Source organism: Bacteroides sp. B1-V-101 (genome assembly GCF_023656585.1).
Lineage (GTDB): Bacteria > Bacteroidota > Bacteroidia > Bacteroidales > Bacteroidaceae > Bacteroides > Bacteroides thetaiotaomicron.
On the sequence record NZ_JAMOKH010000005.1, the window covers coordinates 1 to 57671 of the forward strand.

Annotated in this window: 47 protein-coding genes and 2 rRNA genes (1 of these 49 running past the window's edge); 46 read left to right on the forward strand and 3 right to left on the reverse strand. The window is 40.4% G+C overall.

The window, feature by feature from the left end:
* The 16 genes from NBH01_RS05715 to NBH01_RS05785 form a co-directional block, all read left to right on the forward strand.
* Positions 1-92: ribosomal RNA gene (locus tag NBH01_RS05715) — 23S ribosomal RNA — on the forward strand; the annotation flags it as partial.
* 116 nt (positions 93-208) lie between these two features.
* Positions 209-319, forward strand: a 5S ribosomal RNA gene (gene rrf, locus NBH01_RS05720).
* A gap of 530 nt (positions 320-849) precedes the next feature.
* Positions 850-930 (forward strand): K(+)-transporting ATPase subunit F, encoded by an 81-nt coding sequence (gene kdpF, locus NBH01_RS26655; protein ID WP_062694355.1) that lies wholly within the window; start codon positions 850-852, stop codon positions 928-930.
* A gap of 24 nt (positions 931-954) precedes the next feature.
* Entirely contained in the window at positions 955-2661 is a 1707-nt protein-coding gene (gene kdpA, locus NBH01_RS05725; protein ID WP_008764088.1) for a potassium-transporting ATPase subunit KdpA, read from the forward strand.
* Between the two features lie 18 nt (positions 2662-2679).
* Positions 2680-4713: a potassium-transporting ATPase subunit KdpB gene (gene kdpB / locus NBH01_RS05730; RefSeq protein WP_008763738.1), complete on the forward strand. Its 2034-nt coding sequence runs from the start codon at positions 2680-2682 to the stop codon at positions 4711-4713.
* A 16-nt stretch (positions 4714-4729) separates the two neighbouring features.
* Positions 4730-5299, forward strand: a complete 570-nt coding sequence (locus NBH01_RS05735; protein ID WP_016268818.1) for a K(+)-transporting ATPase subunit C — start codon at positions 4730-4732, stop codon at positions 5297-5299.
* A gap of 115 nt (positions 5300-5414) precedes the next feature.
* Positions 5415-6161, forward strand: coding sequence for a hypothetical protein (locus NBH01_RS05740; protein WP_054960028.1), 747 nt, complete (start codon positions 5415-5417; stop codon positions 6159-6161).
* Between the two features lie 98 nt (positions 6162-6259).
* A complete protein-coding gene (locus tag NBH01_RS05745) occupies positions 6260-7387 on the forward strand; it encodes a sensor protein KdpD (RefSeq protein WP_048694100.1) in 1128 nt (375 codons plus the stop codon).
* Between the two features lie 19 nt (positions 7388-7406).
* Positions 7407-8846, forward strand: coding sequence for a HAMP domain-containing sensor histidine kinase (locus tag NBH01_RS05750; RefSeq protein ID WP_008764093.1), 1440 nt, complete (start codon positions 7407-7409; stop codon positions 8844-8846).
* A 185-nt stretch (positions 8847-9031) separates the two neighbouring features.
* Complete coding sequence (gene guaA, locus NBH01_RS05755; RefSeq protein WP_008764094.1) at positions 9032-10339, forward strand: glutamine-hydrolyzing GMP synthase; 1308 nt, start codon at positions 9032-9034, stop codon at positions 10337-10339.
* Positions 10340-10744: 405 nt separating this feature from the next.
* Complete coding sequence (locus NBH01_RS05760; RefSeq protein WP_055230330.1) at positions 10745-12175, forward strand: tyrosine-type recombinase/integrase; 1431 nt, start codon at positions 10745-10747, stop codon at positions 12173-12175.
* A 196-nt stretch (positions 12176-12371) separates the two neighbouring features.
* Positions 12372-13616 (forward strand): hypothetical protein, encoded by a 1245-nt coding sequence (locus NBH01_RS05765; protein WP_192921639.1) that lies wholly within the window; start codon positions 12372-12374, stop codon positions 13614-13616.
* Positions 13617-13813: 197 nt separating this feature from the next.
* Complete coding sequence (locus NBH01_RS05770) at positions 13814-14140, forward strand: DUF3853 family protein (protein ID WP_055230335.1); 327 nt, start codon at positions 13814-13816, stop codon at positions 14138-14140.
* 712 nt (positions 14141-14852) lie between these two features.
* Positions 14853-15149: a hypothetical protein gene (locus tag NBH01_RS05775; RefSeq protein WP_055230339.1), complete on the forward strand. Its 297-nt coding sequence runs from the start codon at positions 14853-14855 to the stop codon at positions 15147-15149.
* Positions 15150-15340: 191 nt separating this feature from the next.
* Positions 15341-15772, forward strand: coding sequence for a hypothetical protein (locus NBH01_RS05780; protein ID WP_055230340.1), 432 nt, complete (start codon positions 15341-15343; stop codon positions 15770-15772).
* On the forward strand, positions 15769-17460 hold the full coding sequence (locus tag NBH01_RS05785; protein WP_055230343.1) for a DUF3987 domain-containing protein: 1692 nt from the start codon (positions 15769-15771) through the stop codon (positions 17458-17460). Before NBH01_RS05780 ends, NBH01_RS05785 begins: the two co-directional genes overlap by 4 nt.
* A gap of 1200 nt (positions 17461-18660) precedes the next feature.
* Here NBH01_RS05785 and NBH01_RS05790 read toward each other — a convergent pair.
* The 3 genes from NBH01_RS05790 to NBH01_RS05800 form a co-directional block, all read right to left on the reverse strand.
* Positions 18661-20574: a DEAD/DEAH box helicase family protein gene (locus NBH01_RS05790; protein WP_117977925.1), complete on the reverse strand. Its 1914-nt coding sequence runs from the start codon at positions 20572-20574 to the stop codon at positions 18661-18663.
* Positions 20575-20871: 297 nt separating this feature from the next.
* Positions 20872-21771, reverse strand: a complete 900-nt coding sequence (locus tag NBH01_RS05795) for a BT4734/BF3469 family protein (protein WP_055229423.1) — start codon at positions 21769-21771, stop codon at positions 20872-20874.
* Positions 21772-21783: 12 nt separating this feature from the next.
* The gene (locus NBH01_RS05800) at positions 21784-22419 is read right to left on the reverse strand and encodes a tetratricopeptide repeat protein (protein WP_070102211.1); all 636 of its coding nucleotides are present in this window, start codon (positions 22417-22419) and stop codon (positions 21784-21786) included.
* 472 nt (positions 22420-22891) lie between these two features.
* Here NBH01_RS05800 and NBH01_RS05805 point away from each other — a divergent pair, with 472 nt between their 5' ends.
* The 30 genes from NBH01_RS05805 to NBH01_RS05950 form a co-directional block, all read left to right on the forward strand.
* Positions 22892-23278, forward strand: coding sequence for a hypothetical protein (locus tag NBH01_RS05805; RefSeq protein ID WP_151212542.1), 387 nt, complete (start codon positions 22892-22894; stop codon positions 23276-23278).
* Entirely contained in the window at positions 23268-24050 is a 783-nt protein-coding gene (locus NBH01_RS05810; protein ID WP_225680746.1) for a hypothetical protein, read from the forward strand. Before NBH01_RS05805 ends, NBH01_RS05810 begins: the two co-directional genes overlap by 11 nt.
* 856 nt (positions 24051-24906) lie before the next feature.
* The gene (cas9, locus tag NBH01_RS05815; RefSeq protein ID WP_055229419.1) at positions 24907-29202 is read left to right on the forward strand and encodes a type II CRISPR RNA-guided endonuclease Cas9; all 4296 of its coding nucleotides are present in this window, start codon (positions 24907-24909) and stop codon (positions 29200-29202) included.
* Between the two features lie 926 nt (positions 29203-30128).
* Entirely contained in the window at positions 30129-31061 is a 933-nt protein-coding gene (gene cas1 / locus NBH01_RS05820) for a type II CRISPR-associated endonuclease Cas1 (protein ID WP_055229418.1), read from the forward strand.
* Positions 31061-31393, forward strand: a complete 333-nt coding sequence (gene cas2 / locus NBH01_RS05825; RefSeq protein WP_055229417.1) for a CRISPR-associated endonuclease Cas2 — start codon at positions 31061-31063, stop codon at positions 31391-31393. Before cas1 ends, cas2 begins: the two co-directional genes overlap by 1 nt.
* Positions 31394-31953: 560 nt before the next feature.
* Positions 31954-32628 carry a radical SAM family protein gene (locus NBH01_RS05830; RefSeq protein ID WP_055229416.1) on the forward strand — a complete coding sequence of 225 codons (675 nt, stop codon included), beginning with the start codon at positions 31954-31956 and terminating at the stop codon, positions 32626-32628.
* 417 nt (positions 32629-33045) lie between these two features.
* Complete coding sequence (locus NBH01_RS05835; RefSeq protein WP_055229415.1) at positions 33046-34254, forward strand: tyrosine-type recombinase/integrase; 1209 nt, start codon at positions 33046-33048, stop codon at positions 34252-34254.
* Positions 34255-34895: 641 nt separating this feature from the next.
* Positions 34896-35444, forward strand: coding sequence for a UpxY family transcription antiterminator (locus NBH01_RS05840; protein ID WP_055229414.1), 549 nt, complete (start codon positions 34896-34898; stop codon positions 35442-35444).
* Between the two features lie 83 nt (positions 35445-35527).
* Positions 35528-37462 carry a polysaccharide biosynthesis protein gene (locus tag NBH01_RS05845; protein WP_055229413.1) on the forward strand — a complete coding sequence of 645 codons (1935 nt, stop codon included), beginning with the start codon at positions 35528-35530 and terminating at the stop codon, positions 37460-37462.
* A gap of 25 nt (positions 37463-37487) precedes the next feature.
* Positions 37488-38807 carry a nucleotide sugar dehydrogenase gene (locus NBH01_RS05850; protein ID WP_055229412.1) on the forward strand — a complete coding sequence of 440 codons (1320 nt, stop codon included), beginning with the start codon at positions 37488-37490 and terminating at the stop codon, positions 38805-38807.
* 40 nt (positions 38808-38847) lie between these two features.
* Positions 38848-40035 carry a non-hydrolyzing UDP-N-acetylglucosamine 2-epimerase gene (gene wecB, locus NBH01_RS05855; protein WP_250700031.1) on the forward strand — a complete coding sequence of 396 codons (1188 nt, stop codon included), beginning with the start codon at positions 38848-38850 and terminating at the stop codon, positions 40033-40035.
* Between the two features lie 5 nt (positions 40036-40040).
* Positions 40041-41255 (forward strand): polysaccharide biosynthesis C-terminal domain-containing protein, encoded by a 1215-nt coding sequence (locus NBH01_RS05860; RefSeq protein ID WP_055229410.1) that lies wholly within the window; start codon positions 40041-40043, stop codon positions 41253-41255.
* Positions 41256-41295: 40 nt separating this feature from the next.
* Complete coding sequence (locus tag NBH01_RS05865; protein WP_055229409.1) at positions 41296-42345, forward strand: polysaccharide biosynthesis protein; 1050 nt, start codon at positions 41296-41298, stop codon at positions 42343-42345.
* A gap of 250 nt (positions 42346-42595) precedes the next feature.
* A complete protein-coding gene (locus NBH01_RS05870; protein WP_055229407.1) occupies positions 42596-43180 on the forward strand; it encodes a hypothetical protein in 585 nt (194 codons plus the stop codon).
* A 53-nt stretch (positions 43181-43233) separates the two neighbouring features.
* Entirely contained in the window at positions 43234-44739 is a 1506-nt protein-coding gene (locus NBH01_RS05875; protein WP_055229406.1) for a lipopolysaccharide biosynthesis protein, read from the forward strand.
* Between the two features lie 2 nt (positions 44740-44741).
* The gene (locus tag NBH01_RS05880; protein ID WP_055229405.1) at positions 44742-45890 is read left to right on the forward strand and encodes a glycosyltransferase family protein; all 1149 of its coding nucleotides are present in this window, start codon (positions 44742-44744) and stop codon (positions 45888-45890) included.
* A 127-nt stretch (positions 45891-46017) separates the two neighbouring features.
* Complete coding sequence (locus NBH01_RS05885; protein ID WP_130042168.1) at positions 46018-47148, forward strand: hypothetical protein; 1131 nt, start codon at positions 46018-46020, stop codon at positions 47146-47148.
* 116 nt (positions 47149-47264) lie between these two features.
* Positions 47265-48095: a hypothetical protein gene (locus tag NBH01_RS05890; protein ID WP_130042169.1), complete on the forward strand. Its 831-nt coding sequence runs from the start codon at positions 47265-47267 to the stop codon at positions 48093-48095.
* A 5-nt stretch (positions 48096-48100) separates the two neighbouring features.
* Positions 48101-48958, forward strand: coding sequence for an ATP-grasp fold amidoligase family protein (locus NBH01_RS05895; protein ID WP_055229402.1), 858 nt, complete (start codon positions 48101-48103; stop codon positions 48956-48958).
* A gap of 567 nt (positions 48959-49525) precedes the next feature.
* Positions 49526-49879 (forward strand): sugar-transfer associated ATP-grasp domain-containing protein, encoded by a 354-nt coding sequence (locus NBH01_RS05900; protein ID WP_055229401.1) that lies wholly within the window; start codon positions 49526-49528, stop codon positions 49877-49879.
* A 125-nt stretch (positions 49880-50004) separates the two neighbouring features.
* Complete coding sequence (locus NBH01_RS05905; protein WP_055229400.1) at positions 50005-51114, forward strand: glycosyltransferase; 1110 nt, start codon at positions 50005-50007, stop codon at positions 51112-51114.
* Entirely contained in the window at positions 51114-51725 is a 612-nt protein-coding gene (locus tag NBH01_RS05910; RefSeq protein ID WP_055229399.1) for a CatB-related O-acetyltransferase, read from the forward strand. The genes NBH01_RS05905 and NBH01_RS05910 overlap by 1 nt, the downstream gene beginning before the upstream one ends.
* 91 nt (positions 51726-51816) lie before the next feature.
* Positions 51817-53100 carry a glycosyltransferase family 4 protein gene (locus tag NBH01_RS05915; protein ID WP_250700032.1) on the forward strand — a complete coding sequence of 428 codons (1284 nt, stop codon included), beginning with the start codon at positions 51817-51819 and terminating at the stop codon, positions 53098-53100.
* Positions 53101-53149: 49 nt separating this feature from the next.
* Positions 53150-54181 carry a WD40/YVTN/BNR-like repeat-containing protein gene (locus NBH01_RS05920; RefSeq protein ID WP_055229397.1) on the forward strand — a complete coding sequence of 344 codons (1032 nt, stop codon included), beginning with the start codon at positions 53150-53152 and terminating at the stop codon, positions 54179-54181.
* Positions 54181-55338 carry a carboxylate--amine ligase gene (locus NBH01_RS05925; RefSeq protein ID WP_055229396.1) on the forward strand — a complete coding sequence of 386 codons (1158 nt, stop codon included), beginning with the start codon at positions 54181-54183 and terminating at the stop codon, positions 55336-55338. Before NBH01_RS05920 ends, NBH01_RS05925 begins: the two co-directional genes overlap by 1 nt.
* A 241-nt stretch (positions 55339-55579) precedes the next feature.
* Positions 55580-55720 carry a hypothetical protein gene (locus NBH01_RS05930; protein WP_117977909.1) on the forward strand — a complete coding sequence of 47 codons (141 nt, stop codon included), beginning with the start codon at positions 55580-55582 and terminating at the stop codon, positions 55718-55720.
* 331 nt (positions 55721-56051) lie between these two features.
* Complete coding sequence (locus NBH01_RS05935; RefSeq protein ID WP_153882650.1) at positions 56052-56213, forward strand: hypothetical protein; 162 nt, start codon at positions 56052-56054, stop codon at positions 56211-56213.
* 92 nt (positions 56214-56305) lie between these two features.
* Positions 56306-56443: a hypothetical protein gene (locus NBH01_RS05940; protein ID WP_153882651.1), complete on the forward strand. Its 138-nt coding sequence runs from the start codon at positions 56306-56308 to the stop codon at positions 56441-56443.
* Positions 56444-56465: 22 nt separating this feature from the next.
* The gene (locus NBH01_RS05945; RefSeq protein WP_055229395.1) at positions 56466-57119 is read left to right on the forward strand and encodes a sugar transferase; all 654 of its coding nucleotides are present in this window, start codon (positions 56466-56468) and stop codon (positions 57117-57119) included.
* Positions 57120-57122: 3 nt separating this feature from the next.
* Positions 57123-57671 carry the 5' portion of a PIG-L deacetylase family protein gene (locus tag NBH01_RS05950; RefSeq protein WP_055229394.1) on the forward strand. It continues 129 nt past the right edge of the window, so 549 of the gene's 678 nt are visible here — the first part of the coding sequence; its start codon is at positions 57123-57125; the stop codon falls past the right edge of the window.

Genomic DNA, 57671 nt, shown 5'->3' on the forward strand with positions numbered 1-57671 from the left:
GGTCGTTAAAGACGATGACGTTGATAGGATGCAGGTGTAAAGGTGGTAACATCAAAGCCGAGCATTACTAATTGCCCGTTCACTTTCTTTCGGACGGTGCGGATCGCGATATATACGTTTAGCGAGCGTATCAGTAAGTTCATTCATTTGACTCTGATATCTTACTTAAGTTTTACTTTTCATCATGTCATAACCTTATTGAATTTATTCAGGTGGTTATAGCACGAGGGTTCCACCTCTTCCCATTCCGAACAGAGAAGTTAAGCCTCGTCACGCCGATGGTACTGCGTAACAGTGGGAGAGTAGGTAGCCGCCGTTTTTAGAGAAGCCCTTCAGGTAGAAATACCAGAAGGGCTTTATTGTGTTTGATACTTTCGGAATTTAAGTACACATCATCCACATACTTCAAATCTCCTGTTCTGCTAAAAAATAAACGACCGGACAATCTTTTATAATACTATTTTTCAGTATCCTTTTCAGCCTCTTTTTCCTTCAATTTCATTCTTTTTCCTTCTGTTTTATTTAAAATCCCATATTCTGCCAAGACTAAATACCCTTTCAAAATTGAACTACTTTTTCAAAATGGAAAGGTCGACTCTGTTATTATATATTTCCTTCTTCTTTATATATGTTTGATAATCAATTTATTGCCATTTCTTTTAGAGTTTTGGCACGCATTTGGCATAATACATTGCAAGTATTATAATAATAAATATTTAAAAGATTAAAGACATGGAGATAACACTATCATTTGTTTTTTGCCTCTTGAGCGGCTTTGCCTGCTTCTGGCTATTTTGGAAATGCGTAGACTGGTTTGAAAAGATCTAGAAGAGGAAAGGAGAATTAATTATGTACACAACACTATTTGTATTAGGTATTGCAATCTTCGGTTATTTGATGTATGTACTCATCAGACCCGAAAAGTTTTAAAGTTATACAGTTTAAGGTAAAAGTATGAATACAGAAATTTTAGGTGTGGTCGCACAAGTTGCCTTGATGGTGATTTTGGCTTATCCACTAGGAAGATACATTGCCAAGGTTTATAAAGGAGAGAAAACCTGGTCGGATTTCATGGCTCCTATTGAAAGAGTCATTTATAAAGTATGCGGAATTGACCCTAAAGAAGAAATGAACTGGAAACAGTTTCTGAAAGCATTATTGATATTGAATGCTTTTTGGTTCGTATGGGGAATGGTATTGCTGGTTTCGCAAGGATGGTTACCTTTAAATCCGGATGGCAACGGACCCCAAACGCCGGATCAGGCTTTTAATACCTGTATCAGTTTTATGGTCAACTGTAACTTGCAGCACTATAGTGGCGAAAGCGGATTGACTTACTTCACACAGCTGTTTGTCATTATGCTCTTCCAGTTTATTACCGCTGCAACCGGTATGGCTGCTATGGCTGGTATTATGAAGAGTATGGCTGCCAAGACAACAAAAACAATCGGTAACTTCTGGCATTTTTTGGTAGTGAGCTGTACACGTATCCTGTTACCGCTTTCTTTGATTGTAGGTTTCATCCTGATTCTTCAGGGAACCCCGATGGGATTCGACGGAAAAATGAAGGTAACTACCCTCGAAGGACAGGAACAGATGGTTTCGCAAGGACCTGCGGCTGCCATTGTGCCCATTAAACAATTAGGAACGAATGGAGGCGGTTACTTTGGTGTGAACTCTTCTCATCCGTTGGAAAATCCGACTTATCTTACCAATATGGTGGAGTGCTGGTCTATCTTGATTATTCCGATGGCAATGGTACTTGCATTAGGGTTTTATACTCGTAGAAAGAAACTGGCTTATAGTATTTTCGGAGTGATGCTCTTTGCTTTCCTGGTAGGCGTCTGTATCAATGTCAGTCAGGAAATGGGTGGAAATCCCCGTATCGATGAACTGGGAATTGCGCAGGATAACGGTGCGATGGAAGGTAAGGAAGTTCGTTTGGGTGCCGGAGCTACAGCACTTTGGAGTATTGTGACTACTGTTACTTCCAATGGTTCGGTGAATGGTATGCATGATTCTACTATGCCGTTGTCAGGTATGATGGAGATGCTGAATATGCAGATTAATACTTGGTTCGGCGGTGTAGGCGTAGGTTGGATGAATTATTATACGTTCATTATTATCGCGGTATTTATCAGCGGTTTGATGGTAGGTCGTACCCCGGAATTTCTCGGAAAGAAAGTAGAAGCCCGTGAAATGAAAATAGCTACGATAGTAGCACTGCTTCATCCATTTGTCATATTAGTGTTCACAGCAATCTCAAGTTATATATATGTACATCATCCTGACTTTGTGGAAAGCGAGGGCGGTTGGCTGAACAATCTTGGATTCCACGGCTTGAGTGAGCAGCTTTATGAGTATACATCTTGTGCCGCTAACAATGGTTCCGGCTTTGAAGGACTGGGAGATAATACTTATTTCTGGAACTGGACCTGTGGCATTGTACTTATTCTTAGCCGATTCCTGCCTATTATCGGACAAGTTGCCATTGCCGGCCTGCTGGCTCAGAAGAAGTTCATTCCCGAGAGTGCCGGAACGCTGAAGACTGATACGCTGACTTTCGGAATAATGACGTTTGTCGTTATCTTCATTGTGGCTGCTCTGTCCTTCTTCCCGGTACACGCTTTGAGTACAATTGCCGAACATTTAAGTTTGTAATTCTGAATTAGAGAAGATATGAAAAATATGAAATCAGCTTCTTTGTTTCAAAAGGAGCAAGTTATAGAAAGCCTGAAACAATCATTCGTGAAACTAAACCCGCGACTGATGATAAAGAACCCGATCATGTATACGGTAGAGGTGGCTACAGTGGTCATGTTGTTTGTGACACTTTACTCCATCATCAATCCCTCTCAGGGTTCGTTTGCCTACAACATAGCTGTGTTTATCATTCTGTTTATTACACTGCTGTTTGCCAATTTTGCCGAAGCGATTGCCGAAGCACGGGGAAAAGCGCAAGCCGACAGCCTGCGTAAAACACGGGAAGAGACACCTGCCAAAAAGGTGGAAGGTAATCAAATAGTGACTGTAAGTTCTTCACAACTAAAGAAAGGAGATGTGTTTGTCTGTGAAGCCGGAGACGTGATTCCGTCCGATGGGGAAATAATCGAAGGATTGGCCTCTATCGATGAAAGTGCGATTACAGGTGAGTCTGCTCCGGTGATCCGGGAGGCGGGCGGCGATAAAAGCTCAGTGACGGGAGGTACGAAAGTATTGTCCGATCATATAAAAGTAATGGTGACCACCCAACCGGGAGAAAGTTTTCTGGATAAAATGATTGCACTGGTGGAAGGTGCGTCTCGTCAGAAAACTCCGAATGAGATAGCACTGACTATTCTGCTGGCTGGTTTTACACTTGTCTTTGTCATTGTGTGTGTGACGTTAAAACCGTTTGCCGATTACAGCAATACTGTCATTACCATTGCTTCACTTATTTCTTTGTTTGTGTGTCTGATTCCGACAACAATCGGAGGACTTCTTTCCGCTATCGGTATTGCCGGTATGGACCGTGCACTACGTGCGAATGTGATAACAAAATCGGGTAAGGCAGTGGAAACTGCCGGCGATATTGATACCTTGTTGCTGGATAAGACCGGAACTATCACCATCGGTAATCGTAAAGCTACCCATTTTCACACTGCGCCGGGCATTGATCTGCACGCTTTTGTAGAAAACTGTCTGCTTTCTTCTCTGTCCGATGAAACTCCGGAAGGCAAATCAATCGTAGAACTGGGACGTGAATCAGGTATCCGTATGCGCAGCTTGAATACGACAGGCGCACGAATGATTAAGTTTACAGCCGAAACCAAATGCTCGGGTGTCGATTTGCCGGACGGAACTCAGATTCGTAAAGGGGCTTTTGATGCTATCCGTAAGATTGTGGAAACTGCCGGAAACAAATTCCCCGAAGAAGTGGAAAAGGTGATCGCTGCTATTTCAAGCAATGGTGGTACGCCGTTGGTGGTATGTGTTAATCGGAAAGTGACGGGTGTTATCGAATTGCAGGATATCATCAAGCCGGGTATTCAGGAACGTTTCGAACGCTTGCGCAAAATGGGAGTGAAGACAGTGATGGTGACCGGTGATAACCCGCTGACTGCCAAATATATTGCAGAAAAGGCAGGTGTCGATGATTTTATTGCCGAAGCGAAGCCGGAAGATAAAATGGAATATATCAAGAAGGAACAACAGTCCGGCAAACTGGTGGCAATGATGGGGGACGGTACGAATGATGCTCCCGCTTTGGCTCAGGCGAATGTCGGAGTGGCAATGAACAGTGGTACGCAGGCTGCAAAGGAAGCCGGCAATATGGTAGATCTGGATAATGATCCTACCAAACTGATCGAGATTGTGGAAATCGGTAAGCAGTTGCTGATGACCCGTGGAACACTGACTACTTTCTCTATCGCCAACGATGTGGCTAAATATTTTGCCATTGTCCCCGCCTTGTTTATGGTGGCTATCCCCGAACTGGCGGCGTTGAATATCATGCAGTTGCATAGTCCTGAGAGTGCGATCCTTTCGGCAGTCATCTTCAATGCGATTATTATTCCGATCTTGATTCCGTTGGCTTTGCGTGGCGTTCAGTACAAGCCGATAGGTGCAAGTGCTTTGCTTCGCCGGAATCTGCTGATTTACGGTGTAGGTGGTGTGATTGCTCCGTTTATCGGAATTAAACTGATTGATTTATTAGTAGGTTTATTCTTTTAATTAAAAAACAATAGCGATGAAAACTTTATTTAAATCACTAAAGATAACTCTTGTTTTCTGTGTCTTTTTCTCCGTATTCTATATTCTTATTTTGTGGTTGTTTGCACAAGTGGCAGGACCTAATAAGGGAAATGCTGAAGTTGCCACACTGGATGGAAAAGTGGTGGGTGCGGCCAATGTCGGTCAGATGTTTACAAAAGATATTTATTTCTGGGGACGTCCTTCGTGTGCCGGAGACGGTTATGATGCTTCTAGTTCGTCCGGTAGCAACAAAGGACCCACGAATCCCGAATATCTGGCTGAAGTGGAAGCGCGTATCGATACGTTCCTTGTACATCATCCTTATCTGAGCCGTAAAGATGTTCCGGCGGAGATGGTAACGGCGAGTGCCTCCGGCCTCGACCCCAATATTACTCCGCAATGTGCATACGTGCAGATAAAGAGAGTGGCACAGGCACGTGGCCTGACTGAAAACCAAGTGAAAGAAATCGTTGATCAAAGTGTGGAGAAGCCTTTACTCGGAATTTTCGGAACGGAGAAAATAAATGTGCTGAAGCTGAATATAGCACTTGAAGAGAATAAATAACCAAACACTGGGCGGCGTGCCTGTCCGAATCGTTTTAGTTATTTATTGCGGTTCAAATAAACAGGGCTGGACAGGGCGCTGCTCTTTTTTAGAAACATAAAATAAAAAGATAAATATGAAGAGTTTTTTTAGTAAGAAGATTGTTGTAGGAGCATTGGTTACGGCAACTGTATGCGTATCGGGTATAACGGATGCAAAAGCACAGGAATTTGCTGTGCAGGGAGATATTGTCAGTTCCTATGTCTGGCGGGGAATGTACCAGGGTGGAGGTGCGGCTTTTCAACCCACGCTGGGGTTTGGGTTCGATAATTTTTCTGTTACCGCATGGGGATCTACTAATTTCAGTGGAGGGAATAAAGAACTGGATCTGACTCTTGCCTATAAGTTTGGTAAGGCGGGACCTACGCTGACGGTTGCCGATTTGTGGTGGGAAGGTGAAGGGGCATATAAATATTTTAATTTTAAGAGCCACGAGACGGGACATCATTTTGAGGCGGGATTGGCTTATACGTTGCCCGTAGAGAAGTTTCCCCTGTCCGTAGCGTGGTATACGATGTTTGCCGGAAAAGACAAGAAGCTGAATGATAGCGGAGAACTGAAACAGAATTATTCCTCCTATCTGGAACTGAACTATCCTTTCAGTGTGAAAAATGTCGATTTAAATGTAACTTGCGGCGCAGTACCGTATAAGGCGGAGGGTATGTACACGAATAGTGGCTTCGCCGTGACTAATGTAGCTTTAAAAGGAATGACAGAGATAAAAATTAATGATAAGTTTTCATTGCCGATATTTGCACAGGCTATATGGAATCCATGTGTTGAAGATGCTTTTTTGGTTTTTGGCGTAACTTTAAGACCATAGATATAAACTCATGAATTTTTATTATGCAGAAACCCGTGGTGATCGTGATGATTACTACGGGTTGAAATAGTTTATAAACAGCAATTAATGAAATGGATATGGATAGAGAACAGAGTGTACAACATTTTTTGGATCTGATCAAGAAGTCTCATCGAGGCAAGTTTAAAATCTATATCGGCATGATAGCCGGTGTAGGGAAGTCTTACCGTATGCTTCAGGAGGCTCATGAACTACTGGAGAATGGGGTGGATGTACAAGTCGGCTATATTGAAACTCACGGGCGTGCCGGAACGGAGGCTCTGATGCAGGGGCTGCCTGTGATCCCCCGACGTAAAATTTTCTATAAAGGAAAAGAGTTGGAGGAAATGGATGTGGACGCCATTATCCGCCTTCATCCCGAGATTGTGATTGTGGACGAACTGGCACACACCAATGTGGAAGGCAGTTTGAACGAGAAACGTTGGCAGGATGTGATGACTCTGTTGGATGAGGGGATTAATGTGATTTCCGCAATCAATATCCAGCATATCGAGAGTGTGAATGAAGAAGTGCAGGAGATTACAGGGATCGAGGTGAAAGAACGGGTGCCGGACAGTGTGCTTCAGGAAGCGGATGAAGTGGTGAATATCGACTTGACAGCGGAAGAACTGATCTCGCGTCTGAAAGCAGGAAAGATATACCGTCCGGAAAAGATTCAGACAGCGCTGGATAATTTCTTCCGGACCGAGAATATCCTTCAACTGCGGGAACTGGCTCTGAAGGAAGTGGCGCTCCGGGTGGAGAAGAAGGTGGAGAATGAGGTTGTGATGGGTGTCTCGGTCGGAATCAGGCATGAGAAGTTCATGGCTTGTATCAGTAGTCATGAGAAAACACCCAGGAGGATTATCCGGAAGGCGGCACGTCTGGCAACACGATATAATACGACTTTCGTTGCTCTCTATGTGCAGACTCCGAGGGAGAGTATGGACCGGATTGATCTGGCCAGTCAGCGTTATTTGCTGAATCATTTTAAGCTGGTAGCAGAACTGGGCGGAGAGGTCATCCAGGTGCAGTCGAAGGATATTCTGGGGAGTATTGTCAAAGTTTGTCGGGACAAGCAAATATCTTCTGTTTGCATGGGAACTCCTAATCTGAGATTTCCTCATGCCATTTGCTCCATACTCGGATATCGAAAGTTTTTGAATAATTTGTCACAAGCTAATGTAGATTTGATTATACTTGCATAATATTAACCGTATGAACGATATGAATATTAAAACAAAACTGATTCTCGGCATCGGGATGCTGGCGGGAATGATTATTTTGCTGGTAACACTTTCTGTTGTGAACCTTCAGTTGCTGACTGCCACAGAACCTGACAGTCCTGCCGCTATGCCGGCATTGGAACGCGCTCTGTTGTGGATTTCCGTTACCGGCGGTATTTGTATATTGACCGGATTGACATTGCTGTATTGGTTGCCCCGAACAATCAGTAAACCCATCAAGGAACTGAAACAAGGGATTCTTGAAATAGCCAATCATAATTATGAAGAACGGCTGGATATGAGAAATAATCAGGAGTTTCGGGAAGTCGCCGAGAGTTTCAACCGTATGGCGGAACGTCTGGCCGAGTATCGGGCAAGTACGTTAGCGGATATTCTTTCTGCCAAGAAATTCATTGAGGCCATCGTGAACAGTATCGACGATCCGATAATCGGTCTGAATATGGATCGTGAGATTTTGTTTATTAATGAGGAAGCACTGAACGTGCTGAATCTGAAAAGAGGTAATGTCATACGTAAATCTGCGGAAGAATTGTCTTTGAAGAATGATCTGCTTCGCCGGCTGATTCGTGAACTGGTGACGCCGGGAGATCAGAAAGAGCCGTTAAAGATATATGCCGATGATAAAGAGAGTTATTTCAAGGCTTCCTATATTCCTATCATAAATACGGATGCAGGGAAGGATGAACCCAGCAAATTAGGGGATGTCATTCTGCTGAAGAATATAACGGAATTCAAGGAACTGGATTCTGCCAAGACTACATTTATTTCGACCATTTCACACGAATTGAAAACTCCGATTGCGGCTATCATGATGAGTCTGCAGCTATTGGAAGATAAACGTGTCGGTGAGCTGAATGATGAACAGGAACAGTTGTCCAAAAGCATCAAGGAAAATAGCGAACGCCTGTTGAGCATTACGGGCGAATTGCTGAATATGACTCAGGTAGAGGCAGGCAAGCTGCAATTAATGCCGAAGATAACGAAGCCCATTGAACTGATAGAATATGCGATTAAAGCTAATCAGGTACAAGCGGATAAGTTCAATATTCAGATAGAAGTAGAGTACCCGGAAGAGAAAATCGGCAAGCTCTTTGTCGATAGTGAAAAGATAGCTTGGGTATTGACTAATTTGCTCAGCAATGCGATTCGTTATTCTAAAGAAAACGGGCGTGTCGTGATTGGTGCCAGGCAGGAAGGAGATATGATCGACCTGTACGTTCAGGATTTCGGTAAAGGCATCGATCCCCGTTACCACAAGAGTATTTTCGACCGTTACTTCCGTGTTCCCGGAACAAAAGTTCAGGGCAGCGGACTCGGTTTGTCTATTTCGAGAGACTTTGTGGAAGCGCATGGCGGTACGCTGACAGTAGAAAGTGAACTGGGAAAAGGAAGTCGGTTTGTGATGCGACTGAAAGCATAAAAGAGAATGTTCGGAAAGTGTCCGAGGCGGTTGCTGTGATAAATAAATGTGGTAGCTGATTTAATTTGAAATGAAACTTTGGGAATCAAGACATTGCAGCGTCTTTTAAAATCTTTATATTTGCAGACTAATTGAAGTTAAAGTCAAATTTATACAATATAATAACTTAAAAGAACCAAAATCAGATGAAACAGGACATGATTGTTATCCTTGACTTGGGTAGTCACGAGAATACGGTATTGGCGCGCGCCATCCGTGCATTAGGAGTTTATAGTGAGATTTATCCTCACGACATCACAGTAGAAGAACTGAAAGCATTGCCCAACGTAAAGGGTATTATTATCAATGGTGGACTGAACAACGTGATCGACGGTGTTGCTATTGACGTGAATCCGTCTATTTATACGATGGGGATTCCTGTTATGGCTGCCGGTCACGATAAAGCGACTTGCGCAGTGAAGCTTCCGGCATTTACAGATGATATCGAGGCTATTAAGGCTGCTATAAAGTCTTTCGTATTTGATACTTGTCAGGCTGAAGCTAACTGGAATATGGCGAACTTTGTCAATGACCAGATCGAGCTGATCAGACGTCAGGTGGGTGATAAGAAAGTATTGCTGGCATTGTCGGGTGGTGTTGACAGCTCAGTGGTAGCTGCTTTACTTTTGAAGGCAATCGGTGAAAATTTGGTATGCGTGCACGTAAATCACGGCTTGATGCGTAAAGGTGAGTCTGAAGATGTTGTTGAAGTATTCAGCAACCAATTGAAAGCAAATCTGGTTTATGTAGATGTAACAGACCGCTTCCTGGATAAATTGGCAGGTGTGGAAGATCCCGAACAGAAACGTAAGATTATCGGTGGTGAGTTTATCCGTGTGTTCGAAGAAGAAGCACGTAAACTGGATGGTATCGATTTCTTAGGTCAGGGTACTATTTATCCGGATATTGTAGAGAGCGGAACGAAGACTGCCAAGATGGTGAAATCTCATCATAATGTAGGCGGTCTGCCTGAAGATCTTAAGTTCCAGCTTGTAGAGCCCTTGCGCCAGTTGTTCAAGGATGAAGTGCGTGCTTGTGGTCTGGAGTTGGGGTTGCCTTATGAGATGGTTTACCGTCAGCCGTTCCCCGGTCCTGGTTTAGGTGTACGTTGTCTGGGTGCTATCACACGCGATCGTCTGGAAGCAGTACGTGAGTCTGACGCCATTTTGCGTGAAGAATTCCAGATTGCCGGCCTGGATAAAAAGGTATGGCAATACTTTACCGTAGTGCCTGACTTTAAATCTGTTGGTGTACGCGATAATGCCCGTTCTTTCGATTGGCCGGTGATTATCCGCGCTGTCAATACGGTAGATGCTATGACAGCTACTATTGAACCGGTAGACTGGCCTATCCTGATGAAAATCACAGACCGTATTCTGAAAGAAGTGAAGAATGTGAATCGTGTTTGCTATGATATGTCGCCGAAACCTAATGCGACTATTGAATGGGAATAAGAGTATAGAGCATTAAATAGAATAGCCCCCGGAAGCTGAATATAAACTTTCGGGGGCTAATTTTTTGCATTTAGCGTCACCTATGGCGTCACCTGCCACCAATTGATGTATAAAAGAAAAAGGCACCCAAGAGTGGAAGCCTCTCAAATGCCTTATTCTTATCAAGTAGCGGGACCCGGGATTGAACCGGGGACCTCATGATTATGAATCATTTAGAATGATTTTTTGCGATTTTTATTGGATGATATATTTGCTTATTTATCAGTGATTTAATACTTTTGTGACATTGTCTGATAATGACTGATTCTTAGAAAATAAAGCTTTTTGTGTTCCCGCTGTGTTCCCATTGTGTTCCCAAATAGCTTATTAAAGTGTTTTGTTTTATGTTTTTAAATATGATGATTTATGGATAAAAAGTATATAAGTTGTTTGGTTAATGACAAAGTTGGTGTTTGCGCAATAAGTCTTGTTCTAGACAAAAGGCATGTGAGGAATGGAGGTAAATATCCTATAGCATTACGTTTTACTATAGATCGAAAAAGATTGTATTATCCGTTGGGAGATAAATATACAGAAAAAGAATTTGATGCTATTTGTAGAGCAAAAAATACAGGTCGAAGATCCAATATTAAGAGTGAGAAGGAAACAAACTTTGAGTGTAAGATGCTTTTAGAACAAACATTTAAATCTTATGTTGATATAGTACAGGATTTGGATAAAACTTCTAAACTTAGTTTGAATATGATCATGACTCGGTTAACTGGAAAAAATGAAGAGGATTCATTTTTGTTAGTATGGGAAGATATTATTAATAATAGGTCTGTGGGAACTGCAGATAGTTATACTACGGCAAAAAAATCATTTATTAAGTATGTGGGAGTAATATCTGGTTTTAATGTATCCAAGAGTACAATTGAGAAATGGATTAAAGGAATGGAGAATGATGGATTTACTAAAACGACTATTGGAATATATTTAAGGGCATGTCGGGTTGTGTGGAATGAGTGTACACAAAGGGGATTTTTAAGTAAAAAAGAATATCCGTTTGGTAAAGATAAAAGTTTGATCACGATTCCTGTAGGTAGTACACGAAAAAAGGAATACCTGAATGTAGAGCAAATGACGGAATTGTATCAAGTGTTTATCAACAAAAAATATCCAGAATCATGGCGAAAGAGTTATATAGAAAAGGTTCATTTTTCTTTAGGATTGTTTTTGGTACAATATTTATGTAATGGTTTTAACTTAGCAGATGCTGCACGGCTTCGATACAATGATTATTATTATATTAGTGGTAAACAGTCTTTTCAGTTTATGCGTTATAAAACTAAGGATAGAAGTGAAAATAATAGTGAGGTGGTAATTCCGATTATTGAACCTTTGAGAATAATTTTGTCGGAAATTGCTGCACCGGAGGAAAGAGGGGGATTGGTATTTCCTTCTATATTGAAGGGGGAAACAAATGAAGTACAGGTAAGGAAACTGATAGCATTAGAAAATAGTAATATTCAAGATCGGATGAAAAAGTTGACTATGGCTTTAAATTGGGAGATTTTCCCTAGCAGTACTTGGTGCAGGCATTCTTTTGCAACAAATTTAACTCATGCAGGAGTTCCTATTAATTATATAAGTGATAGTATGGGGCATTCTCGTGATGAAAATATTACTGCGCGCTATATAGATATTTTTCCACATGAACAGCAAGTGCTATATAATAATAAATTGTTAAATTTAGCCTATGAGGAAATGACTTCGATTACTAAAATATTAAATTCACTTACTCCTGATGAATTGAAAGCTATAATAACTGTGGTAAAGAGTAAAACAAAGGATTGATAGGTATAATAAATATTACCAAGGGGTTGGTGCGATGAATCTGACATAATTGAAAGAAGTTTATGAGTATATCAGGAGTATAGTTTAATATTTTCTTTATATTTGAGGCAGTATTCGGGAGAACTGGGTGCTGCTTTTTTATTTATTCACTAAAAACGCTGAAATGTTAGAGCAGATAATTGAAAAGTTTGAGTTTATGAATAGTCTCATTGATATTCTAAATCCTTTAGAGTTATATGAATTCTTAAATCACCAAAAAATGTTAGAGGTCGTTGATTCAGATATTCGTATTAGCGAAAATGATTTAAGGAGTGATCCTACTTTGAATATTAGTGATGAAAAGTTATTTGTAAGATTGAAACAGTTATCAAAAAATGATATAGAATCGATATGTTCATATCTTTCTCTATCAAATGTTCGTAGAAATAAGATGATAAATGCATTAAGAGACGACGATTATGCTTCATTCTGTCAGATAGATAAAAGGGGAGATTTATTTCTTTATATAAAAGCAGGAATATTTTATTTTGATTGTTTTAAAGAAATACTATCCAATAATAGTAGAACCCTTACAATTATAATTAATGCTTTCAAAAATGTAGATTGTCGTAAATCAATTTTTGAGCAATTATATCCAGTGGTTAGTTCATTAGTAGAAGAGGCTTCTTGTGTTAATATTCCTTTAGTTGATCATTCCACGGATACAAAAATCCGAAATATGGGCAATCAATTAAAATTATTACCTAAGTTGCTAAAAGACTCTTCTTCTGATAAAGAAAATGAAGAATATATAATGTCTCTATTGGAGGAATATTTACATGGATTGTCTGAGATATTTGATATGATTCAGTCTTTCCCTGCACAATATGTAACGCGTTTTTTCAATAAAATGTCGAATTCTGCTTATGCATTTAAGTTGCAAGAAATTTATAATGGATATAAGCAAAAAAATCCCAAAGCAATAGATATTATAATTTGTCCAGACAATTATAAAGCACCTCGTATTTTTAATCTACCTGAGAGTTTTGACACATTAAGACAGATCGGCGTAGAGAAAGAAAAATATGATTTCCGATTGGATTTGAATAGAAAATCAATAGAATACTTATATAAAGAACTTATTGACAGGTATGTCTTTGATATTCCCATAGAGCAGTTTGCTTATATTTTAACGGGGAAACGAGAAAAGGTCAAAGGAGTTGATCATCCATCGATAAAATGGCTTGGCACTATGCAGGATTTAAGTTGTTTTATTGGATTGTTATGTAAAAAGAGGAAAGGGAAGGATACTTATGGAATATGGAGTATAACCCAAAAAGTTTTTGTAATTGATGGTATAACGATAGATAATAAATCAATTTCTACCGAGTTTTCCAAAATAAAGAAGGATCGCAAACCTTATATTTATTTTAAAAAATTGATAGAAAAAGCTGTAGACTAATCAATTGCAATTGATTTTGATAAAGGAAGGATGTATCGTAAGTGCGATATGTCCTTTTTTGTTTTTATCCGGTTGAAATTGGGTTGTAGTGTGAAGAAATAATTTAAATATTAATAGCTACTCTCTATCTTCACAACCGAATTCTGAGCGCTCTGAATTCAGAATAGATGTTCAACAATTAAAAATTAGAAGAAAATATGAAAGATACCTTATTAAAAGAAAAACCTCTTTTTCAGTCTACTTTGGGTGATTTGGTGGAGGTCTTGAAAGAAGAGTTAGGCTTTGCAAGCGAGAGTGGTAACGATGAAAAGGACAACATCTTCCCATCTGGTGGTAAACATTATGTCCGGGGCATGAAAGAACTGGCAAAAGCTCTTCATTGCTCTATTTCGACTGCTCAACGCATAAAGAGTAGCGGTGTCATTGATGCAGCCATTTCCCAAAACGGTAAGGTCGTTGTAATTGATGTTGAGCGGGCTTTGGACATATTGAGAGTTTCTAATAAAAAATGGGGACGCAAGTAGTCTCAGGTAATTAATCGGAATAGACAGTTTCGCTGAGAAATATGCCGGCTGTTTTCAACGGTGGAGCTGTCTGTTCATAAATCAAGAAGGAATCTATGAAAAGTCTATTGACCTTCAATGAAGTTCATATGTAGTTTAATAGGTATAAATTTATGGATGTAAAAGATAGCCTACTGTCAGGTGTGTCTTTGTATAACAGCTTGACTTCAAAAGGATTATTCCTTTGTTTTATTGCTTATATTTGCTCTCGAAAATTTAGAAAGTAACCACTAAAATCTTAGTAGATGGACAGAAATTGGAATCTGTAAATGGCGCAGTACTTCAAAATGATAAGAACGCTTTAGTAGAGTTTCCAAAAGCTGATAAGGAGGCTGAAAAAAAAATATTATAATTAACCCGGAGTGATTGCTGGTAGTATATGAAAGCACTCCATAAGATTAAATTATATGTTAAACAATATAGACATCAAGAAACTCTATGATACTGGAGGCAAATGCAAAGGTTTATCCGCGCTCCCTAGTATCCTAAAATTGGGTGGTGCATGCTTAATTCTAAGTGTTGCAAACTTTGGTCTTTGTTGCCTTTATCATAGGTACAAGAAGCAAATTGAATTAGATGAGGAGGTTCGTGCGAACAATGCGGCACTTCAAAGCAGATTGAAACTTAATAATGTTCATATAAATAGTCTAATAAATAAAAGTAAATTACAAAAATGAAATTAATACCTAATTCAAACAACATTGCTCGAATCACTGGGATACTGGGAGTTAAGAAGACAACCGAATACTTTTTTATAGGGACAGGTTTCGCATTGGTTGCTTTAGGTTCTGTTTGTTATCTTATAACGGCGATTAAATCCCACGGTAGGATAAAGGAGCAGAATGATGTATTCGCAAACAAGCAGAGGGAGATTGAAATTGCTTCTTTATGTAAAATGCAGGAGAACGAACAACTTCACATTCATCGTATGCAGGAAGAGCATAAGCGGATGTCAACAGGTACAAACTGACAGAATATGAAGAGCGATAACTGTATAAAACGGAATAGGGGAAGTCCAGCGGTAATAACAGATTTAAGATACTCGTGGGGAATCTTTCAAAAAACGACCGGAGGTTCCCACTTATCGAAGAAGGTCCGGGTTGTGATCGTAACAGACAACCGAATTGATAAGATTAGAAATACTTTTAGAAGGAATCAATTATGAAATATAAAACAACAACAATCGTATCAGTATTTGGACTTGGCATAACAGCCGCAGGTTTTATTAGTGTATGGGTCTGTGACCGATTTGTCAAGAGACGTAAGCAGACAAAAAAGATGTCTATCGTATTTAACGATGTGGTGAATGATACCGAAACAGTTATGCCGTTGCAAACGCCTATTTCTCAAAAACGTACGAGAGCCAGGATTACGTCCGGTATGATCAGGAAATGGAATATGATGGCGAAAAAGGGAATGTCCCATAAACAGATTGCCGCCGGGTATGGTGTGTCATTGGTTAGTGTAGACAGGCATTTGGCCAGGTCAGGTAGAAAGAAGACCGCCAAAACCGATAAGGCCTATTCTACAGTCCCGATGATTAACAGTGAAGTTAAAAATAACAGATTATTAATTAATAAACATGAGTTATGAGTAATAAAGTAAAGGCAATGTCCCACTCTATAATCGATGTAGGAGGTAAAATTGGACTAGGGGGAGTTAGTGGACGCTACAAAGGTACTGCTTCAACTCTTTGGAAAATTGGTGGTTGCCTTATTGGTATAGGTGTAATTGGAATATACGTTTTACCCGAAATAAAGAGAAAGCTTGGACAGGTTAAGATTGACGAAAAGAAAAAGAAAAACGAACTTGAAAATGACAAGGCAAGGGAAGTGAGCAGACTTAAAATGGAAGAAAAAGATCATCAGTGTGATCTGGATATCAAAAAAGCGAAAGAGATCAGTCAGGTAAAGACTGATGAGATATCTAGAGTTATTACGATTCGTCAGGATTTTGGTCTCATGGGAAAAAAAACGGTTGGCGAACAAACGATAGATAAAGAACCTGCTCTTGGTGAGTGGTTACAATGGTTCGATACTCAGTTCCCCATGCCGGGTTACTCCGCTATTCCTCACATCAGCACTATTCTGAACGGTTGTCCTGGTGGCTTCAGGCCTGCCATGCTTCTACATCTGCTTGGGACTTATGGTGCACTTTGTTTCTCGAATGTGCGTGCGCAATATATGGACGGACGGTCTCATTCTCCCAGTTTGCAGGTTGTGATTGTAGGAGCGCAGGGTTCGGGAAAGAGTATCTTTAAAAATGTGTATGAACAGGATCTCTTTCATCGAGTGGTTATGGAGGACCGAGAGAAGGCCAGGAGTAACAAGCCTGACCAGATTATCCAAACGATAGGCAGCGAGATCTCAAAAGCGAGATTATTGGAGCTTATAGCTGGTAATCATGATGTATACTTCTATTCGATGGAGACAGAGATCGATACCGTGCGTCAATCTTTCACCAAAGGTGGCGGACTTTCTAGTGACTTGTTACGTAAAGCATTCTCCAACGAGAGTATTTCTTTGGACAACAAGCATACCCCTAATGAATGTCGCGGTACATTTCTCGTGTATTTCAATTACACCTTTACCGGGACTCCCAAGGCTGTCAGACGTTTCTTTAAAGAGGAGGAGTATGAAGATGGAACCGCCTCGCGTGTTTGTTTTTGTGCAATTCCCGAACTGGGTCATTCAATTCCGGAGTTTGACTTACCGGAGGGTGAAGAACTGGAGAAAATGCGTGACCAGATTGACAAGTGGCGTGAACAGTATTGCTTCAGAAGAACAAAAGAGGGTATTGATATTCCTGCCAACGAACACCGGACAGATCTCTCTTATGTATTCGGTACTCTGAAGCACTGGATCGAGAAACAGAAGGAGATGGGTGACGAGACAAGAAAAGAAGTTTCCCTTCGCATGGCCACTGTCGCCTTCCATGGTGCCATAGTGCTGCATATGCTCGCCGGTGAACCCGGGAAAGACGTCCCGAAGACACGTAGGGCGATTTGTAAGTTGACCGAATATCTTGCCAACCACTGCATGGAGCGTTTTCTCTGCCAGTATTACAAGGGAGTGTATCCGAAGATGGATATACCAACCGAACCACGGTTGGGACGGAGATTAACAGACGAGGAAATTGAATGCTGGTATCCTTTGTGGAAAACTCTCGATGAAAATGGCAATCAGCTGGGTTATGGAAGGATAGCCAAACTGATTGGAGTGAGTAAGAATGATGTGAGAAATGCTTTTAGAAAGCATGAAAAAGAAATCGGATTGAGTTAATACAGATAAGGAGGACGCTACACACCGGTGTTCTCCTTTTTTTTAGGGGTGTAAATGCCGTTTCATAGGGGTGTAAATGCTGAATGTATGAGTATTTGATTAATTCTGCATATTATAACGAATTGTGTTGAAATCCAGCTATTTATACATAAAAAAAAACTTTCTATCCTTAGAGGGTGTAAAACGTTGCACCCTGAATATGATAATGGATGTGATGACAATAGCTCATACGCTCTTAATCTAGTAGTCAAAATAGAGTTTGTCTTTCGTCGAGTAAAGTCTTCTTAATCTGATTTCCACACTAGTGTAGTTCAATAATAAACTTATATATCTTTACTTGTTTCGAAACAGCACTAAAGGTTCTTGCTCAAGTGTATATTAAGGTACACTAACCGATTTTTAGTACATTGTCAATGACACAGCCTCGATTTCATAAGTACCAGATCTCATTAGTCCTACTGTGTTTTCTTGAAAACACCTAAGATAACTATCGAAACTAATTTCCCCCCTGATACTCACTGAGATCTCATCTTCATCAACTCCCTTTTGTATTATGAGCAACTGGACTCTGCAATATTTCTCTGCATTCAAACTACCCTTTAACCAGTCTACAGGATGCAATTTTTTTTACTCTAAAACATATCCTATTTAAGTAATATTGCTGATTTTATGAAAAAAAAATGCACTAAAATATTGTCTTCGTTAGTTGTAGGCAAACGCCGTGTGAGTGATTATTATAATAATGGTTGTAGTATATTTACTATATATCTTGCCTTCGGTTAACCTGTAAGTTATCATTCTTAAAGATTGAATCATTGTAATTCATGGGTAATATTCTCCTAAGTACCTTCCTGATGCGGGATATACTTGCAATCGGGAAGCGTCTATGGTAGATAAGTCTGTCCATTACTTCCCTTTAGCAAAACTGAATCCTTTATCATTATATACGAAATTATCTGTGTAATATATGATATTAGATGTTCGTGCATGGAAATAATTATTCCCATTTTTATGATAGCAGGCTGTATACCTGTGAGAGTCATTTTTTTCTTCGGAATAATTACTTTCCGATGAATAACTGTTGATACGCGATTACTATCTCTGCTGACTGTCTCACCTTAAGCTTTGATAATCTTATACCTGTCAAGAAGAAAAAAAGAGGACAGTATCGCCCTGTTATGAACTGAACGCACTGCTTCTTTAGATTTCCCGGATTTCTATAAAATACCCCCTCTTGCCTTTCTCATTCGTCCTCTGCCTCTCTATGACGGGGAGATATTGTGCCAGCTCTTTAGCCTTGGCTGTTTTCCCGGTCAGCCCGATGCTGTCATATATCTTCTGGAGCATTCCCTTTACCTCCTGCCTGGAGTATGAAACACCCGCCTTGAATGTCCGCCTGCAGGCATCCCTTATCGTCTCTTGCGCGCATACCGTATTGTAAGCCCTTTCCATATCGGTTTCCTGAAAACCAAGCTTTGATAACTCCTCATAGCCCAGGGTATCATACCAGTGATGAAATTCCATCTTAATGAACGGGTTTTGCAGGACCAGGCTGTCATACTGGGGGTATTGTTTTCTAAAACGGGCATACCCGGCCAGTCTGTCTTTTTGAGGCGCATTGTAGTACCAACTCTCAAACTGTTTCAGTTCCTCCGGTTTCTGGCACATCCTGACCGCATCCTGAATACTTGTTAAGAGCCGGCAGGAATTATTGTAATAGTAGTTTCTCTGGTGCCACCTGTTCCACCGGGCTACCATAACCAGATAATTGAAACCGATTGTGGTGTGCCCGTTCTCCCGGATAAGATCAATATAATCATCCACAAACCTCCTGTCCGTTGCTTTGTCCCGGTAAAGCTCGATAAACATTTCTCTGGCATTGTCCGGCGCATTGTTATATGTATCGAGGATCATTTGTGACTTTCTCTCCATCTCGCTCTGTTTCCGTTCAAACTCCTCCTTGGTTACCCTCTCCGGCATCGTCTTGTAATATATGGTTGCATCGTAACGGAACGGGTTCATGTCAAGCCTCTGCCTTCCCAGTATCTGGGGTATGTCCAGCATGATATCGAGTGTCTGCCATTCCTTGCCCGCATTGATAAAGATATAGGTGCTGGCATTGGTCGAGTAGAAGTCCACACCTTCGAATGAGGCTTTTGTACAGAATGTAAAAGTCTTGTTTACCGGATTATTCCTGTCGGCACATAATCCGCCTGCCACGAAACCTTTCGGCAGTTCTGAAGCCTTGCTCTCCGAACACAGTATGGTCACTTCATCCGGTTTCAGGTTGTTCTGCCCGATGATGTTCCTGATGGACCTTACTTCATTGAGGAATATACAGGCTTCACGGGAATATACGACATTTCCCTGCAGGACCTTCCTTTCAAAATATCCGTTCTCCCTGTATCGTTGTATTAAGCGGGCGCATAGTTTCTCCGCACTTTCACCACTCTTCATCCTTACCTCCTTTAGTGTAGGCTCCTCAATGACCTCCGGGTCCCATTCCAGCTTATAATAGGGAATACCTGCGAATTGTGGTATATTATCCAGGAATATGTCGGGAATGGGTGTTGCGGAGAGGTAACAGATTCGCCGTGCTTCCCTGTCAAGGTATACCAGGAAATTCATGTCCGTACTTCCTTTGAACGTCGCATCTCCCATAAGGCACTGAAACTCATCGACCACAAACAGGAATGTATCTGTCATTCCCCTCGACTTGAGTACGGAAAGTACCTTGTCCGATGAATCCAGTGTGACTAGTATTCTGGGTGGCCTTGATAACTGCCCGAAAGGCAAATTTCCCTGGTGACAGTCCAGGTATACGCCTAAATCCTGCATTTTCTCTCTTATTGCTTCCGCCCTGTCGTTGCACAGGGGGATATGGAAGAGAAAAGTGTCGGGATGCTGTTTATGCTTTTCCTTGAGCACCTGAATCCGTGGCGAAATAATCACTACCGGCAGACTGGAATTGATGAACATTGATGTCCCTCCGCAACCTGTTATCGTCTTATTGAGAATAAATTTTCTGTCTATGGGTAGAATCCCCTTCAGGAGCCTGTCGTAGTCACTCATATACCTGCATTTCTCAGGCATATCAATTTGTATCATATTCATATTTATACTTTGTTTATAAAAGGTTTGCAATATTTTCCTACCCTCCATTTAATCGTTGAAGGGTAAACGGAACGCAACATTTTTTTTTACTCTAAAACATACTATTTATAAGTAATAATACCGATTTTAGGGAAAAAAGTTGCACTAAAATAGTGTTATTCGTTAGCTGTAGGCAAACGCCGTGTGAGTGATTATAATATAGTTATCATATCATTTATAATAGTTATCATATATCCTGCCTTCGGTTAACCTGTAAATTATCCTTCTGCAGCATTTCCTTCGAATCCCCTTCAGTCCTTAATATACATTGAACTCCAATGTCCCGAAGTTATTCTTCTCAGCCCTGTATGCGTTTCTCACATGCCCTAGTATTTCCTCTTCGCTCATCGTAGGACTTTTCCATCCTTCAGTGAAATACCCGATAGCCAGGCTCTCATCCACTCCCCATTTGCACATCAGACAGGCCAGCTTAAAGATGCTCTCCGCCCTGTTCCCCTCTTTCCAGTATTCCGGGTTATTCTTCTTCCAGAGAGAGTTTATAATATTGATAATGCTTTTGTCCGACACCTTTCTTTCTGCATGGGGTTGTATCACTTTGCCCTGCGCCCTTACGGTGGGGATATAATGAAACGTTACCGGATTAGGATTCATCCATATGTCAGGATCATAGCTGAGATAGTTTCTCCTTGCCATATCCTTGCAGGCGCTATCCTTACCGGCCACGTTGAATTTGTCCAATAGTTGTGTGTATAAGTCCCTGTGCCTGTCCGGGTCGGTATTATCATGCAGTATCAGTGCTTTCAACCCCCTTCCGCCTGGAGTTACGAATACACATAAGACACATGGAGTTCTTATCAGCCAGTTTCGCAGATCTGTCATTTCATCCTGTGTCCCTATATGGTCAAAGTCCATTGCCGTCACATTTGAATACGATATCAGATGCGTACTGTCAATTTCTGAAAATGTACCGTTATAGGCTACGGCAGGCAGTAGTCTGGCTTTCCAGTACTGCATTTCATTCTCCGGTTGTTTCCTTATATGTTCTATGGCCTGTGCCAGGGTATATTTACCGTACTGACTGTCACACAGCACCATGTTACCATCACGGATCATGCCTGTAACCCGTGAGAGTGTCGGATAGCTCAGATTGTACCTTGTATGGTTGATTCTATGTGCTAATGTGATATAACTATCCATGATTGTCCGGCATTATTTCTTTTTTATCCATCTGAGGTTCCGGGTGGAGTTATTGGACATGTCCCCGTCAATATGTTCCACTTCCGTATAAAGCTCCGGGTTCATGTTCGGCAGGAACGTTCTTGCAACCAGGAAGTCCGGATAAACCTTCTTATTATTTATGATGATATTTTCCCTGTTCTTTACTTTACGTGAATACAGGCCTTCATACAAATTACAGAGGATCTCCACGCTTTCATATATTTCCAATGCATACGCTTTCTCAAACCATTTGATGGCTATCTTATAATCTACAGGAGCTCCATACATACCTCCAAGATGTATCTTCCCTATTGTGAAAGCAGCCGGCCCCTCACCAGAGACAGCGTGCCGTAGTAACTCCATTCCTTTTTCACTATCCTGAGGGCAACCTTTCCCTTCCAGATATATACACGCCAGATTAATCTTTGCTACAGGTACCTTGTCTGCAATGCTTTCCAGCAGATTAATAGTCTTGTCAACATCCGGGGTTACTACCAGACCTTCCAGGTAGTACATGGCGACATTGTTGATCCCATCCGCCAGTCCCTGCATTGCGGCTTTGTTATACCAGAAGAAAGCATTGTCAAAGTTTCCTTCGTTTTCATAATCCTGTGCTAGCAGGTACATGGTTTCCGCATCACCTGCCGCTGCTTTTTTAATAATTCTTTTTTTTCGTTCTTCATTTTTATTCAGTTTTAGTATGCCTTCCTTATTTAGCGTACATGTATAAGGATTTCAGGGTTTTCCCAAGACGGTATTTTTTTTTAATAAACATGTCAAGGTTATCTGTGGGGTTGACGGTTGTATATGTATATAGTGAGTAAAAGAGGGCATAACTGTATTGAACCCGATGAGGAATTATTGCTAATTCGTATTCTCAGGTCGGATAACTTTTGAGGCATTTTGAAGCTTTGACGGCTTCCTTCGTCACCTCCCAGATCTGCATATCCAATCATATGAAAAATGTTTTGAACTGTACATGTCCATTCATTATATGAGGTCTGGAGCTCTTTATAAACAGGTTTAGTGTCATAAATTTATAAAAACGCTGTTGTCATCACCCCTCATCCTGATAAATGATGAAAGATAATAATAAATCATGTTTGAAATAATTATAATGTTAAAGCAAGCAGAAAAGTGGTTTCCTGATTTGGGAACTATGGTTTCCGGGCATCTCCTGATTTATGTTATTTCAGCTAAAGGGAACCATGAGCGGATTATTCCCGGAGTCATTCTGTTTTCAACCGGACTCTGCATTGAATGGTTGTTGAAAACAGGTCTGTGCAGCCCACCTATGACTTATTTACGAAAAGTATGGAAATCCGGACAGGTTATTGAAACAGATACCGATGGACGCTATACAGGAGGGAATGCGCAATATGTAATATTTGTAGAAACAACTGAAAACCAATCCGGAAGATATCTTTTAAATTGTCTGAATACTAATATGAATAGTTATATAAAATCAAAAGAAAATGATGAATAAAAACGATAAAAAACTGCCGTTCGAAAAAGAGATCAACGGCAGAAAAATGAGATATTGTGGAATATATAATATCTGGGTAAACCGTGAAGGTACATATGTTTATAGGGAATATAAAGACCCAGCCTGGAACCATGCCTTGCAAATCCATACCCGTCTGGATGGAAGCAAATACCTGGACACGAAAAGCCATGGAGAAATACCTCTTGATGAAGCTGTGGCCATCTGTTTCAGTCCTATGCCCCGGGATGGCAGGAAATATATACCGGTTCATAAGGATAATGATCCGGGCAATTGTCATGCCTTGAATCTTGCATGGAAACAGGTCCTGAAGTATTCTCCGACCGACAAGGAAAGAAAGCTGGATAACGGACTGGTGGTACGGTCGGATGGTACCATACTTGATAAAAGGAAAAAACTGTTTGTAGTCACGGTAATTGGTGACAGCGATACGGACCGACTGGTTTCTGTGGATCCTTATGTATGCTATTATCGTAAGAACCGTTATGGCTCTATTGACGAGAGACGTGCGCGTGTTGATGCTCTTATGGCGGAAGCCGAATTTGTAGCCGGTGATAACTCCCTGATGAGCAGGCCGCGGGTACTGCATAAGGATCAGGATTACCTGAATTACAACTCCTCCAATCTTGAATGGGCAGAAGAGGACAGTCCGGAGTATCAGGCTTATATGTGGCAGAAAAAGGAAGATCTGGACCGGTTGACCATTCAGGAGAATCCGAATCATCCCAATCCTTTAATGAAACCTCTACATTAATGCCAGTTATAAAAAACATGTCTTATGGATGAGAAGGCAACTATTTCCCGGAGAGCCGTGGGGAAACATATTATTGTCAGACTACCAATAGTATCAGTAGGAGTTATTATAAATAAAAATAATTATACATATAAATACCAACGGAAATAGTTTATTTGAAAGACACTTATTGCCAGTTTCGGAGTAAGAGAGAGTATCCTTGTCGAAATAGCATTTTGATATCGGAGAGGATCCTATAATGGATTACTCGGTATCTTTTCTATATGGTATATAAAGTTGTAATAGTCTGGGCAGATCATGTTAATAGAATTATTGGGAATTATGGATAGGATATTAAATGGTATGTTAAGATTGACTAAGTATTAGAAATTTATGGACTTAAAATTATGTGAAATGTGATTAGAAGAATACCGATTAAGATGAGGTGTATAAAAAAAGTAAATCAACTTTATTTAATAGATTAAATGATCTTAGTTTATAAAAAAACAGGGAAACAGACTGTGTGCAGTCGTTTTGGCTTTTCCTTTTTAATATGATAGGGGCTCAATAATTTATCTAAGCAGGATAGACTCGATCCTTTTTATAAATTCTATGTCAATAGGTGTTTTTCTCCAATATGTAATTATTAGTCTGCTTTATTCTATCTATCGGTTATATATAGGCAGGATTGTTTGTTTTTATAAGTAATACAAAAAGGCGAGGCAAATGCCCCGCCCTTAATGTTTTCACAACGGAATAATCCTTATTGTGATTTGCTTCAAATTAGTGATACAAAGATAGGAAATTATTTTCATAATAGTATTTATTTATAGAAAAAAATAATATATTTGGGGTATTGTAATAAAACTGGTCAAATATGAAAAGGATTTTAGGATTGGATTTAGGCTCAAGTAGTATTGGGTGGGCATTAGTGAACGAGGCGGAAAGCAAGAATGAAAGGTCGTCAATTGTTAAGCTTGGTGTGAGAGTTAATCCTTTGACAGTAGATGAATCGATCAACTTTGAAAAAGGGAAGAGTATTACAACCAATGCAGATAGAACACTTAAGAGAAGTATGCGTCGCAATTTGCATCGTTACAAACTTCGCCGGGAGGCTTTAATAGAGGTGCTGAAGGAATGTAAGTTTATAACTGAAGATACAATACTTTCGGAAAATGGTAATCGTACAACTTTTGAGACATATCGTTTGAGGGTAAAAGCGCTAACAGAGGAAATTTCGTTGGAAGAGTTTGCGCGTGTATTGATAATGATTAATAAAAAACGTGGTTATAAAAGTAGTCGGAAGGCGGGAGGAGCAGAAGAGGACACGTTGATTGACGGTATGGATATAGCCAGGAAACTTTATGATGCCAATCTTACCCCCGGTGAATTATGTCTGCAACTTCTTTCTGCAGGGAAAAAGGTATTACCTGATTTTTATCGTTCTGACTTACAGAATGAACTTGACAGGATTTGGGAAAAACAAAAAGAATATTATCCTGGGATTCTTACTGCTGCATTGAAAGAAGAGTTGAGAGGTAAAAAACGTGATGCTGTTTGGGCCATTTGTGCCAATGCTTTTGTTTGGAAAGAAACCTATACAGAATGGAATAATGAAGAAAGCAAAAACGAACAAATAGAAAAGGAACATAAGTTGGAAGGTATTTATAGCAAACGAAAAAGGGATGAGGCAAAAAAGGAAAATTTGCAATGGAGGGTAAGTGGTTTGAAAGAAAAGTTATCATTGGAACAATTGGTTATTATATTACAAGAAATAAACACTCAAATCAATAATTCAAGCGGTTATCTAGGTACAATCAGTGATAGAAGTAAAGAATTGTACTTTAACAAACAAACTGTTGGTCAATACCTAATGGATATTTTGGATAACAATCCCAATGCAAGTTTACGGAATATTGTGTTTTATCGTCAGGATTATTTGGATGAGTTTAATGTGCTTTGGGAAAAACAAGCAGAATTTCATAAAGAATTGACGGGAGAACTAAAAAAAGAGATCCGTGATATTATCATTTTTTATCAGCGCAGGTTGAAGAGTCAGAAAGGATTAATCAGTTTTTGTGAGTTTGAAAGTCGACAGATAGAAGTAAAGATAGATGGTAAGAGAAAAATTAGAACAGTAGGTAATCGGGTGATACCCCGTTCTTCTCCCTTGTTCCAAGAATTCAAAATATGGCAAATACTAAATAATATTGAAGTAACAGCTGTTGGTAATAAGAATAAACAAAGAATGCAGAATGGTTCAAATGAACCGGACGATACGGAACAATTGGAGTTGAACGGCAGGCGTTATTTGTATCAGGAAGAAAAAGAATTGCTTGCCAAAGAGCTTTTTGTTCGTGATAAAATGACGAAGTTGGATGTTTTAAGATTATTATTTGATAATCCAGAAGAATTGGACTTGAATTTTAAAACGATTGATGGTAATAAGACGGGATATCTATTTTTTCAAGCATATAGCAAAATGATTGAAATGTCTGGTCATGAGCCAGTTGACTTCAAGAAACCCATTGAGAAAATAGTTGAGCAGGTAAAGTCTGTTTTTGTTCTTCTTAATTGGAATACCGACATTTTGAGTTTTGACTCAAATAAAGAGTTGGATAAACAATCTTATTATAAACTTTGGCATTTATTGTATTCTTTTGAAGGTGACAATACGCCAACAGGAAACGGGTGCCTAGTTCAAAAGATAATGGATTCTTATGGTCTTGGGAAGGAGTTTGCAAAGATTTTGGCAAATATTACTTTTCAAGAAGATTATGGCAGTCTGAGTGCAAAAGCCATTCATAAGATTTTACCTCATCTGAAAGAAGGCAATCAGTATGATGTAGCTTGCGAGTATGCTGGATATAGGCATTCAAAATCGTCTTTAACCAAAGAAGAAATAGCAAACAAGGTGTTGAAAGATAAGCTAGAGGTTCTTCCTAGGAATAGTTTGCGCAATCCAGTGGTGGAAAAGATTCTGAATCAGATGGTAAACGTAATCAACGCAATTATTGAGGCTTATGGGAGACCGGATGAAATCCGTGTCGAATTGGCACGTGAATTGAAAAAGAATGCCAAAGAGAGGGAGAAGTTAACCAAGTCCATAGCTGAAACTACAAAGACACATGAGGCACATAAGAAACTTTTGCAAGAGGAGTTCGGTTTGAAGAATGTAGGCCGCTCGGATATCTTGCGTTACAAACTTTATAAGGAATTAGAGTCACGTGGTTATAAGACTCTTTATTCCAATACCTATATTCCAAGAGAAAAGTTGTTTAGTAAGGAATTTGATATTGAGCATATTATTCCACAAGCGCGGCTTTTTGATGACAGCTTTTCAAATAAGACACTTGAAGCACGTAATGTAAATATTGAAAAAGGGAATAGGACAGCTTACGATTTTGTGAAGGAAAAATTTGGTGAAAGTGGAACTGATAATAGTTTAGATTGTTATTTGAATAATATCGAAGTATTGTTTGTCTCAGGGAAAATATCGAAAACTAAATATACTAAATTGAAAATGACAGAGCAGGATATTCCTGGTGGTTTTATTGAACGTGACCTTCGTAATACGCAATATATTGCTAAAAAGGCTCTGTCTATGTTGAATGAAATTTCTCGTTGTGTAGTTGCCACAAGTGGCTCAATTACTGACAAATTGCGCGAAGATTGGCAACTGGTTGATGTGATGAAAGAATTGAATTGGGAAAAATATAAGGCGTTAGGACTGGTTGAATATTTTGAAGATAAAGATGGAAAACAAATAGGCAGAATCAAGGATTGGTCGAAACGGAATGATCATCGTCATCATGCGATGGACGCTTTGACGGTTGCGTTTACAAAGGAGGTATTCATTCAGTATTTTAATAACAAAAATGCCAGTTTGAATCCCAACACAAATGAGTATGCAATAAAGAACAAATATTTTCAAAATGGTAGGGCAATAGCACCTATACCATTGAATGAGTTTCGTGCAGAAGCTAAAAAACATTTGGAAAATACCCTAATTTCGATAAAAGCGAAAAATAAGGTAATTACGAACAATATTAATAAAACGAAGAAAAGAGGTGGCGTAAATACAAAGAAGCAACAAACCCCACGTGGACAGTTGCATCTGGAAACAATCTATGGTTGTTGCAGACAATATTTGACAAAAGAAGAGAAGGTGAATGCTTCGTTTGATGTGTCGAAAATAGCGACAGTAAGTAGCTCTGTTTACAGGGATGCATTGCTAAAACGTTTGCAGGAACATCACAATGATCCGAAAAAGGCATTTGCCGGAAGGAACTCACTAGATAAAAAGCCCGTTTGGCTGGATAAGGAGCAAATAAGGAAGGTACCAGAGAAAGTAAAAACTGTAACATTTGAAACTATTTATACTATACGTAAAGAGATTTCTCCAGATTTGAGGGTTGATAAGATAATAGATTCAGGTGTTCGAAAAATGCTAACAGGCAGATTAAAGGAGTATGGGAATGATGCTAAAAAAGCATTCTCCAATCTTGATGAGAAACCTATTTGGTTGAATAAAGAGAAAGGCATACCCATTAAACGAGTTACAATTTCGGGAATCAGCAATGCGCAGTCATTGCATGTGAAAAAGGATAAGGATGGCAAACCAGTATTGGATGGAAATGGTAGAAATATTCCTGTGGATTTTGTTAATACAGGCAATAATCATCATGTAGCAGTTTATCGTAGGCCCGTTATAGATAAGAACGGTCAAATGGTAATTGACGAGAATGGCAACCTAAAGTATGAACTTGAAGAGGTTGTAGTTACTTTCTTTGATGCAGTAACAAGGGTAAATCTTGGTCAACCGATTATTGATAAGGATTATAAAGCGAGTGAGGGCTGGCAATTCCTTTTCAGTATGAAGCAAAATGAGTATTTTGTATTTCCAAATAAAAAGACTGGCTTTAATCCGAAAGAGATTGATTTACTTGATGCAGATAATTATGGATTGATAAGCCCAAATTTGTTCAGGGTACAGAAATTTACTCATAAAAACTATGTTTTTAGACATCATTTGGAAACAACGATCAAGGATACGAGTTCTATTTTGAGAGGTATCACTTGGATAGATTTTCGTAGTTCAAAAGGATTAGACTCTATTGTTAAAGTACGTGTTAATCACATTGGGCAGATTGTTTCGGTTGGGGAATACTAATTGAATAATACATAATAAATAATATATGTGTAAAAACAATGATGATCCTTGATGCTTTGACTCCTATTATTACAAATATAGAGATAGATAGGTGAAAGTTGAAATCTATATTTTTGACGAAATGTTTGGGTTGGCGCAAGGCAAAATTACTTGACTGTTTAGAGTACTGTGCTCCGCAGTTGCAAAACATTTCAAGAATATCTTTGTAGACAGTGAGCCAATTGAAGATTTTTGGAATTAGCTGCCACTGATGGTAAAATGTATCAGATGAGGTTATATCATCTGGGCATCATTCTATCTGTGGGTTACTGCATTGATGAAATTCAAACTACATATTTTGAATATGGGTAAACAGCGTACTGAAAAAATGTTTGATTGAGGTACTTGGGTATGAATGACAGACGATTAAAGAATTCGCAGAAACTGTTTAGAGAAAATTATTTTAAGTAATAATTTGTTTGTATTTGTGACATTCGTAGTAGCGAACGTTGTTTCCATAAGAGAATAATCGGTATTTATTTGCAAAGTGATGCTGACTGTGGAGCGAATGGTGATGTGATGAAGAGGTTTAATAAATAGAAACTGCTTGGAAAAATGTATCTAACGAGGTGATGTATAAACCGGAAGTTTTTTCCTATTGCAAAAAAAATCTGAATAATACAGAGTTGTATGATTTGAGTCGCATTCTTTCAATATCTTTAGATTATGTAAAAAATCCGGCTAAAAAGAACATGTTTGTATGTGAAAGATGAGGTGAAAAGTAGGATTTATTTTGATAATTCAATGGAAAGGTTGTGTTGTATACACTGGAAGAGTGAGTTACGAAGTGGTCATGCCATTATGGAACAGAAATATGATCGATTTCATACTAAATGATTTTATGATTACAAATCTGATTTTGAAACACTTTAATAAAAGAATGAATTATGATTAAGAAAACACTTTATTTCGGGAATCCGGTTTATCTATCGTTACGAAATGCACAGTTAATCATTAAACTGCCTGATGTTGAAAAGACAATAGCTTTGCCTGAAGTCTTGAAAAAACAGGCGGAAGTGACGAAGCCTATAGAGGATATTGGAATAATTGTGTTGGATAACAAACAAATTACCATTACTTCCGGTGTGTTGGAGGCTTTGCTTGAAAATAATTGCTCGGTAATCACTTGTAATAGTAAGAGTATGCCGGTCGGACTAATGCTTCCTCTTTATGGAAATACCACGCAGAATGAGCGTTTTCGTAAACAATTGGATGCTTCACTTCCATTGAAAAAGCAACTCTGGCAGCAAACTATTCAAGCGAAGATCAACAACCAGGCATCTGTACTCAAAGATTGTATGAACGAAGAAGTAAAGTGTATGCGTGTGTGGGCGGCTGACGTGCGTAGCGGTGATCCTGATAACTTGGAAGCGCGTGCTGCAGCGTATTATTGGAAATTCTTATTTGCTGGCATTGACTGTTTTACGCGAGATCGTGAGGGTGTTTCTCCTAATAACCTATTGAATTACGGATATGCTATTCTTCGTGCAGTAGTGGCTCGTGGGTTGGTAATAAGTGGTTTGCTTCCTACTTTGGGCATCCATCATCACAATCGATATAATGCTTATTGTTTGGCTGATGATATAATGGAACCTTATCGTCCTTATGTGGATGAATTAGTATTTAACTTGACACAGGAGTATGGAAAAGATGTGGAGTTGACAAAAGACATAAAAGCACGGTTGCTGACTGTTCCGACATTGGAAGTGGTAATTGGAGGTAAACGTAGTCCGTTGATGGTTGCCGTAGGACAAACCACTTCCTCACTTTACAAATGTTTCAATGGAGAAATTCGTCGAATAGCTTATCCTGAACGATAATGGATCGCTTTAGTGAATATCGTATTATGTGGGTACTTGTTTTTTTTGATTTGCCGACTGAGACGAAGAAAGAAAAGAAGGCTTATGCGGACTTTAGAAAGAATCTGCAAAAGGATGGTTTTACTATGTTTCAATTTTCCATTTATGTGCGTCACTGTGCTAGTAGTGAAAATGCTACAGTACATATAAAAAGAGTTAAATCTTTCCTCCCGGAGTTTGGACATGTCGGAATCATGTGTATTACCGATAAACAGTTTGGTAATATAGAACTTTTTTATGGAAAGAAAATGCAGAATGTTAATACGCCTGGACAACAATTAGAGTTATTTTAAAAAACAAAATCTCGCATTAATGCGAGATTTTGTGCTGGAAACAGACTTTTTTTCTTTTCTAATTTTCTTTTTAACTTGTTGGAAATCATTTTGTTATATAAAATATGTTGTTTCCAATGGTTCAAAGATACTAATTTGAAAGCAAATCACAACTAACCAGTAAACACAATATTCGACCATAAGTTGTTTCCAATGGTTCAAAGATACTAATTTGAAAGCAAATCACAACTACATTTCGAAGCTTCGGGGCCTGCGGGAAGTTGTTTCCAATGGTTCAAAGATACTAATTTGAAAGCAAATCACAACATCAAAGTGAACGCATCTAACCGCGTGAGAGTTGTTTCCAATGGTTCAAAGATACTAATTTGAAAGCAAATCACAACACACATATATAATTCCCTTTTCAATTTTAGTTGTTTCCAATGGTTCAAAGCTACTAATTTGAAAGCAAATCACAACTGCTTGGACGGTATCTCCGACTTCGGCAAGGTTGTTTCCAATGGTTCAAAGATACTAATTAAAAGTTGAATATAACATGGATGTGAAAAGCATAATGATATATGGCACTGAATAAAAGTACCGGGAACATGTATGCCTTCGTTTCACATACATATAACCCGATGAAAGGCGAATGTGAACACTCTTGTTCATATTGTTTTATGAGACGTAAACTTCTCCTGCCTCCCTTGCGTCTGGAGCTGAAGGAACTGAAAGTGAATCTGGGTGAAGGCAACTTTATCTTTGTAGGCAGCAGTACGGATGAATGGGCGGCTAATGTCCCGTCAGAATGGATTGAGCAGATACTGGACTATTGTGACGGTTTTGATAACAAGTATCTCTTCCAGTCAAAGAATCCCGCCCGTTTTCTGAAATATCTGGAGCATCCGGTTATGAAGAAATCCGTTCTTTGTACGACCATTGAGACGAACCGTTTTTATCCGGATATAATGCGGAATACTCTGGTACCTCAAGAACGTGCGGCTGCTATGCAGGAGATCGCCAACTATGGAATCCCCACCTATGTAACTTGTGAACCTCTAATGAAATTTGATCCGGCAGAATTGGTGGAACTGGTTCGTATGTGTTCCCCTTGGCAGGTGAATATCGGTCGTAACTCACGGTATGATATTACCCTTCCCGAACCGACTGCGAATGAAGTGAAGATGTTAAAGGCGGAACTGGAGAAATTTACAAAAGTTGAGGTTAAGGCGAATGCTTATTGCTGGATGAGATAGATTTTAATGTTTTGTATGAAGAAGAGGTGATGTTGTGGTGACATCGCCTTTTTTATTTGTTATGTAATATAATATAATGTTTCCTCCGCTCCTTTTTATCCTTTATTCCGGGACTCTAACGGAGTCATCTTTGTGAGTTGTTTTAAAATAATTACTAAAAAGAAATATTTGGAAAGTTCAGTGAATTGGAGATCTGTTGTATGGAAAGGGTTGGGAGTATAAAAAACAAGAATTAGTTATTAAAATAAGGTAAAGCAGTAAGTTATTTCGATTATTGTATGTTCTGTAGTGAGGAAATAGTGAAATGTGAATAATGAGGGAGTGATTATTGTTTAATTCAGATAAAACGTTTTATTCGGGTCATTCAATATCTATAAGTTCACGTTTGATTATATTTATTTAGAGAAATAATTTTATATGGCAACAGTAAAAGTTAAATTCCGTGCATCTTCCGTCGCAACGAAAGAAGGCACGCTTTTTTATCAAGTGATTCATAAACGTATAGTAAGACAAATACATACCGGATACAAGTTGTTTCCTGCGGAATGGGACGCGGTACATTCGGAGATTGTTCTGTCCTCAGTAACCAGTGAAAGTCGGAGAGATTACTTGCTTTCTTTGAAGAATTCTCTGTTGGAGGATAGTGTAAGGCTGAAGAATATTATAACCCGTCTTGAACGTTCGGGCATTGCTTATACTTCAGATAGTCTGGTGAAGCTTTATTGTGCATCCACAGAGAATAATGGTTTTGTATCCTTTACTCTAAATCTTATCAAAGAGTTAAATCAAATCGGGAAACACCGTACTGCTGAAACTTATATGACTACATTAAACAGCTTCATACGTTTCCGGAAAGGGAAAGATGTCCTGTTGGAGGAAGTTGATTCCAGTTTGATGATGAAATATGAGAGCTATTTAAAGTCTACCGGTATTTGTCCGAATACCACTTCTTATTATATGCGGAATCTTCGGGCTATTTATAATCGTGCTGTGGAGAAGGACTTGACGGTTCAGCGAAGTCCTTTTAAATATGTATATACAGGGATAGACAAGACGGTCAAACGTGCCATTCCGTTAGAGGAGATTCGTCGCTTGAGGGAGCTTGATCTAACAAGGAGCCCTTCTCTGGCTTATGCGAGGGATATTTTCATGTTTTCATTTTATACCCGTGGTATGTCATTCATTGATATGGCTTTTTTGAGAAAGAAAGACTTGCAGAATGGTATTTTGTCCTATCGCCGACAGAAGACGGGGCAACAGTTGTTCATCAAATGGGAAAAGCCAATGCAAGAAATAATTAATAGGTATGATACTCAGGGGAGCCCGTACCTACTACCTATTATACGAGATCTGGAGGCGGACGGAAGGAAACAGTACAAGAAAACTGCTCATTTGGTGAATCTAAAACTGAAGAAACTTGGGATGCAGTTAGGATTATCTATACCTTTAACTACATATGTTGCCCGCCATGCCTGGGCTAGTATCGCCAAAAGTAAAAATGTAGCCTTATCTGTTATCAGTGAAGCTATGGGGCATGATTCGGAAAATACTACCCGCATTTATCTAGCCTCATTGGATACTTCTTTGGTAGACAAGGCAAACAGTCTTATTCTTAATTCATTGTAGAAATGAGATAATCTACCATATAGCCATGAAACTGTAAATCGGAAATATGTATCAAGGGGTATGTATGATTTACTGTTGTTTTTTTACATATTAAAACTTTCCTAAAGTAAGGGCATAACAAAGTTAAACGGGAATCCGGAACGGTTTAATAGTCATTATGCATCATTCTTAATTCTATAATGATATCGTACTGGTTATTAAAGAGAAACTACAAGAAAGGATAATATTGATATAAGCTAAATTTGTTTAGCAAAATATAGTTCTCTCTATAAGAGAAATACTAACGGGTACAAAGGTACGTAATTTATTGGAAATAACAGCATAAAACATAATGTAATTTTGAGTAATTGCTTCTTCTAGAGAAGGACTTACTCAACAAATGTTTAATTATTATCGATTATATAATGATTATAATTATCTGATATCTATGTGATTAAATATTACATCCTGTTATTTATCTTATAGAGAGAAATAAAAAGTAAGGTTGTAAATAGACCTTGAATGCATCTTGTATGGTGAAGATGAGAAAGTTTAATAATAGTGGGGAGGGATCTCTAACTTTTGTGAAATATGATGATAACTGCTTGATATATAACGCTGTATGTAATCAGGTAGGATTAGAATTATTGTCTTGAGGTTTTATGGCGCTCCTGAAAGATGAACAACGAATGCATTGGTATGTGATGCGTGACCTCAAACGCCCTAATGCTAAGTTACCTGCTTATAAGCAGCTTAGTGATGAACATCTAGAAGTATTTACTCCTATGCAATGGCGGTTGAAGTTAAAAAATGGTAAGCGAATTCGTGAAGAAGTACCGTTTATGCAGGACCTGCTTTTTATCCACGATACAAGAGAAGTTCTAGATCTGTTTGTTCGTAAAATACCGACCCTTCAATATCGTTACCAGAAAGGTGGCGGTTATTGTCAGCCTATGATTGTTTCCGATTTGGATATGGAGCGTTTTATACGTGCTGTCAGAGGTTCGGAAAATCCTAAATATTATTTACCTGAAGAGATAAGCGATACGATATATGGTCGTATGATCCGTATTATTGGAGGTCCTTTTGAAGGTTATGAAGGCCGTCTGCTTACTACCCGTGGCTCTAAAGTCAAACGTCTTCTTGTCGAACTGCCTAATTTCTTTTCGGTGGGTGTAGAAGTAAATCCTGATTTGATAGAAATAATATAATTATGTACGATTTATACTATTATTCTAGTTGCTTATAATCAGCGTTGTAAGAATATATGATAATTAATTGGGGGATTTAAATTATGAAACACGCATTTGACCGTTTTATTCACTATTTACAGAAAAACTACTTTAGCTATTGGGTTGTATTGGGAATCGATACATTCATAGCTTTACTGTGTACTTGGGTGTCATTTATTGGCATTCATTATATTACGGAAACTTCCAAAGAAATAGTTTCGCTTTTCCATATCTTGGCGGTTTCAGTTATATCGAGTGTTTTGGGGGCTACTCTATTTCATACTTATCGTAATACGATTCGTTTTTCCCAGTTGAAGGAATTATGGAGGTTGGCGGGAAGTGTGCTCATAAAGGCTGTCTGCATAGCCATTGTCATTTGGTTTCTCCTGCCACAGACGGGATTACATAACAGTCAGAAAATAATTTTTGTACTGTTTGATGCTATGCTTACTTTTATTGTTATGGTTGGGTTTCGTATACAGTTGATTATTGTTTATGAATTCTTGCTGAATGTACTGAATAAAAAGAATATGCGTATTCTGATTTATGGCATTGATGATAAGAGTGTGGCATTGAAAGTCCGGTTACTGAACAGTTCTCATTATAAAGTTGTAGGCTTTTGTATTTATGGAACAGGTAATTCTATTCGGCGTGTGGCTGATCTTCCTGTTTATTCTTTTAAAGATGAAGATTGCTTCAATAAACTGATTCGTAAGAAATGTATCGGAGGCATCTTATTTGCCCGCTATGAAAATACCCGTGAAGAGGAAGACCGACTGCTCCAGTATTGCAAAAGAAGCGGATTGAAGACACTAATATCTCCAAGTATTAGTGAGGCCGATGAGAACGGAAGTTTCCATCAATGGGTACGTCCTATCAAAATTGAGGATTTACTGGGACGTTCAGAGATTCATATCAATATGGAGGAAGTGATGACCGAGTTCTGTGGCAAGGTTGTGTTGGTAACGGGAGCTGCCGGTAGTATTGGTAGCGAGCTTTGCCGGCAACTGGCTCAGATGAACATCAGGAAACTGATTATGTTTGATTCCGCCGAGTCTCCTTTGCATAATGTCCGTTTGGAATTTGAGAAGAATTATCCCGGTCTTGATTTTGTTCCTGTCATTGGAGATGTCCGTGTAAAAGAACGTCTTCGTATGGTGTTCGATATCTATCAGCCTCAGATAATCTTTCACGCCGCTGCTTATAAGCATGTTCCGTTAATGGAGGAAAACCCCTGTGAAGCTGTATTGGTCAATGTTGTCGGTTCCCGTCAGGTTGCCGATATAGCAGTGGAATACGGAGCTGAGAAGATGATCATGGTTTCTACCGATAAGGCTGTAAATCCTACCAATGTAATGGGATGCTCGAAACGTTTAGCTGAAATCTATGTGCAGAGCCTGGGCTGCGCCATCCGTGAGGGAAAGGTGAAAGGCCATACCAAATTTATCACTACCCGCTTTGGTAATGTACTGGGTAGTAATGGTTCTGTCATTCCCCGCTTTAAAGAACAGATCGAGAATGGTGGTCCTGTCACAGTGACTCATCCTGATATCATCCGTTTCTTTATGACAATTCCCGAAGCTTGTCGTCTGGTAATGGAGGCTGCCACTATGGGTGAAGGCAATGAGATTTTTGTCTTTGAGATGGGTAAGGCTGTGAAGATTGTTGACCTGGCTACTCGTATGATTGAACTTGCCGGTTATCGCCCGGGTGAAGATATTGAGATCAAGTTTACTGGCTTGCGTCCCGGTGAGAAGCTTTATGAAGAAGTTTTGAGTGATAAAGAAAACACGATTCCTACTGAAAATAAGAAGATAATGATAGCGAAGGTACGTCACTATGAATATGCTGATATCCTTGATATTTATACAGAATTTGAGAATCTATCCCGTACGGTAAAGATCATGGATACAGTGAAGCTGATGAAGAAAGTGGTACCTGAGTTTAAATCCAAGAATTCACCTCGATTTGAAGTTCTGGATAAGCAACCGGAATAATCTATAACACTAACATAAATCAACAATGGATACAAAAGATTTGAAGATTGCTGTTGCAGGTACCGGCTATGTTGGTCTTAGCATAGCAACGCTTTTGTCGCAACATCACCAGGTGACGGCAGTCGATGTGATTCCTGAGAAAGTAGATATGCTCAATCGTAAGCAATCACCTATTCAGGATGAATATATTGAAAAGTATTTGTCTGAAAAGACATTGAACCTGACTGCCACGCTTGACGGTGCCAAGGCCTACAGTGACGCTGATTTTGTGGTCATTGCGGCTCCTACTAACTATGATCCTGTGAAGAATTATTTCGATACCCATCATATAGAGGATGTCATAGACCTGGTTTTAAGTGTCAATCCTGATGCGGTAATGGTAATCAAGTCTACTATTCCTGTTGGATATTGCCGGGGACTTTATTTGAAGTATGCCCGTAAGGGGGTCAGGAAGCTTAACCTGCTTTTTTCTCCGGAGTTTCTTCGTGAAAGTATGGCTCTTTATGATAACTTATATCCAAGTCGTATCATTGTTGGTTATCCAAAATTTATAGAGAGCGAACAATTTAAAGAGGAAAATGAAGCAATCAAGGCTGTTGCGGATATTCCTGCCCTAGAGAAGGCTGCACGTACTTTTGCCGCATTGCTTCAGGAAGGAGCAATTAAGGAAGATATTCCTACCCTTTTTATGGGTTTGAAGGAGGCGGAAGCTGTTAAACTGTTTGCTAATACCTATCTTGCTCTCCGGGTATCTTACTTTAATGAACTTGATACTTACGCAGAGGTCAAAGGCCTGGATTCTGCAGCTATCATCCAAGGCATAGGACTCGATCCTCGCATTGGCACACACTATAATAACCCTTCATTTGGTTACGGTGGCTACTGTTTGCCAAAGGACACCAAACAGCTTCTTGCCAATTACGAGAGCGTGCCCCAAAATATGATGACAGCTATCGTTGAATCAAATCGTACTCGAAAGGATTACATTGCAGATGCAGTTCTTCGCAAAGCTGGTTGGTATGCATATAGCACAGACAATGAATTTGAGGCAGGGAAAAAGTCTGTTACCATTGGTGTTTATCGACTCACAATGAAGAGTAATTCCGATAATTTCCGCCAGAGCGCTATTCAGGGCATCATGAAGCGTATCAAGGCAAAGGGTGCAAATGTTGTAATTTTCGAGCCAACTCTTGCTGATGGAGAAACATTCTTCGGTTCATTGGTTGTAAATGACCTTACTAAGTTCAAAGTTTTGTCAAACGCAATCATCGCTAATCGTTTTGATGATTGTTTAGCAGATGTAGAAGAGAAGCTTTACACACGTGATATTTTCCGTCGCGACTAAGTATTTGCTGATAGGATGAACATATTAAATTGATACAATAATGGAACTCCGTACAGACTATTCAAATGTCAGTTTCCAGAATAATGGAAAACTGAAGTTACTCATTATCATGGGTACTCGTCCTGAGATTATCCGCCTTGCAGCCGTCATTAACAAAACTCGTCAGTACTTTGACGTTATCCTTGCCCATACAGGACAGAACTATGACTACAACCTCAATGGCGTATTTTTCAAAGATCTAAATCTCAAGGAACCAGAGGTTTATATGGATGTAGTAGGTGATGACTTAGGCTCAACCTGTGGCAACATCATCAACGCAAGCTATAAGCTTATGGTAGCCACCAAGCCAGATGCTGTTCTTGTCCTTGGTGATACCAACTCTTGCTTGAGCGTTATTGGAGCAAAACGTCTTCACATTCCCATCTTCCACATGGAAGCAGGTAACCGTTGCAAGGACGAATGTCTCCCCGAAGAGACCAACAGAAGAATCGTGGACATCATTTCAGATGTCAACCTCGCCTATTCGGAGCATGCAAGAAGATACCTTGCAGAGTGCGGACTCCCTCGAGAGCGCACTTATGTTACAGGCTCACCGATGGCAGAGGTACTACATCAGAACCTTGCCGAGATTGAAGCATCTGATGTTCACAAGCGTCTTGGATTGGAAAAGGGCAAATACATTCTCCTCTCTGCTCACCGTGAAGAGAATATTGACACCGAGAAAAACTTTCTCTCGCTCTTCAACGCTATTAATACTATGGCAGAGAAATATGATATGCCTATCCTCTACAGTTGCCACCCACGTTCGCGCAATCGCCTTGCAGCTTCGGGCTTCCAGCTTGACCCACGTGTACAGGTACAGCAACCTCTTGGCTTCCATGACTACAACTGCCTCCAGATGAACGCCTTTGCTGTAGTTTCAGACTCAGGTACACTTCCAGAGGAGAGTAGCTTCTTTACTAGCGTTGGCCATCCATTCCCAGCAGTCTGCATCCGTACCTCTACCGAACGTCCAGAGTCACTTGATAAAGCAGGCTTCATTCTCTCTGGTATCGATACCAAAGGTCTTCTCCAGTCGGTCGATACAGCAGTAGAACTCGTCAAGAATGATGACTATGGTACACCAGTTCCTAACTATACAGATGAAAATGTCTCAACCAAAGTTGTCAAGATTATCCAATCATATGTTGGAGTAGTCAACAAGATGGTTTGGCGTAAAGAAATTTAAGAATCATGAAAGTTTTAGTTACAGGCGCAAAGGGCTTCGTGGGTAAGAACCTTTGCGCTCAGCTTAATAATATAAAGACCGGTAAGGCCAAGTGTTACGGCGACCTTGTCATTGACGAAGTATTCGAGTATGACCTAGACTCTACTTCCGAGCAACTCGACCAGTGGTCCCGAGAATGCAACTTCGTCTTTAATCTCGCTGGTGTCAACCGTCCTCAAGAACCAAAGGAGTTCATGGAGGGCAACTTCGGCTTTGCCACAGTTCTTCTGAACACCCTCAAGAAATACAAGAACAATTGTCCAGTGATGATTAGCAGCTCTATCCAAGCCACCCTCGCAGGACGCTTCGGCACTAGCGAGTACGGTAAGAGCAAGAAGGCTGGTGAGGAACTCATGTTCCAGTATGGCGAAGATACAGGCGCTAAGGTGCTTGTATATCGTTTCCCGAACCTCTATGGTAAGTGGTGCCGTCCTAATTACAACTCAGCTGTTGCTACTTTTTGTAACAATATTGCTAATGACCTTCCTATCACCGTCAATGACCCAACCGTAGATATGGAGCTCCTCTACATCGATGACCTTGTAGAGGAAATGATTTGTGCTCTCAAAGGTGAAGAACACCATTGTGAGTTCGATGGCGTTGAGACAGTCCTTACTGCTGATGGCCGTTATTGTACAGTCCCAATTACCCATCACGTCAAGCTCGGAGAAATCGTTGACCTGCTTTACAAGTTTCGCGATATGCCTCAGACCCTCATGATTCCTGAAATGCCGGCTGATTCATTCGCAAAACGCCTCTACAGCACCTATCTTAGTTATCTACCTAAGGACAAGGCCGTCTTCAATCTCAAAATGAACGTAGATAACCGTGGCTCCTTCACCGAACTTGTTCACACTCTCAATTGTGGTCAGGTCAGTATCAACATCTCTAAACCAGGAATCACTAAGGGGGAACACTGGCACCACACTAAGTGGGAACAATTCATCGTAGTCAGCGGTCATGGATTGATTCAGATGCGTAACGAAGCTAATCTCGATGCACCAATCCTTGAATACGAAGTTTCTGGTGATAAGATCCAAAGCGTCATCATGCTTCCAGGTTACACCCACAACATCATCAACCTCTCGGACACCCAAGACCTCGTCACTGTTATGTACTGCAATGAGATTTTTAATCCAGAAAGACCAGATACTTTTTTTGATCCAGTGGGCAAAGACTAAAAGATACAATTCAACAACAAATTATAAATAGTTATTAATTATGAATATTTTTACTGGTAAAACCCTTATGATTACCGGTGGCACAGGATCATTCGGTAATGCAGTCCTCAATCGATTTCTTAAGACTGACATCGCAGAAATCCGAATTTTCTCACGTGATGAGAAGAAGCAGGATGATATGCGTCATGAGTATCAGGCTAAGATGCCGGAGGTGGCCCATAAGATCAAGTTCTTCATCGGTGACGTCCGCAACCTCCAGTCGTGCAAGAACGCCATGCCTGGTGTTGATTACATTTTCCATGCAGCTGCATTGAAGCAGGTTCCCTCTTGCGAGTTCTTCCCTATGGAGGCTGTTAAGACCAATGTGATTGGTACTGACAACGTACTTACCGCAGCTATCGAAGCAGGCGTGAAAGCAGTTATCTGCCTCTCAACTGACAAGGCTGCTTATCCTATTAATGCTATGGGCATTACCAAGGCCATCGAGGAGAAGATCGCCGTTGCTAAGTCACGTTACTCAGGTAGCACCAAGATCTGCTGCACCCGTTATGGCAACGTCATGTGTTCTCGTGGTTCAGTTATTCCTTTATGGATTGATCAAATCCGTCACGACAACCCAATCACCCTCACCGAGCCTAATATGACCCGCTTCATCATGTCGCTCGAAGAGGCTGTCGATCTCGTATTATTTGCCTTCGAACATGGTCAAAACGGTGATATCCTCGTTCAGAAGGCTCCAGCTTGTACCATCCAGACACAAGCTGAAGCTGTCTGCGAGCTCTTTGGTGGCAAGAAGGAGGATATTAAGGTCATTGGCATCCGCCATGGCGAGAAGATGTACGAAACTCTCCTCACCAACGAAGAATGCGCCAAGGCCGAGGATATGGGCGACTTTTATCGTGTACCAGCTGATAACCGTAGTTTGAACTATGACCAGTTCTTCACTGAGGGTGATGCCAAGCGTTGCGAGCTCTCTGAATTCAACTCTGACAACACCTGTCGTCTGAATCTTGAGGAGACCAAGGCAAAGATTGCTTCGTTGGAGTACATCCAAAACGAGTTGAACGAAGTTCTAAAGCTTGCAAAGTAAAATCCAATTTTATCAGGATTTTGTCCAATAACTAAGTAGGCAACAGGTGTGAAGCTGCGGATCGAATCCGTTGCCTGCTACAAAATAATTCACAATGAACATCAAGATACAATGTAACCATTGTTTCGAGCCAATCACCATCTCCATAGAGGAATCTGACCTCGAATTTGAATCACTACCCTTTGATTGATTAATTTCATCTTCATTTGAAAATGTATTGTTTTTAATTAGGAGTAAATTCGCTGGGTTCATGAGCAAAGAAAACATGCAACAAGAATATGATATTAATCCAAAGTATTATTATGACGTTCAAAGTAAACTTCATTTTTACCATGACTTTTCGTGCCATATTCCCTTTGAAGACCAGTTTGACAGTGTTCAAAACAAATATATTAGAAGGATAGAATGCCTGTATAAGTGTCTGAGTGATGCCAGTCTTTTTGTTAGATATATAGAGGATGAAAACGAGTTGGACTATGTTTGCAGAAGAATAGATTTTATAAACGACTTTTTCCGTTCATTCGACTCAAATAACGCAATTATATTCTTCGTAAATGAGGATATTGCCAAAAGTAATCAAATTTCAAATCAATTCATAATAGTACCAAACAGAGGAAGTAAGACAATACATCATTTTTTATCATCAATTCCTTCGGCAGAAGAATTCTTTATTAAGAGTCTTAATCCTTTCCATAGCCAAAGACTATCTGCATTAGCTAGATACAAAAAGAAAAAACTATTAAAGAGAATCAGTAGATTCATGATTAGATTTGAGGCTCGTAAGCCAATATATAAACATTACAACTTGTATCAAAACAGAATACAGGCCAGATAGAAGGGAAGTATTAATACAATTTATTATACTTCAGTTTTGAAATATTATCCATAATGGAAGAAAGTAGAGGGTCACGAATAGCAAAGAATACAATGTTCTTGTATGGACGAATGTTGCTATCAATGATAGTAACGTTATATACGTCAAGAGTGGTGCTTAACACACTTGGCGCGAGTGACTTTGGTATTTATAACGTAGTCACAGGATTTGTTGTGTCTTTTGGTTTCCTGAATAGTGCAATGCACACCTCGGTTCAGCGTTTTCTGACCGTTGAGATGAAGGAGAACAATCATGAGAGACTCAACCAGATATTCAGTATGGGTGTTACTATCCACCTCATCCTCGCTTTGGCTATGGTGATAATCGCAGAACCTATCGGATTGTATTTTGTGCAAACCAAGTTGGTTATTCCACTTGAGCGCATGGAGGCTGCATTGTGGATTTTTCATCTGTCTGTCATTGTTTTATTCTTCGGAATTATGAACGTTCCCTATAAGGCCTTGATTATTGCGAGGGAGAATATGGGAGCATTTGCAGCAATAAGTCTGATCGAAGTGTTTGCAAAGCTTGCTATTGCCATTGCTTTGGTTTATAGTATTTTGGACAAGCTCATTCTCTATGGTGTCTTGCTGATGATTGTAGCTGTTACAATCCAACTGTTCTATATGTGGTATTGTATATCGCATTATGAAGAAGGAAAGTATAAGCGATTTTGGAACAAAAAATTGTTTGGGGAAATGAGCTGCTTTGCGGGCTGGAACCTAATAGGTGTTTTTGCTGGCATTGTCTATAATCAAGGTGTAAATATCGTTCTTAATATTTTTGGTGGTCCGATAGTAAATGCGGCAAGAGCTATTGCCTTCCAAGTGAGTGGCGCTGCAAACCAATTGGTTACAAACTTTCAGTTGGCTACCAATCCACCAATCATGAAGGCATACGCAACAGGAGATAAGTCTGTATTCAGACTTCTGTCATCATCGTCCAAGCTTTCATACATATTGCTTCTATTCATTGTGATTCCTTTTTTGCTGGAATGTTCTTATGTGTTGAAACTCTGGTTGAAAGAAGTACCGGAATATTCTATTATGTTTGTGAGATTGGCTATGATTGATATCTTAGTCTGCTCATTGGCAGGACCACTTCATACGCTGATGCAGGCTACTGGGTCTATCAGAAAGTATCAGATAATTGTAAGTGGAGTCTTATTGATGAATCTCCCACTTTCATATCTTATGTTAAAAATAGGTATGAGCTTTGACTCTACATTTTATGTATCAATATCACTCTCTTCGATAGCATTGGTTATACGCTATTGCCTTTTGCGATCATACGTAGAATATAGCGTCAAAGAACTTGTATTGGATTTCACAATCCCAATTGTCATCTTGACGATAGTAAGCAATATTGTTCCTTTAGTTATTTACAATTATATGGAACAAGGACTATTTAGACTTCTTATCGTTTGTGTAACATCATGGACTTCTATCGCACTTGTATCTTGGATTTGTGTCTTAGATAAAAATGAGAAATCCCTTCTATTACGAATAATTAAAAGGTAAAAATGAAGATAGCTATTATTGCAGATAATCTGGGTAATAATGCGCCAGGATTAGTGTTTAGAAACATTCTGACAGGTCTGTCTAAAAAGATAGAGTTTGACATTATTACTTCTACTTTAGATTATCGGGCACCAAAGGAACATAGAGGAAGCGTTAACTATGTACCGCAGAAGAGAATTCCATCATGGAGGCTAAGAACATTTTTGTTTAATATATTTGGCTTCTATCATACACAGAAGAAGTGGGCAAAGGATATCCAAGGTATATTGAACTCCAAAGCGTATGACGTTGTTGTAAGCCTCATGTCGTCCGCTTTCTATGCATCCGTTATGGCTGCTGATATATTTGTATCTCATAGGAAAGTGAAGCATATCTGCTATTGTGTAGATGCAGTTCCAGCACCTTTCCCATGGGAAAAAGAGGGAATGTACACTTCTGCCATGAAACGTTGTGTGAGGAAGTATATGCAAAAGGTGAATGTCCTGTGCATGACCAACCAAGAAATGCTGACCTACGAGTTAGGGATTATCGGTAATCCCAATATAAAATCTGTGGTTCTGCCAAATCCATCAAAAGAGACATCGCTTCAAAAATTACCAATTGAAGATATTACACCTTCATTTGTCTATGCTGGTAAGATGTATGGTGTGCGAAATCCAGATGCCCTACTTGATGGATTTAAGCTTTTCCTTAAGAATCATCCTTTAGCAAAGATGATTTTTGTAGGTTCGGGTAATTTGGATACATACATCAAAGAACATTATGCAGACTTATTGGATAGTATTGAATTTATCTCATATACAACGGATCTTGCCCAGATATATAAAAAGTGCGTTGCGTTGATTGATGTAAATGCAAACTTTGACAATGATGTTTTTTTGTCAAGTAAAGTCATTAGTTATCTGCCATACAATAGATTGATTATTTCAGAGTCTGGCAATGGAAGCCCTGTTCGTTCAATGTTTAAGACTTCACAAACTATATTGCATGTACATCATCGTGCAGAAGAATTTAATAACGCCATGGAGTCTTGCATAAATAACATTGGTTCAATAGATTATTCTGAAAGAGAGGAGTATCTAAAGCGGATGGATATAAATGCTGCTACAGATACATTCATTAATCAAATTTATGAAAATAATGAGAACTGAAAGTCTTATACTTAAGGTGTTATTGTGTTTTAATGTGTTTACACTTTTGATGTATATCATCACGCCATTAAGCATAAATTCTGGCTATCACTTTTTAAATATATTCTATATTGCTCTAAATATATTTATGATGAAGCTTGGATTCCAGAAAGGACAAAATAAGACGTGCTATTTAGAGTCTCAACCAAGTCTTCAGATTACTCCGAAGACTTTTAATATTGTGCTCATATTTTATTTATGTACGTTTACCATCAGATACGCCTATATGTTGTATCTGCCTCCTCTTGATTTCGGTGTACTGATCAATCGAATTGCGATTGGAGTTGCCGATCCGCATATGGGACGTACATTCATGCACGGAGGTAGAACCATCCCTTGGACTGTCTATTTTATCACTTCGGTTATTGATTCTATCTTCTTTATTTTCGCGCTGATTTGTTGGAAACAATTAAAGACAATAATAAAAATCCTTGTTGCTGTCCTTCTCGTATTTGAAGGCTTTTATTCAATGGGAACAGGAACTAACTTTGGTGTTATTATGCTCGTATCATGCGCTTGCTTAGCAATCATGATGCAGATACCTAATGAGACATTATCGACAGCGAAAATTACAAGACTCAGCATATTAGGCATATTTGCGCTTCTTTTTGTCGTTTCTATATTCTTCTACAATATGGAAGGTCGAAGTGGCGGTAGTTTTGAGGAACTTAAGGGAGGAGATTATCTAGCATTAGGATCTTCTGTTACTGTTGACACCAATGCATTTTTGGATATTCTTCCTTATAGATTTCAAATTTTGTTGCTTTATATCTTTAGCTACCTTACACAAGGCTATATGTTTTTGGAGAACATTTATTTGCTCGATTTCCATTGGGGAGGTTTTTTCGGCAATAATCCTGCTCTCCAGTCAATAGCTCAGGATTTCCTGTTCTTCAACCCTGAACTGGATAGTTATCAGATGCAGATGGAAAGGTTAGGAGTTGACTCATACGTTAATTGGCACTCATGTTATCTTTGGCTTGCAAATGACTTTACACTACTTTTCGTTCCTTTGGTTATATACTATATTGCCAAGTTTGCCAGTGTAGCTCTACGTATGTATAGGACAAGTCATGATTTAAGTTCTGGTATCGTATTCGTTGTTCTGGCTAATATGTTACTATTTTTGTTCGCGAACAATAACTACTTGTCATCAGTATTCTACTCTTTTATGTTTATTTTCCCATACTGGTACTTTAAAAAATATAAACAAATATAGCAATGGTAAATTATCTATATAAGTCGTACGCAATTTTCTGCAATAATAGCAATTTTTTAGAAAGGACTAAGATTAATTCTGTGTTCCGGCATATTATTCAGAGATTAACGAATATTATGGTTCCCTTTTGGTTTAACAGAACAGCAAATAATCCCCAATATAGAATAGACGCTACTCAGAAGACAGAAGGTCGAATTATTGCATCACTTACAACATTTCCTGCTCGTATTGATAATATATGGATTGTGATAGAGAGTATTCTGAGACAATCCCAAAAGCCGGATATGTTATTTCTATGGTTATCTAAAGAACAGTTTTCTTCAATTGACGTATTACCGAAACGATTACAAAATCTGCAAACTCGCGGACTTCAGATTCGATTGTGTGATGGCGATTTGCGCTCACATAAAAAGTATTATTATGTTTTAAGAGACTATCCGAATGATCATTTGATAACATTTGATGATGACTTGATTTATCCAACTAATACAATCTCTTCAATTATGGAGGCTGCTACAATGTATCCTGATTGCGTTGTAGGTAGGTATTCAAATCAAGTAGGAATAGACGACTCGGGGAATGTCCGATTTATTCGCAATAAAAATCGTGACGTCGCCTTTCAACCATCATGGTCAGTTTTCATTGGTAGCGGTGGAGGAACATTATTTCCTGCTGGCTTTTTGCCTGAAATTGCAAAGGACAAAGATACGTTTATGTCTATTTGTCGAACAGCAGATGATGTGTGGTTAAACTCTATGTGTCGCTATTCTGGCCACAGAATCGTTGCAATTATGAATAGGTGTCCATTGCTTGAGATTATCAATAAAAACAATTCAATTCTTGCTAGTATTAATTACGGAGAAGAAAACTATCGTCAGCAAATGGCAGTAAGAGAATATTGTATCGCCAATGGCAAAGACCCATTTGAACCTTTAATAGCAAAATAACTAATATGGAATCATTAAATAAGATTGTATCGAGAATAATTTCAAAATTCTTCCCAAGAATACATTTTTGTTTGGCATACTACCATCATCGTCATAAATGGCCGAATCTAACTTGTCCTAAAGATCTTTCTGAGTTGTGGATAAAGAGATTGTTGGATGGGCAAGTCAATCAGTACTATCAACTGGCAGATAAGTATTTGGTTCGCGAGTACGTGAAGAAGTGCGGGTATGCTGACACATTAACAAGCCTTGTGAACTGTTATTCTAAGGGAGATGAGTTAATCTATTCTGAATTACCCCAAAAATTTGCGCTCAAGGCTAATTGGGGGGCTGGTATGAATCTCATTTGTACGAAAAAATCTCAATATACAGAAAATGAACTGAGGAGCCAGATTGATAAATGGCTCGTATCTCCGAAGTTCGCTTTTTCAGAACGTCATTATAATCTGATTTCGAGAAAAGTTGTATGTGAGGAATTTATCGATGATGGTACCGGCGGATTCCCAATAGATTATAAGTTCATCTGCCTTAAAGGCGAAGTCAAGGCTATTCTTGTTTGCAATGATCGTGAATCTGGTCATGCTGATTATATTCCTTATGATGTCAACTGGAAGCCTTTGTTTGATTATTGCATTGCAAAGCATGATAAAAGCGAATTAGTAAGCAAGCCTGCCAATCTAACTCAAATGCTTGAATGTGCAAAAAAACTAGCATCTGGTATAGATATGGTTCGAGTAGATTTGTACTCTAACGGTAACAAAATTTGGTTTGGTGAAATGACTCTTACTCCTGATGGCTGTATCTTCCGCAGATGGACGCAAAAGGCCATCAATGAAATGGGAGAGTATTATAGAACACATTAATTCATAAATGTATGAAACAAAAGATTGCATAACTGATTAAGTCAAGCTACATCGAAAAAAAGTTATATTGGTATTATAGGTTAAACTGAATTTCAAAACTGGTATTTAAAAACTTTGGGGTTGTAGGGGACTTAGATGCTGAATTCAAGAAAATTAGAGCAGCCCACACATGTTTTGGCTAGTTCTATTTGCATCATTACGAATCTTTATTCGAGGTAGAACGCCGTTCATTCGTTTGTGAGGACGAACATGTCTATGTGGCAGATTTTATGAATACAGCAAATGTAAGAAGAATTCTCGGTGACAAGTGGGAAAACTATTAGGAGTTTGGAGAGTTTTTCGCTCGAAAAGCATGCTGCATTACCAATCCAATGGGGAATGGTGGACTCTATCCGGTTTGTTTGAGATCTCTGGCAGGCTGATAATAAAGCCTCTTGATGGTTCTTTTGGTAAGGGTATTCAAATCATAGAAAACACCTCTGACAAGGAGGGCTTAAAGCAAAGATTACAGACACTGAATATCTTAAAGGATTCATTGCAGAAGAGATTATCAAGTAAGACGAACGTATGGCTGTCTTGCATAAAGAATCAGTCAATACATTACGAATCCATACTATTTGTTTTGATGGAGATGTAACCGTATTCCATCCTTATATACGTATCGGCAGAGGAAAAAGTGTTGTAGATAATGCTGGAAGCGGTGGTGTATTTACCTCTTGTAATCCTGAAACAGGAGAAGTCTTGACAGTAGTCGATGAGTACGGGAACATTTATACCAATCGTCCTGACACCGGTTTCCCATTAATCGGCTTCATGGTACCTTACTGGAAAGAAGCTAACGAAACAGCAAAGAAACTGGCACTTCATAATACAGATATCCATTACGCAAGTTTGGACTTAGCCTTTACTGAAAACGGATGAGTATTGATAGATGGTAATCCTCGCGTACAATTCATTTTTCCAGATTTCAGAGCAAAAAGGATTCCGTTCTGAACTTCACGAGATATTAGAAAAATACGGAAAAGACTATAAGTCGAAATATTAATATGCAAAAACTTTGTGTAATATATAATACTGCTCCTCGCTATCGCGAGGCGGTATTTCGGGCAATCGACAAAGAGTATGATTGCGATTGGTACTTTGGTGAAACAAAGTCCGACATAAAGGAAATGGATACGTCGTTGTTGAAGAACGTGACGTATTACAAGACCTACGGTAATCCCCAGAAATGGTATTGGAAGCGAAACTATTTGTTTTTGCTTTTCAAGAGTGACTACAAGAACTATCTAATCCTGCCAGAGACCCGTTCTATGAGCGATTGGCTCTTTTTTGCATTGGCATACACTTTCTTTCCTAAGAAGCGCTTCTATTTGTGGACACACGGATGGTATGGCAAGGAAGGCGGCTTGGATGCAAAGATGAAGTTGTGGCTCTATCGCCATGCTTCAGGCACCTTCGTGTATGGTGATCGTGCAAAGCGTCTGCTCATTGAGCAAGGCATTTCCGAGGAGAAGCTCTTTGCTATCCATAACTCGCTGGATTACGATACCCAGAAGGCGCTTCGCGAGAGCATCCACCCTTCGGACATCTACAAGGATCACTTCCAAAATAATCTGCCTACTATTATCTTCATCGGTCGCCTGACCAAGGTGAAGAAGTTGGATATGTTGGTGGATGCGTTGGTTTGTCTCAGAAATAAGGATGAGAAGTACAATCTGGTGTTTGTGGGAGATGGTAGTGAGAGCGAAAGTCTAAAGTCTAAGGTCAAAGGTTTGGGGCTGGATAGTCAGGTGTGGTTCTATGGTGTATGCTATGACGAGAAGACCAATGCGGAACTCATCTACAATGCCGACCTGTGCGTGTCTCCTGGCAATGTGGGCTTGACGGCAATGCACTCTTTGGTTTTCGGTTGTCCCGTAATTACTCATAATTGCTTTGAGTGGCAGATGCCTGAATACGAAGCAATACAAGCGGGTGTAACCGGTGATTTCTTCACAATGGATGATACCGATGATTTGACAATGGTAATTAGCCGTTGGTTCGCAAGAAAAATGGATAGCCGAGAAGAGGTGCGTAAAGCTTGTTTCAACGAAATTGATTCCAACTGGAATCCATACTACCAGATGGATATAATCAAGAAAAATCTGAAGTTCTGATGACACTAAGTTATTTATATTCCAAGTTTTTCAAGAAGGTTCTTCGCGGAAAGTCTGTCTTGAACAGTCAGATTGACAAGACAGCTAAGATCTATTCCGGTACGGAGTTCTACGATTCCACAATAGGCCGTCATTCATACATTGGTTATGATAGTGAGGTTCATTCGTGCGATATAGGTTCTTTCTGTAGTATTGCCAATGGCTTTGTGGTAGGTGGAGCTAAGCATCCGTTGGATTGGGTAAGCAGCTCACCAATATTCTATAATGTAGGTGGCGGTACGGGTACTCATCTTGGCGATCTCGAGATCGAACCTCTCAAGCGTACAACTATTGGTCATGATGTTTGGATTGGCAATCGTGTGACCATCATGCAAGGTGTGACTATAGGAACAGGTGTTGCTATTGGTGCTGGAGCGATAGTAACTAAGGATGTACCACCGTATGCCGTTGTTGCTGGGTGTCCTGCTAAGGTGATAAAGTATCGTTTCGACGAAGAAACTATCCAAAAGTTGATGGTATCGGAGTGGTGGAATTTAGATGACGCAGTTCTAAAAGAAAAAGCAAGATTGGTATCAAATCCACAGGAATTTTTGAGAAGTTTTAGTAAGTAAGAATAAAGGAATGTCCGTCCGCACAAGTGATAGTGCAAACGATATGGTGTGATACCATCGGGCGGAACAAGGTTTATATTACCATTGTTTTATGAGAATACTTATTGTAACACAATATTATTACCCGGAACAGTTTCAGATCAATGAGATTGTTCCGGAACTGGTGAAGCGTGGGCACGAGGTAACTGTGCTTTGCGGTGTGCCTAACTACCCGAAGGGAGTTGTGTTCCCGGGGTATGAGACTGCTGAGAGCTTAGAACTTAGAGAAAGGGAGTACCTGGAGAAGACGGGCGTGAAGGTGGTGCATGTGGAGCAGGTGCCGAGGGGAAAGAATCCAGTACAATTGGTGAGGAACTACGTAAGTTTTGTGCGGAATTCGAAGAAATTGGTAGCTGATAGCTTAAAACTGAGAGTTGAGAGTGAGGCAGGTAAGTCTCAAAGCTCTAAACTATATACTATAAACTGTGACTACGACTTAGTCCTTGGTTACCAATTGAGTCCTATCACCTCGATGTATGCGGCTCTGGAGTACAAGAAGCTGACGGGTGTGCCGGTGGTATATTATACGCTGGATGTGTGGCCTGTGTCGGCTGAGGGTATGCTGAAGAGTAAGAGGAATCCGCTGATGTGGCCCATCAATAAGATGAGTCGTGAGCTGTATCAGGGGGCGGACCGGGTGCTGGTGACTTCGCGTCCGTTTATGGATTATCTGCATCGGGTGAATGGGATTGCTTTCGATAGAATGGCTTACCTTCCTCAACACGCTGATACTGGTATGCTTGGCATGGATATGAGCGCTGAGAATAATGGTGTGGCTGATTTTATGTTTGCCGGCAATATCGGTAAGGGACAGCGTGCGGATGTGATCATCAAGGCGGCGAAGGTGCTAGGTAAGCGTAAGGATTACCGTATCCACATGTTGGGTGACGGGCGTATGCGTGAGGAACTGGAGCAGATGGTGCGGGCTGAGGGGTTGGAGGAGAATGTAATCTTCTACGGCAACCAGAAGCGCGAAGATATGCCGAAGTTCTACAAGATGGCGGATGTGCTGCTGGTGACGCTCCGTGGTAACAACGAGGTGGGCGATACCATTCCAGGCAAGATGCAGATGTATATGACTACGGGCAAGACGATATTCGGTGCCATCAATGGTGGTGCGCAGGAGGTGATCCGCGAGTCGCGGTGCGGCAGTTGTGTGCCTGCAGGCGACTATGAGGGGCTGGCGAAGCTGATGCAGCTGTACATCGAGCATTCGCATGACTATGATCAGTGCGGGGAGAATGCACGTGAGTATTTCAAGGCTCACTTTACCTTGGAACATTATATGAACGGACTGGAGGCTGAGCTTCAGAAGGTGGTGGATTCTAAACGTTAATTGCCACCAATTGAACGTTGATTTTTGTTAATTGTTTCTTTGACAAGATATGATAGAGTTTAAGAAACTGATTGATGCCAAGGCGCTGTACCAAGAGCTGGATAAGATCTGGGTGGCGAAGGGGATGACGTTCTTCGCCATTGATTATAACGGGAAGCGGGTGAGCAGGAAGTATCGCATCGGGGGTTGGAAGGATCGTCTGATGAGTTGGCATCGACTACCTTCGCAGCTGTTGCGTGTGGGGATTCACCACTTGTTGCCGCTGAAGAATGGTAACCTGCTGGTGGTGGTGAAGCGGAAGCTGTATATCCTTTCGTCCGAGGGCAAGGTGCTAAACGCCTGGAGCGAGTTTAAGGGTAATAAGCCTGTGCACCAAGGGGTGTGCGTGACACCTGAGGGTACGATTTTCTTTGGCGAATATGTGCTGAACCCAAATCGCGATATGGTGGTGAAGTTGTGGCGTTCGGTGGACGATGGTATGTCGTTCGAGGTGGTGAAGACATTTGCTTCGGCGGAGATTCGTCATATCCACTTCATCAAGTGGGATGTCTACGAGAAGTGCCTTTGGATGGGCACTGGTGACTATGGCGAGGGTAACAGGGAGTGTTGCCTGTATCGTAGCGAGGACAATGGCGTGACGTGGTCGCTGATAGGCCAAGGCAGTCAGGATTGGCGTGCTATTGGTGTGTGCTTCACGGAGGATGCGTTGCTGTGGGGTACGGATGCGGGCAGTTGTTCGGACACTGTTCACTTCATCCGCATGGATAGGAAGACGCGCGAGATTGAGGTGGTGGCTGACTTTGAAGGGCCTTGCCACGGTTGCGCTTCGTATCGGGACGGAAGGGCGTTCTTCTCGACCGGTGTGGAAGGTGGCGAGAACGAGTTGGATCGTTTCAGCCGCATGAAGCTGTTGGTGGCTGGAAGGCCGGTGAACATATGGCAGCTGGAGAAGGACATGTGGCCGCTGATATTGCAATATGGTGTGATGCGCTTCCCGCTGGGCTCAGACCAGTGCGATAGGGTAGTGTTTACCACAATGGGACTGAAAGGACATGGTGAAACCGTAATGATAGAGAAATAATGAAAGATTACAATGACATAAAGGTGCTGCTTATAGAGGGCAGAGCAAGACAGGTGTTGCCTATGGCGAAATCGCTGCGTGCGTTGGGCTGTGAGGTGACTACATACAATGGCAGTAAGTTGGATCCGGGCTATGCGTCGAAGTATCCGCACAGGAAGTTGCTGGCGTACTGCAATGCGCACGATCCTGATGGTTCGTACAGGGCTATCCGCAAGGAACTGGAGGCTTATCATTATGACTTGGTGATTCCAATGAACGATGATGTGGCTATCATTCTGGCTCAGCATAAGGAGGACCTGAAGGGTCTGACTGTGATTGCGGTGGAGGACTGGGAGACTTTCCAGATGGCTTCGGACAAGCTGAAGACGATGCTGGTGTGTATGCAGCATGATCTGCCTTGCCCGCTGTCGTTTACTGACAAGCAGGACTATTTGGCGAACAAGGATAAGGTGAAGTTCCCTGTGGTAGTGAAGCCTCGTACGGGTTGTGCAGCTGTGGGCTTCCATGTGGCACAGGACGAGCAGGACCTGATCGGCTACTATGACAAGGCGGAACAGAAGTATGGCAAGATGTTGATACAGGAGTACATTCCCCAGGATGGATTGCAGTACAAGTGCGAGATGTTCATTGACCGCAATGGTGAGATGAAGGGCGTTTGTGTATTTGCCAAGGTGCGTTGGTACCCGATAGATGGCGGGAGCAGTACGCTGAACGAGACCATCGACCGTCCGGATATTGTGGCTGACTGTCAGAAGTTGCTGCAGGAGATTGGCTGGAGAGGCTATGCCGACATTGACCTGATAGAGGATACTCGCGATGGTAAGGCAAAGATCATGGAGATCAACCCTCGCATCACGGGTTCGGTGAAGATCTGCTTTGAGGCGGGTGTGAACTTCTCGCAGCTGATAGTGGATGACTCTCTGGGTAAGGAGGTGAAGCCGCAGTTTGAGGTGGCGCACAAGTATCTGCGCTACATGCACATGGATGTGCTGTGGTTCCTAAAGTCGCCTAACCGATTCAAGTGTAAGCCTTCGTGGTTCTCGTTCAAGAATACTACGGACCAGATATTCTCTTGGGCTGACCTGTGGGTGTTCTTTGCGTTCACGTTCCAAGGCTTTGCCAAACTAAGTAAGGATAAAAAGAAGAGGGAGGTTTGATGGAAGCGCTTTTCTTGGAACTGATACGAGTATCTATAGGTAAGGTAGTTTGTCTGTTACATACGCCTTCGGCTGAGGAATAGGAGGTTATGTATGCCATAGCTGAGAAGCAGGTATTAATAGGAGTTTGCTTTGATGGGATGCAGAAACTGAACAAGCAACGACAGTTGGTGAATCTACCCATCGAATTGAAGATGCATAGCTTGGAATTACCGCAACGATTCAGAAACAGAATGAACTGATGAATGAGCGATGCGGACAGGTGCAGACATTGTTTACGAAGCAGGGAGTGAGAAGCTGTATCTTTAAGGGACAGGCGAATCTTCCTTTTTATCCTTCTGAGTTATCTTCGCTTCGTCAGTCGGGCGACATCGACATCTGAATAGAGAATGGCAAGGAGCGTGTGATAGAGTTGGTGCGGAAACTGGCTCCAACGAAAGAGTTACGCGAGACGCATGCACATCTGGATGTGTTTGAGGATGTAGAGGTTGAGGCACATTATCGTCCTGAGTTGGTGTAGAACTTCGTAACCAACGTACGTCTGCAATGGTTCTTTGTCGAGATGGCTGAGGAGTGTTTTACACATAAAGAACGCATCCCAAACGAGGTTGGAAGGCACGAGATTGTGACCACTGCTTGAACTTTCAATACTGTTCATCAGTTGACACATATCTTCCAACATTTTTACGGAGGGCGTGGGACTGAGGCAGTGTATGGACTACTATATGCTGCTGCAAGCAGCAGGTGGTGAGAGTGATAAGAACGTAGAGAAAGTTAAGAAGGAGGTGACTTCTTTTAACACGACGTGCTTTGCTAAGGCGTTGATGTGGGTGTTGGGGGAGATGTTTGAAGGTAACGCTAACTGGATGCTGTGAGAACCCAATGAGAAGAATGCTCGTTTCCTTTTGAATGAGATTATTCAGAGTGGTAATTTCGGTTATAAAGATGAGCGGATAACTTTCGTAGGATGAATCCTTTGCAGAGTCTTGTCCGCATTACTCGAAAGAACTACTCCTACTCGCAATTCGCTTCTTTTGACTGGTTTTGGGGTTCGATGTGGCGTATCTGGCATTTCTGCGACCGTAAACTACATGGGTATGAATAATTTATGAAAACAATGTCTTGATATGATATATAAGTTCTTTAAGCGCCTGTTTGACGTGATTTGCGCCCTATTGGGCATTATAGGTACCAGCCCGATCTGGATTGTGAGCATCATCCTTACTGAGATTAGCGACCCAGGGCCGTTGTTCTACTTTGCCAATCGTGTGGGTAAGGACAACAAAAAGTTCAAGATGTGGAAGTTTCGCTCCATGCGTGTAGTTCGTGGAGCAAGTGAGGCGAGTCTTCGTCCAGAGCAGGATAGAATCTTCTGGTGGGGCAAGATTATGCGCCGACTGAAGATTGATGAACTACCTCAGCTCTTGAACATCCTTAACGGCACAATGTCAATTGTAGGCCCTCGTCCTGCAGCAGTTGATCAGATAGAGATTACTCGTGGTGGCGAGAATGCTATTGCTGCTACTGTACCTTGCGGACTGACCTCTCAGTCGAGCTTGTGGGATTATATCTATGGAGATCAGTTCACCGAAGAGGAAGAGTACAACGAAAAAGTGTTACCTATCCGTCTGAAACTAGATGTGTATTATGTGAAGCATGCGAGCTTTTGGTGGGACATTTGTCTGATTTGGTGGACGGTATTGTCTATTCTTTATACTACTTGCGGAAAATATCCACAGTGGTTGCATGATAAATTGGTTGAATATTCAAAAACTGTATAAGCGATGAAATACTTAATAGTTGTAGCGCATCCTGATGATGAAACATTGGGAGCAGGCGCAAGTATGTGGAAGTGGGCACATAACGGAGATACTGTGGATGTATGCATCATGTGTACTGAGGCTAAGGCTCGCGCGTTCCGACCTGAAGACAATGAGTTGGAGGATGATACTAATGTTTCTAACAAGTTCTTGGGTGTAAATAAGATTTATGAGGGTACTTTCCCAAATATTGAGATGAATACCGTGCCTCATTTGAAACTGGTGCAGTTCATTGAGGCTGCAATCAAGGAGAGTGAGCCTGATGTTATCATCACTCATCATCCTGCAGACACGAATAATGATCACTTGCAGACGTCGATGGCATGTCAGGAGGCAATCCGCCTGTTCCAGCGTAGGCCGGAGGTGAAGCGTGTGAAGGAGTTCTGGTACATGGAGGTGCCTTCGTGTACGGAGTGGAAAATCAATAACGCGATGGAGTCGTTCAACCCGAACTGCTATGTGGAGGTGGGCAAGGAGGGCGTTGATGCGAAGATCAAAGCTCTCTCGATGTAC

What these genes read in the sequence shown, in the direction of transcription:
- kdpF (WP_062694355.1), top strand. Translation starts at nt 850, where the DNA reads ATGTACACAACACTATTTGTATTAGGTATTGCAATCTTCGGTTATTTG.
- kdpA (WP_008764088.1), top strand. Translation starts at nt 955, where the DNA reads ATGAATACAGAAATTTTAGGTGTGGTCGCACAAGTTGCCTTGATGGTG.
- kdpB (WP_008763738.1), top strand. Translation starts at nt 2,680, where the DNA reads ATGAAAAATATGAAATCAGCTTCTTTGTTTCAAAAGGAGCAAGTTATA.
- NBH01_RS05735 (WP_016268818.1), top strand. Translation starts at nt 4,730, where the DNA reads ATGAAAACTTTATTTAAATCACTAAAGATAACTCTTGTTTTCTGTGTC.
- NBH01_RS05740 (WP_054960028.1), top strand. Translation starts at nt 5,415, where the DNA reads ATGAAGAGTTTTTTTAGTAAGAAGATTGTTGTAGGAGCATTGGTTACG.
- NBH01_RS05745 (WP_048694100.1), top strand. Translation starts at nt 6,260, where the DNA reads ATGGATAGAGAACAGAGTGTACAACATTTTTTGGATCTGATCAAGAAG.
- NBH01_RS05750 (WP_008764093.1), top strand. Translation starts at nt 7,407, where the DNA reads ATGAATATTAAAACAAAACTGATTCTCGGCATCGGGATGCTGGCGGGA.
- guaA (WP_008764094.1), top strand. Translation starts at nt 9,032, where the DNA reads ATGAAACAGGACATGATTGTTATCCTTGACTTGGGTAGTCACGAGAAT.
- NBH01_RS05760 (WP_055230330.1), top strand. Translation starts at nt 10,745, where the DNA reads ATGGATAAAAAGTATATAAGTTGTTTGGTTAATGACAAAGTTGGTGTT.
- NBH01_RS05765 (WP_192921639.1), top strand. Translation starts at nt 12,372, where the DNA reads ATGAATAGTCTCATTGATATTCTAAATCCTTTAGAGTTATATGAATTC.
- NBH01_RS05770 (WP_055230335.1), top strand. Translation starts at nt 13,814, where the DNA reads ATGAAAGATACCTTATTAAAAGAAAAACCTCTTTTTCAGTCTACTTTG.
- NBH01_RS05775 (WP_055230339.1), top strand. Translation starts at nt 14,853, where the DNA reads ATGAAATTAATACCTAATTCAAACAACATTGCTCGAATCACTGGGATA.
- NBH01_RS05780 (WP_055230340.1), top strand. Translation starts at nt 15,341, where the DNA reads ATGAAATATAAAACAACAACAATCGTATCAGTATTTGGACTTGGCATA.
- NBH01_RS05785 (WP_055230343.1), top strand. Translation starts at nt 15,769, where the DNA reads ATGAGTAATAAAGTAAAGGCAATGTCCCACTCTATAATCGATGTAGGA.
- NBH01_RS05790 (WP_117977925.1), bottom strand. Translation starts at nt 20,574, where the DNA reads ATGAATATGATACAAATTGATATGCCTGAGAAATGCAGGTATATGAGT.
- NBH01_RS05795 (WP_055229423.1), bottom strand. Translation starts at nt 21,771, where the DNA reads ATGGATAGTTATATCACATTAGCACATAGAATCAACCATACAAGGTAC.
- NBH01_RS05800 (WP_070102211.1), bottom strand. Translation starts at nt 22,419, where the DNA reads ATGTACCTGCTAGCACAGGATTATGAAAACGAAGGAAACTTTGACAAT.
- NBH01_RS05805 (WP_151212542.1), top strand. Translation starts at nt 22,892, where the DNA reads ATGTTTGAAATAATTATAATGTTAAAGCAAGCAGAAAAGTGGTTTCCT.
- NBH01_RS05810 (WP_225680746.1), top strand. Translation starts at nt 23,268, where the DNA reads ATGATGAATAAAAACGATAAAAAACTGCCGTTCGAAAAAGAGATCAAC.
- cas9 (WP_055229419.1), top strand. Translation starts at nt 24,907, where the DNA reads ATGAAAAGGATTTTAGGATTGGATTTAGGCTCAAGTAGTATTGGGTGG.
- cas1 (WP_055229418.1), top strand. Translation starts at nt 30,129, where the DNA reads ATGATTAAGAAAACACTTTATTTCGGGAATCCGGTTTATCTATCGTTA.
- cas2 (WP_055229417.1), top strand. Translation starts at nt 31,061, where the DNA reads ATGGATCGCTTTAGTGAATATCGTATTATGTGGGTACTTGTTTTTTTT.
- NBH01_RS05830 (WP_055229416.1), top strand. Translation starts at nt 31,954, where the DNA reads ATGGCACTGAATAAAAGTACCGGGAACATGTATGCCTTCGTTTCACAT.
- NBH01_RS05835 (WP_055229415.1), top strand. Translation starts at nt 33,046, where the DNA reads ATGGCAACAGTAAAAGTTAAATTCCGTGCATCTTCCGTCGCAACGAAA.
- NBH01_RS05840 (WP_055229414.1), top strand. Translation starts at nt 34,896, where the DNA reads ATGGCGCTCCTGAAAGATGAACAACGAATGCATTGGTATGTGATGCGT.
- NBH01_RS05845 (WP_055229413.1), top strand. Translation starts at nt 35,528, where the DNA reads ATGAAACACGCATTTGACCGTTTTATTCACTATTTACAGAAAAACTAC.
- NBH01_RS05850 (WP_055229412.1), top strand. Translation starts at nt 37,488, where the DNA reads ATGGATACAAAAGATTTGAAGATTGCTGTTGCAGGTACCGGCTATGTT.
- wecB (WP_250700031.1), top strand. Translation starts at nt 38,848, where the DNA reads ATGGAACTCCGTACAGACTATTCAAATGTCAGTTTCCAGAATAATGGA.
- NBH01_RS05860 (WP_055229410.1), top strand. Translation starts at nt 40,041, where the DNA reads ATGAAAGTTTTAGTTACAGGCGCAAAGGGCTTCGTGGGTAAGAACCTT.
- NBH01_RS05865 (WP_055229409.1), top strand. Translation starts at nt 41,296, where the DNA reads ATGAATATTTTTACTGGTAAAACCCTTATGATTACCGGTGGCACAGGA.
- NBH01_RS05870 (WP_055229407.1), top strand. Translation starts at nt 42,596, where the DNA reads ATGAGCAAAGAAAACATGCAACAAGAATATGATATTAATCCAAAGTAT.
- NBH01_RS05875 (WP_055229406.1), top strand. Translation starts at nt 43,234, where the DNA reads ATGGAAGAAAGTAGAGGGTCACGAATAGCAAAGAATACAATGTTCTTG.
- NBH01_RS05880 (WP_055229405.1), top strand. Translation starts at nt 44,742, where the DNA reads ATGAAGATAGCTATTATTGCAGATAATCTGGGTAATAATGCGCCAGGA.
- NBH01_RS05885 (WP_130042168.1), top strand. Translation starts at nt 46,018, where the DNA reads ATGATGAAGCTTGGATTCCAGAAAGGACAAAATAAGACGTGCTATTTA.
- NBH01_RS05890 (WP_130042169.1), top strand. Translation starts at nt 47,265, where the DNA reads ATGGTTCCCTTTTGGTTTAACAGAACAGCAAATAATCCCCAATATAGA.
- NBH01_RS05895 (WP_055229402.1), top strand. Translation starts at nt 48,101, where the DNA reads ATGGAATCATTAAATAAGATTGTATCGAGAATAATTTCAAAATTCTTC.
- NBH01_RS05900 (WP_055229401.1), top strand. Translation starts at nt 49,526, where the DNA reads ATGGCTGTCTTGCATAAAGAATCAGTCAATACATTACGAATCCATACT.
- NBH01_RS05905 (WP_055229400.1), top strand. Translation starts at nt 50,005, where the DNA reads ATGCAAAAACTTTGTGTAATATATAATACTGCTCCTCGCTATCGCGAG.
- NBH01_RS05910 (WP_055229399.1), top strand. Translation starts at nt 51,114, where the DNA reads ATGACACTAAGTTATTTATATTCCAAGTTTTTCAAGAAGGTTCTTCGC.
- NBH01_RS05915 (WP_250700032.1), top strand. Translation starts at nt 51,817, where the DNA reads ATGAGAATACTTATTGTAACACAATATTATTACCCGGAACAGTTTCAG.
- NBH01_RS05920 (WP_055229397.1), top strand. Translation starts at nt 53,150, where the DNA reads ATGATAGAGTTTAAGAAACTGATTGATGCCAAGGCGCTGTACCAAGAG.
- NBH01_RS05925 (WP_055229396.1), top strand. Translation starts at nt 54,181, where the DNA reads ATGAAAGATTACAATGACATAAAGGTGCTGCTTATAGAGGGCAGAGCA.
- NBH01_RS05930 (WP_117977909.1), top strand. Translation starts at nt 55,580, where the DNA reads ATGAATGAGCGATGCGGACAGGTGCAGACATTGTTTACGAAGCAGGGA.
- NBH01_RS05935 (WP_153882650.1), top strand. Translation starts at nt 56,052, where the DNA reads ATGGACTACTATATGCTGCTGCAAGCAGCAGGTGGTGAGAGTGATAAG.
- NBH01_RS05940 (WP_153882651.1), top strand. Translation starts at nt 56,306, where the DNA reads ATGAATCCTTTGCAGAGTCTTGTCCGCATTACTCGAAAGAACTACTCC.
- NBH01_RS05945 (WP_055229395.1), top strand. Translation starts at nt 56,466, where the DNA reads ATGATATATAAGTTCTTTAAGCGCCTGTTTGACGTGATTTGCGCCCTA.